The organism is Pseudomonas orientalis (assembly GCF_022807995.1).
Lineage (GTDB): Bacteria > Pseudomonadota > Gammaproteobacteria > Pseudomonadales > Pseudomonadaceae > Aquipseudomonas > Aquipseudomonas orientalis_B.
The window spans coordinates 945540-1000850 of sequence record NZ_CP094351.1 but is presented as its reverse complement, the minus strand read 5'-3'; the positions used below and the strand labels follow the sequence as shown (position 1 = coordinate 1000850).

Sequence of the window (55311 nt, the reverse complement as noted above, 5' to 3'; positions counted from 1 at the left end):
CAGTCCATGGAGCAGCGCCTGGAATCCCTGCGCCGCTTCTACCCCGAAGCGAAAGCCGAAGACTGGCGCCTGGAAGTGGCCGGCCAACGCGTGCAGATCATCAAGAAGGACCCGAAGAAAGGCGGCGTGCTGCAATTCGGCACCGAACTGGTTGCCGCCAGGGATGGATCGCTCGCGGCGCTGCTGGGCGCCTCGCCGGGCGCTTCGGTGACGGTGTCGATCATGCTGGAATTGATCGAACGCTGCTTCCCTGAGAAAGCCAAAGGCGAATGGGCGACCAAGCTGCACGAGATCTTCCCGGCGCGCGAAAAAGTGCTGGAGACGGATGCCGAGCTCTATCGCAGGATCAGCACGCAGAACAACATCAGCCTGGAGCTGGTGGAACCTGTAGGAGCGAGCTCGCTCGCGAAAAACGTCAACGATAACGCAGCGCAAGTGGATTAACGCGGCGCTCTCAGGTTCTTCGCGAGCAAGCTCGCTCCTACCGTTAAAAGCGAAACGCCCCGGACTCTTATGAGGCCGGGGCGTTTTTTATTGCTTCGGATAATCAGCCGCGAGCCTTGTCGATCAGCGCAATGTACTCGGCGGCGTTGCGCTGGTCCTTGATCAGGTCGACAAAGGTCTGGCCATGCTCGTCCTTGCCGTCCAGGTCCAGGCCAGCTTCCTTGAAGAACCCCAGGAAGCGCTCGAAGTCGTCGATACGCAGGCCGCGATAGGCCTTGATCAGTTTGTGCAGGGACGCAGAAGTCGCATCGACCGGTTCGAAGTTCAGGAACAACTTGATCTGGTCGTCGCCGATCTCGTCACCGATCACCTGTATTTTATCTTTACGCATTACCGACTCCAGCCTGCAGACATTGACACGGGGTTTGAAGTCTACCTGTGGTGCACAGGCTTCGAAAGCGTCGAAGAGCCAATGTGGGAGGGGGCTTGCCCCCGATAGCGGTGTGTCAGTCCATACCTGTGTGCCTGACCCAACCTCATCGGGGGCAAGCCCCCTCCCACATTTGGATTGTGGTCAGCTCAATCGAACTGGGCGAGCATCCAGCGTTGGTAGTCGGCCACACCGGCATCGCCTTCGCGCGGCGCCCACGCGGCTTGCTCACCCTCGCCCACGGGTCGATAGGGCCCGGCCTTGCATTCGAACATCACCGTATCGGGTTCCAGCACTGCCAGGCCATGGAATACGCCGGGCGGCAGGTCGACGCCCGCGCACTCGCCGCCCGCCTGCATGACGCGCTTGGCGATGACTTCACCGGTTTCGCTGAATATCAGCAAACCCAAGCGGCCCTTGAGCACCAGCAAGGTTTCCGCCTTGTCCGCGCTCAGGTGCCGATGAGGCGGCACATAGGTACTCGGTTGCAGGGCCACGGCGAGGCGATGACACGGTTCTTCCATCTGGTGGAAGTTGTGATGGTGCCGGCCACGGGGGCTGTCGCCCGCTTTCTCGGCCAACTCTGCAAATAAGGTCTGATCAAGAAAACGGGCCATCGATTTTACATTCCTTTAACGGCGTAGATGCCATTGGCGTTACGCCAGTAGCCCTTGTAGTCCATGCCATACCCGAAGATATAGCGATCGACGCACGGCAGCCCGACGAAATCGGCTTTCAGCTCGGGACGCGCCTTGCGATCGTGGTCTTTGTCGATCAGCACGGCAGTGTGTACTTTGCGTGCGCCGGCATGTTTGCAGAAGTCGATAATCGCGCCCAGGGTATGCCCTTCGTCGAGGATGTCATCGATGATCAGCACGTCACGGTCGATAAACGAAACTTCCGGCTTGGCCTTCCAGAACAGATCGCCGCCACTGGTTTCGTTGCGATAGCGGGTGGCGTGCAGGTAAGACGCTTCCAGGGGAAATTGCAGATGGGTGAGCAATTTGCCGGCGAAAATCAGGCCACCGTTCATCACGCAGAAAACCACTGGGTTGGTGTCGGCCATTTCGCGGGTGATGTGCTCGCCGACCTTGGCGATCGCAGCTTCCACTTGCGCTTCGGTGTACAGGCAGTCAGCCTCGTGCATGATTTGACGGATATGCTCGAGATCAGCGGACATGGCGCTCTCCAGGGGGTGCTGTGGCAAGAAAAGCGGGCGAAGGTACGCTTCTCGTGCGCTCCAATCAAGCCTTTATGGACTAACGTACTTGATGTCTATAGGACAACACCCTCGGATAGATTAATCTAGGCCGGTTTTTTTGCCCGCCGCCGGAGCCTTTCCCATGCCCACTCGCGAGATCCGCCACCCGCTGATCCGACACAAACTCGGCCTTATGCGCCGCGCCGACATCAGCACGAAGAACTTCCGTGAGCTTGCTCAGGAAGTCGGAGCGCTGCTCACCTACGAAGCCACCAAGGATTTACCCCTGGAGACCTACGAGATCCCCGGTTGGGCCGGTCCCGTACAAGTCGAGAAAATCGCCGGTAAGAAAATTACCGTGGTCCCGATCCTGCGCGCCGGTATCGGCATGCTCGAAGGCGTGCTCAGCCTGATCCCGGGCGCCAAGGTCAGCGCCGTGGGCGTGGCCCGCAATGAAGAAACACTGCAGGCCCACACCTACCTGGAAAAACTCGTCCCGGAAATCAACGAGCGCCTGGCCATGATCATCGACCCGATGCTCGCCACCGGCAGCTCCATGGTCGCCACCATCGACCTGCTGAAGAAAGCCGGCTGCCGCGATATCCGCGCCATGGTGCTGGTTGCCGCTCCCGAAGGCATCGCCGCCGTCGAGAAAGCGCACCCTGACGTACAGATCTACACCGCTTCCATCGACGAACGCTTGAATGAACACGGCTACATCATCCCAGGCCTGGGCGATGCCGGTGACAAGATCTTCGGCACCAAGCAGAAGGACGCGTGACCATGCAGGATGAATTCAACGACCCGCTTTGGCGCCAGATCCTGTCTGGCGCACAGATGCTCTTCGTGGCATTTGGCGCGCTGGTGTTGATGCCGCTGATCACCGGTCTTGATCCAAACGTCGCACTGTTCACCGCAGGCCTGGGCACGTTGCTGTTCCAGGTGGTGACAGGGCGGCAGGTGCCGGTGTTCCTGGCATCGAGCTTTGCGTTCATCACCCCGATCATTCTCGCCAAGGGCCAATTCGGCCTCGCGGCGACCATGGGCGGGGTGATGGCGGCGGGTTTCGTCTATACCTTCCTGGGCCTTGCCGTGAAGATCAAAGGCACCGGTTTTATCGACCGACTGCTGCCGCCGGTCGTGATCGGCCCGGTGATCATTTCCATCGGCCTGGCCATGGCGCCGATTGCCGCCAACATGGCGATGGGCAAGTCCGGCGACGGCGCCGAGTTGATCCACTACCAGACGGCCATGCTGATCTCGATGCCGGCACTGCTGACCACCTTGATCGTGGCCGTGTTCGGCAAGGGCATTTTCCGCCTGGTGCCGATCATCTCCGGCGTGCTGGTGGGCTTTGCCATGTCGTTCTACTTTGGCGTGGTCGACACGGCAAAGATCGCGGCTGCGCCGTGGTTCGCCCTGCCCCACTTCACTGCGCCGGAGTTCAACTGGCAGGCGATCCTGTTTATCGTGCCGGTGGCCCTGGCCCCTGCGATCGAACATATCGGTGGTGTGATTGCGGTAGGCAGCGTGACCGGCCGCGACTACCTGAAGAAGCCTGGCCTGCACCGCACCTTGCTGGGTGACGGGATTGCCACGACGGCCGCCGGCCTGTTTGGCGGCCCGCCCAATACCACCTACGCCGAAGTGACGGGCGCGGTGATGCTGACCAAGAACTACAATCCGAAAATCATGACCTGGGCCGCGGTGTTCGCGATCAGCCTGGCGTTCATCGGCAAGTTCGGCGCGCTGCTGCAAAGCATTCCGGTGCCGGTGATGGGCGGGATTCTGTGCCTGCTGTTCGGCTCGATTGCGGCGGTGGGGATGAATACGCTGATCCGCCACAGGATCGACCTGGGTGAAGCACGCAATCTGGTGATTGTGTCGGTGACCCTGGTGTTCGGGATTGGCGGTGTGCTGGTGGGGACCGGCACCGGCCCGGATGACTTCGGCCTCAAGGGCATCGCCCTGTGTGCGGTGGTGGCGATTGGTTTGAACCTGCTGCTGCCGGGCAATGATGGCTGGAAGAACAAGAAGCCTGAAGAACCACTGCTCTAACTAGCACCTTGGAACCCAATGTGGGAGGGGGCTTGCCCCCGATGGCAGTGTGTCAGTCAATACATCTGTTGACTGACACTCCGCTATCGGGGGCAAGCCCCCTCCCACATTTTTATCTCCAGTGTGGCTTAGAGCTCGCCCAGGCCATCAATCAGCGCCTGGTTCTGCTCCGGCGTACCGATGCTTATCCGCAGGAACTGGGCAATCCGCTCCTGCTTGAAGTGCCGCACGATCACACCCTGTTCACGCAACTTGGCCGCCAGCCCGGCAGCGTCGTGCCGGGGATGGCGGGCGAAGATGAAGTTGGCGGCTGACGGCAGCACTTCGAAGTCCTTGGCGTGCAGCTGGGCGACCAGCTTCTCGCGGCTGTCGATCACCCAACGGCACGTCTTCTCAAAGTATTCACGGTCATCGAAAGCGGCGGCTGCGCCAGCGACTGCCAGCCGATCCAGCGGATAGGAGTTGAAGCTGTTCTTGACCCGCTCCAGCGCCTCGATCAGGTCCGGGTGGCCCACGGCCAGGCCCACCCGCAAACCGGCCAGTGAGCGTGATTTGGATAGGGTCTGGGTGACCAGCAGGTTGGGATAGCGGTCCACCAGGCTGATGGCCGTCTCGCCGCCGAAGTCGATATAGGCTTCGTCGACCACCACCACCGAGTCCGGGCTGGCCTTGAGGATCTGCTCCACGGCGTCCAGCGCGAGCACGCAGCCGGTCGGCGCGTTCGGGTTGGGGAAAATGATCCCGCCGTTGGGCCGCGCATAGTCGGCCGTGCGAATCTGGAACTGCTCGTCCAATGGCACCGCGTCGAACCTGATGCCATACAGGCCGCAATACACCGGATAGAAGCTGTAACTGATATCCGGGAACAGCAGCGGCAGCTCGTGCTGGAACAGGCCGTGAAAGATGTGCGCCAGGACTTCGTCGGAACCGTTGCCGAGGAATATCTTGCCCGCATCGATCCCGTAATAGCCGGCAACAGCCTGCTTGAGCAGGTCGCTGTTAGGGTCCGGGTACAGACGCAGGTTGTCGTTCAACTCGGCCTGCATCGCCGCCAGCGCCTTGGGCGATGGGCCGTAGGGGTTTTCGTTGGTGTTGAGCTTGACCAGTTTGGTCAGCTTCGGCTGTTCGCCGGGTACGTAAGGCACGAGATCCTTGACGAAAGGGCTCCAGAATTTACTCATGCCTCATTTCCCCTCTTCAAGAATGCGGTATTCAGCACTGCGCGCGTGGGCGCTCAGTGACTCGCCACGGGCCAGCACCGAAGCGGTCTTGCCCAATTCGGACGCGCCCTGGGGGGAACAGAAGATGATCGACGAGCGCTTCTGGAAGTCATACACCCCCAGCGGCGAGGAAAAACGTGCGGTACCGGAGGTCGGCAGCACGTGGTTCGGACCTGCGCAGTAGTCGCCCAGGGCCTCGCTGGTGTGGCGCCCCATGAAGATCGCGCCGGCGTGACGAATAGACGGCAGCCAGGCCTGTGGGTCCGCCACGGACAGCTCCAGATGCTCCGGCGCGATACGGTTGGCCACTTCGATGGCCTGCTCCATGTCGCTCACCAGAATCAACGCGCCGCGGCCGTTGATCGATTTCTCGATGATCTCGGCGCGTTCCAGGGTGGGCAGCAACTTATCGATGCTGGCGGCCACCTGATCGAGGAAAGCGGCGTCGGGGCTGACCAGGATCGCCTGGGCGTCTTCGTCGTGCTCGGCCTGGGAGAACAGGTCCATGGCGATCCAGTCCGGGTCGGTCTGGCCGTCACACACCACGAGGATTTCCGAAGGTCCGGCGATCATGTCGATACCGACCTGGCCGAATACATGGCGCTTGGCGGTGGCGACGTAGATATTGCCCGGCCCCACCACTTTGTCGACCTTCGGCACGCTTTCAGTGCCATAGGCCAGGGCGGCCACGGCCTGGGCACCGCCGATGGTGAACACGCGGTCGACGCCAGCGATGCAGGCGGCGGCCAGTACCAGCTCGTTGAGTTCGCCACGCGGGGTCGGCACCACCATGACCACTTCGGTCACGCCCGCCACCTTGGCCGGGATCGCGTTCATCAGCACCGACGACGGGTATGAGGCTTTGCCACCGGGCACGTACAGGCCCGCGCGGTCCAGCGGCGTGACCTTCTGGCCCAGTACGGTGCCGTCGGCCTCGGTGTAGCTCCAGGAATCCTGTTTCTGTTTTTCGTGATAGCTGCGCACCCGCGCCGCCGCCACTTCCAGCGCTTCACGCTGGGGCGCGGTGATACGCGTCAGGGCCAGTTCCAGGCGTTCGCGGGGCAGAATCAGGTCGGCCATGGACTTGACGTCCAGGCCGTCGAACTGACGGGTGAAATCCACCAGTGCCGCATCGCCGCGCTCGCGCACGGCTTTGATGATATCGAGCACCCGCTGGTTGACCGAGTCGTCGGACACGCTTTCCCAGCTCAGCAGATGATCCAGATGATGGGCGAAATCCGGGTCGGCAGCGTTGAGTCGGGCAATTGCAGTGGACGTGGTCATAGCGAGGGCCTCATAGGATTGGCAAAAACTCAGGCGCCCTAAACTACCGTTCGCTCCGCTTGGGCACCTGAGAATTCTGGCTATGAGGCGGATAGACGGGCGCAGCCTTTGGGCTACGCGGGTGTGTCAACCGCGGTGTCGAGACTCCACTGCCTGGCGCAGGGTGTCGATCAACGCCTGGATACGGGCGTGCTGCATCTTCATTGATGCTTTGTTGACGATCAGGCGCGAGCTGATGTCGGCAATGAAATCCTGGGGTTCGAGACCGTTGGCGCGCAAGGTGTTGCCGGTGTCGACCACGTCGATGATCTTGTCGGCCAGGCCGATCAGCGGCGCCAGCTCCATCGAGCCATAGAGCTTGATGATATCGACCTGACGGCCTTGTTCGGCGTAGTAGCGTTTGGCGACGTTGACGAACTTGGTCGCCACCCGCAGGCGGCCCTTGGGCTCGACATCGCCGACACGGCCGGCGGTCATCAGCTTGCACAGCGCGATACGCAGGTCCAGAGGCTCGTAGAGACCCTGGCCACCGTATTCCATCAGCACGTCCTTGCCGGCGACACCCAGGTCGGCGGCGCCATGTTCAACGTAGGTCGGCACGTCGGTAGCCCGCACGATCAGCAGGCGCACGTCGTCCTGGGTCGTGGGGATGATCAGCTTGCGGCTCTTGTCCGGATTCTCGGTCGGCACGATGCCCGCTTCAGCCAGAAGCGGCAACGTGTCGTCAAGGATGCGGCCCTTGGACAGTGCGATGGTCAACATGGAAAATGTCAGTCCTTCATCAGGCTATTGCTGCCTGGTCGCAAATGGCGCCAGACACAGATCGAGGCCCTTACAGCCTCGACTTGAAACAAACCAGGATTGTAGGAGCGAGCTTGCTCGCGAAGAACGTCAACGATAACGCGTTCACTCAGGGTCAACGCGGTGTACATGAGTTTTTCGCGAGCAAGCTCGCTCCTACAGAGCAGCGGGGACTAGCCCGGTACGCGGCGGATTTTAGCGCCAAGCATCTGCAGCTTTTCTTCGATGCACTCGTAGCCACGGTCTATGTGGTAGATGCGGTCGATCAGGGTGTCGCCGTCAGCGCACAGTGCCGAAATCACCAGGCTGGCCGAAGCACGCAGGTCGGTTGCCATCACTGGCGCGCCCTTGAGCTTGTCGATGCCGGTGACGATGGCGGTGTTGCCCTCGACCTGGATCTTGGCGCCCATGCGGTGCAGTTCGTACACATGCATGAAGCGGTTTTCGAAGATGGTCTCGATCACGGCACCGGTGCCTTCAGCGATCGCGTTCAAGGAAATGAACTGCGCCTGCATGTCGGTCGGGAATGCCGGGTACGGCGCTGTACGCACATTGACGGCTTTTGGCCGCTTGCCATGCATGTTCAGCTCGATCCAGTCCTCACCGGTGGTGATTTCAGCACCGGCTTCCTTGAGTTTTTCCAGCACGGCTTCGAGGATGGTCGGATCGGTGTCCTTGACCTTCACGCGGCCGCCGGTGACGGCAGCGGCAACCAGGTAAGTGCCGGTTTCAATGCGGTCAGGCATGACTTTGTAGGTGGCGGTGTGCAGACGCTCTACGCCATCGATAGTGATGGTGTCGGTGCCGGCGCCGGAAACCTTCGCGCCCATGGCGTTGAGGAAGTTCGCCAGGTCGACCACTTCCGGCTCGCGCGCGGCGTTTTGCAGGACACTGCGGCCATTGGCCAGGGCAGCGGCCATCATGATGTTCTCGGTACCGGTCACGCTGACGGTATCAAAGAAGAAGTTGGCCCCACGCAAGCCGCCTTCCGGCGCCTTGGCCTTGATGTAGCCGCCTTCGACGTCGATGATCGCGCCCATGGCTTCAAGGCCACGGATGTGCAGGTCGACCGGACGCGAACCAATGGCGCAACCGCCAGGCAGGGCTACTTCGGCTTCACCGAAACGCGCGACCATCGGGCCGAGCACCAGAATCGATGCACGCATGGTTTTCACCAGTTCGTACGGGGCGATCAGGGTCTTGATGGTGCGTGGGTCGATTTCGACGGACAACTTCTCGTCGATCACCGGCTCGATACCCATGCGACCGAACAGCTCGATCATGGTGGTGATGTCGTGCAGGTGCGGCAGGTTGGCCACAGTCACAGGGCCGTCGCACAGCAGGGTCGCCGCCAAAATCGGCAAGGCGGAGTTTTTCGCACCGGAAATGCGGATCTCGCCATCGAGGCGGGCACCACCGGTAATAATCAATTTATCCATAAGAATCTCGACGCCTTGGGGGCTCAGGTGCGCTCGGCCCAGGCCGCGCGGCTGAAAAATTTCATAGTGACCGCATGGATGCTGCCATCGGTGATCCATGGGTTCAAATGGGCATAGATCTGCTGCTGACGCTTGACCGGGCTCAACGCCGCCAGTTCATCGCTAATCACGTTCAGCTGGAAATTGCAGCCTTCGCCTTCAACTTCAACAGTCGTTTCCGGCAGCTTTCCTTCAAGGAAGCTCTTAACTTCTAGGGCCTGCATGCTCAACCTCTATCGGCGCCCAGTGCGCACGGGTCGCACATCATACAAAAAAGCCCCGCGCCTGCGAACCCCGCATAGCAGGACTCTGACGGGGGGCTTTCGTGATAAATGTGTATTAAGGGTGTGCCAACAGCTCGGTCAGGCCGGAAACCTCGGCAATCTCGCGCATGTCTTCAGGCAACGCACGGATACTCAGCGGCTTTTTTGCCGCTTGCGCATCGCGCATGAAGCACAGCAGCAACGACAGACCGACGCTGCTGGACTTGGTCACCGCCGAGCAATCGACCACCAGCGCAGGCGCGCTGCTGGCTTCGATCAGTGCCTGACCCTGCTTGCGCAGGTCAGGCCCGGTACGGTAATCCAGCACACCGCTGAGCAACAACTCGCCGGCGCCGCCGATACGAACAGCCGACTCGGTCATTGTGCTGGCTTCTCGGCGGCTTTATCGGTTTCTTCCTTGGCCTTGGCCACTTCACCGGCCCAGCCATCAATGGTCTTGTCCAGGTTGTTGCCATTGCGCTGCATTGCGTCGGCGAACTGGTCGCGGAACAGCTTGCCGATATTGATGCCGTTGATGATCACGTTGCGCAGTTTCCACTCGCCGTTGACCTTCTCCAGCGTGTACTGCACAGGGTACACAGCGCCATTGTTGCCCTTGACGCTCATGTTGACGCTGGTGCGGTCACCCGACTCATCACCGGCCGGAGCCACGGTAATGCCCTGGTTGTTGTATTCAAGCAAGGCGTTGCCGTAGAACTGGAACAGGCCGCGCTTGAAGTTTTCCTGGAAGCGCTGCATCTGCGCAGGTGTAGCCTTGCGCGAATACTTGACGGTCATGATGCTGCGGGAAATGCCTTCGGCATCCACCACCGGACCGACAATGCTGTTGAGCGCGTTGTAGAACTGGCTCGGGTCCTGTTTGTACTTTTCCTTGTTGGCCGACAGATCGGCCAGCATTTTGTTGGTGGTGTCCTGCACCAGTTCGTGGGCGGAACCGGCTGCGTTGGCCATCAATGGCAGCGCTGCAAGCAGCACCAGAAGGCCGCGTCGCAAGGTAGAGATCATGAACAGATTCCTCATTTGGCGTCTTTATTGACCGTGTTGAGCAGGAATTTACCGATCAAGTCTTCAAGTACCAACGACGACTGTGTGTCGTGGATTGTCGAGCCATCCTTGAGCAGGGCTGTTTCCCCGCCAACGCTGAGACCGATGTACTTCTCGCCCAGCAGACCCGCAGTGAGGATAGATGCCGTGGAGTCAGTCGGCAGATTATCTACCTTCTTGTCCAGTTGCATCGTCACTCGCCCGGTGAAGCTGTCGCGATCCAGATCGATTGCCGTGACCTTGCCGACGGTTACGCCAGCCATGGTCACTTTAGCTCTGACCGTCAAACCGGCGATATTGTCGAAGTACGCATAAAGTTTATAAGTGTCGGCGGTGGGGCTGGCCGACAGGCCACTGACCCGCAGGGCCAGCAACAGTAAAGCCAGGATGCCAGCCAGCAAGAAAAGGCCGACACCGATCTCCACAGTGCGGTTTTGCATCAGAAATCTCCAAACATCAAGGCGGTCAAAATGAAGTCAAGGCCCAGTACCGCCAGCGAGGCGTACACAACGGTCTTGGTGGTGGCGCGACTGATCCCTTCTGAAGTGGGCTCACAGTCATAGCCTTGGAATACGGCGATCCAGGTCACTACAAAGGCGAAGACGATGCTCTTTATGATGCCGTTGAGCACGTCGCCCGTGAAGGTCACGCTGTTTTGCATGTTGGCCCAGTAGGAACCGTCATAGACGCCCAACCAGTCCACCGCCACCCAGGAGCCGCCCCAGATCCCGACCACGCTGAAGATCATCGCCAGCAGCGGCAGGGAAATGAAGCCGGCCCACAGGCGCGGGGCAACAATGTATTTGAGCGGGTCCACGCCGATCATTTCCAGGCTGGACAGCTGTTCGGTGGACTTCATGTTGCCGATTTCAGCGGTCAGTGCCGAACCGGCACGTCCGGCGAACAGCAAGGCGGTCACCACCGGCCCCAGTTCACGCAACAGCGTCAGGGCGACCATCTGCCCTACCGCCTGCTCGGAACCGTAGCTGGACAGAATATTGAAGCCTTGCAGCGCCAGCACCATGCCGATGAACACCCCGGAGACGACGATGATCACCAGGGACATCACGCCGACCGCATGCAACTGCTTGAGCAGCAAGCCAAAGCCGCCGCCGATGCCGCCGCGGCCGAGCAAGGCGTGGAACAGGAAAATGGTCGAACGCCCGAGGACTTCGACGATGTCGATGCCCGAGCGACCGAAAAGGCGAACCTTCTCGATAATAGATGTTTTGCGCATCAGCGCTTCCCCAGAAGATCTGCGCGGTAGTCCGCTGCCGGAAAGTGAAAAGGCACCGGGCCATCGGGATCGCCGGTCATGAATTGGCGAATGCGCGGATTATCGGCGTTCATCAGCTCTTCCGGCGTCCCCTGTCCCAGCACCTGGCCATCACCCACTACATAGAGGTAGTCAGCGATGCTCGCGGTTTCAGCCAGGTCGTGGGACACCACGATGCTGGTGATGCCCAATGCGTCGTTGAGCAGACGGATCAGGCGCACCAGCACGCCCATGGCGATCGGGTCCTGGCCCACGAAAGGCTCGTCATACATGAGGATCTGCGGGTCCAGTGCGATGGCTCGCGCCAGCGCGACACGGCGCTTCATGCCGCCGGACAATTCGTCAGGCATCAGGTCGATGGCCCCGCGAAGCCCTACGGCCTGCAGTTTCAGCAACACGATGTCCCGAATCATCTCATCGGACAGTTGGGTGTGCACCCGCAGCGGGAACGCGACGTTCTCGAAAACATCGAGGTCGGTAAACAGCGCGCCGCTCTGGAACAGAACCCCCATGTGCTTGCGTGCATCGAACAGATCGCTGCGCGACAGTGTCGGCAGGTTCTGGCCGTTGACCCACACTTCGCCGGCACTGGGGCGCAATTGCATGCCCATCAGGCGCAACAAGGTGGTCTTGCCGCAACCGGAAGGCCCCATGATGCCCGTGACTTTTCCGCGAGGAATGCGAATATCGACGTTATTGAAGATGCTGCGCGTACCGCGCTTGAAGGAAAGGCCCTTCAGCTCGACCGCGTAGGCGTTATCGGCACTCATCTAATCTCCTTGGGATGCAGCCTTTCACTCAGACACCATGTATGCGGCTTTCGTTTGCCGCGGATGCGCAAATGTTTGCGCCATGGGTTGGGCGGACCGAACTGGCCGCGAACTATATCACTGCTGATACAGCGCCCCCAAGGCCGGAACAGTGCTTGTTCAGATTCAGGACAGTGAAAAAACTCAGCGCGCAGTGATAATTGAGACGAATCAGGCAGACCTTCGGAATAAAGCCTGACGAACTTGCGTGAGGGAATTGATCATTACCGCTATAATCGCCGACTTTTCGTCAGGCTATACGATTTCAGACATGAGCCAATCCAGCGACCTTATCCAATCCGCACAACGCACCATCCGCCTCGAGCTGGAAGCCGTAGAAGGTTTGCTGGCCCATATCGACGCAGATTTCGTACGCGCCTGCGAGATGATTCTGGCCAGCAAGGGCCGCGTTGTCGTGGTTGGCATGGGCAAGTCCGGCCACATCGGCAACAAGATCGCCGCCACACTGGCAAGCACCGGCACCACGGCGTTCTTCGTGCACCCGGCCGAAGCCAGCCATGGCGATATGGGCATGATCACGCGGGATGACGTGATTCTGGCACTGTCCAACTCCGGCACCACCAATGAAATCGTGACCCTGCTGCCGTTGATCAAGCGCCTGGGCATCAAGCTGATCAGCGTCACCGGCAACCCGGATTCGACGCTGGCCAAGGCTGCCGAAGTGAACCTGAACGTTCATGTCGCCCATGAAGCCTGCCCGCTGAACCTGGCGCCCACCTCCTCCACGACCGCCGCGCTGGTCATGGGCGACGCCCTGGCGGTGGCATTGCTGGAAGCCCGCGGGTTCACGGCTGAAGATTTCGCCTTTTCCCACCCCGGTGGCGCCCTGGGCCGTCGCTTGCTGCTGAAGGTGGAGAACGTCATGCATGCGGGCGATGAATTGCCCCATGTCCAACGCGGCACCCTGCTCAAGGATGCGCTGATGGAAATGACCCGCAAGGGCCTGGGCATGACCGTGATCCTGGAAGCCGACGAGCGACTGGCCGGCGTGTTTACCGACGGTGATTTGCGTCGCACCCTGGACCGCACCATCGACATCCACACCGCAACCATTGATGCCGTGATGACGCCCCATGGCAAGACCGCTCGCCCCGAGATGCTCGCGGCCGAGGCCTTGAAAATCATGGAAGACCACAAGATCGGCGCGCTGGTGGTGGTCGATGACAACGACCGCCCGATCGGCGCCCTGAACATGCACGACTTGTTGCGTGCGGGAGTGATGTAAATGACCAGCGACCTGTTGCAACGCGGTAAAAACATCAAGTTGGCGATATTCGACGTCGATGGCGTGCTGACCGATGGCCGCCTGTACTTTCTCGAAGACGGCAGCGAATTCAAGACGTTCAACACGCTCGACGGCCAGGGCATCAAGATGTTGATGGCCGCAGGCGTGCAAACCGCGATTATCAGTGGTCGAAAGACTCCCGTTGTGGAACGCCGCGCACAAAACCTGGGGATTGCTCACCTGTATCAGGGCCGCGAGGATAAACTGGTGGTACTGGACGAGCTTCTTGGCCAACTCGACCTAAGCTATGAACAGGTCGCCTATCTGGGTGACGACCTGCCTGACCTGCCGGTGATCCGCCGGGTGGGCCTGGGCATGGCCGTCGCCAATGCCGCAGCGTTTGTGCGTGAACACGCCCATGGCATAACCACCGCCCGTGGCGGCGAAGGTGCCGCCCGCGAGTTCTGCGAATTGATCCTGCGTGCCCAGGGCAGTCTTGAAGCGGCCCACGCCGCCTACCTATAGAGCCTTATATGCTGAGCAAAAAGATTCGCAACTTCCTGTTATTCGGGGTCATCGCCGCGCTGTTTCTCGCGGTGGGCTACTGGAATATCAGCCCGGAGCGCTTTCTCGACAAACCTGTCGTGCAGGTTGACGAAAGCATCATCGATAACTTTGCCACCAACACCCACACCGTGCAGTTCCTGCCCGATGGCAAGGTGCAGTACGTGCTGGCCTCCGACAAGGTCGAGCGTTTGAAAGCCTCGGAAGTCAGCCTGCTGACCAATCCGGACCTGAACCTCTACCGGGGCACCGAACTGCCATGGCATGTCACCAGCCTGCGTGGCGAGGTCAATCCGGACGGCACTCAAATCGAACTGATCGATTCGGTACGCGTCGCACGTACAGACGCGCAGAACCGTGACACCATCATTACCAGCAGTCGCATGACGGTATTCCCACAACAGCAATATGCGCAGACCGAGCAAGACGTTAGAATCGACGGCGCTGGCGGTGTATCGACTGGCAAGGGAATGAAAGCGTATTTGAAAGAAAGCAGGATACACCTGCTATCGAACGTAAGAGGACAGTATGAGGCTCGTTAAAACCCTCCCTATTTTGCTCGGTCTGGGCGCAGCACTGGGAAGCGTGAGCGCCTGGGCTCTGCCGAACGATAGCCAGCAACCGATCCACATCTCGGCTGACGATGCGCAGCTGGATGACAAACAAGGCGTCGCGACCTATACCGGTGGCGTGATCATCACCCAGGGCTCGATGAAGATCACCGGCAACACGGTGACCCTGACGCGTACCCAGGCCGGCGATATCGATGTCGTGACCTCGGTGGGCAACCTGGCTTACTTCGAACAGAAGCAAAAGGCAGAAGATCCGGGCCCGATGAAAGGCTATGGCAAGACCATTCAATACCATGCCCAGCAAAATCGCATCGTACTGATTGACCAGGCCAAGGTGCTCAGTGCCGACGGCAACTCGACCGAAGGCGAGAAGATCGTCTACAACACCAAGACCCAGGTCGCCCAGGCGGGTCGCGCCAATGGCAACAAGGTCACCGCGCCTCGCCCACGTATCGACATGGTCATCCAGCCGAAGAAGAAGGCCGAGTAATGGCAACGTTGAAAGCCCAGCATCTGGCCAAGGCCTATAAAAGCCGCCAGGTGGTACGCGATGTGAGCCTGTCGATCGACAGCGGCCAGATCGTCGGCTTGCTCGGCCCCAATGGCGCCGGCAAGACTACCTGCTTCTATATGATCGTCGGGCTGGTCCAGGCGGACCAGGGCCGCGTATTGATCGACGACCTTGACGTCAGCCACCAGCCCATGCACGGCCGTGCGCGCGCAGGTATCGGCTATCTTCCCCAGGAGGCGTCGATCTTTCGCAAACTGTCGGTAGCCGACAACATCATGGCGATCCTCGAGACCCGCAAGGAGCTTGATCGCGACGGTCGCCGCAAGGAGCTGGAAAGCCTGCTGCAGGAATTCCACATCAACCATATTCGCGACAACCTGGGCATGAGCCTGTCCGGTGGTGAGCGTCGCCGTGTGGAGATCGCCCGCGCCCTGGCGACCGCCCCCAAGTTCATCCTGCTGGACGAACCCTTTGCCGGTGTTGACCCGATCTCGGTAGGCGATATCAAGCAGATCATTCATCACCTCAAGGCCAAGGGCATCGGTGTGCTGATCACCGACCACAACGTGCGTGAAACCCTGGATATCTGCGAAACCGCTTACATCGTCAACGATGGGCAATTGATCGCCGAAGGAGATTCCGCGACGATCCTGGCCAACGAACTGGTGAAAGAAGTTTACCTGGGTCACGAGTTCCGCCTGTAAACACGGTGCTATCGGGCCATTCGCGAGAGTGCGAGCGAGTCAATAAGAACCTCGGTTTTTTTATTGTTACCGCGCTCTAGGCAAAGGCCCCGATATCAGGCATATAATTTGCTTATGTTTGGCGCTCACGCGCCCTGTCGTGGATGGCGCATTGCGCCGGCGAATAAGGTGTTAAGCCCCTGCCATGAAACCATCGCTAGTCCTGAGAATGGGCCAGCAGCTGACGATGACACCGCAGCTGCAACAGGCCATCCGCCTGCTCCAATTGTCGACCCTGGACCTGCAACAGGAAATCCAGGAGGCCCTGGAGTCCAATCCGATGCTCGAACGCCAGGAAGAAGGCGACGACTTCGACAACACAGACCCTTTGGCCGACAACATCGAGCAAAAGCCCAATCCCGACGTACAGGAACCGTCCTATCAGGAAACCGCGCCGACGGTGGATAACCTCGAGGACGGCGAATGGAACGAACGCATTCCCAACGAGCTTCCCGTGGATACCGCCTGGGAAGACGTCTACCAGACCAGCGCCAGCAGCCTGCCCAGCAACGATGATGACGAATGGGACTTCACCACCCGCACATCGGTCGGCGAGAGCCTGCAGAGCCACCTGCTGTGGCAACTGAACCTGGCGCCGATGTCCGACACCGATCGCCTGATCGCGGTCACCCTGATCGATTGCATCAATAACCAGGGTTACCTGGATGAGACGCTCGAAGAAATTCTTGAGGCGTTCGACCCGGAGCTGGATATCGAGCTGGACGAGATCGAAGCCGTCCTGCACCGCATCCAGCAATTCGAGCCCGCCGGGATTGGTGCCCGCACGCTCAGCGAGTGCCTGTTGCTGCAACTGCGCCAATTGCCGGCCAAGACACCTTGGCTGGCTGAAGCCAAGCGCCTGGTCAGCGACTACATCGACCTGCTGGGCAGCCGCGACTACAGCCAGTTGATGCGTCGCATGAAGCTCAAGGAAGACGAGCTGCGCCAGGTCATCGAGCTGGTTCAGAGCCTCAACCCTCGTCCAGGCTCGCAGATCGAATCCAGCGAAGCCGAGTATGTCGTGCCTGATGTGATCGTGCGCAAGGACAACGAGCGCTGGCTGGTAGAGCTGAACCAGGAATCGGTACCGCGCCTGCGGGTCAACCCGCAATACGCCGGTTTCGTGCGCCGCGCCGATACCAGCGCCGACAACACGTTCATGCGCAACCAGTTGCAGGAAGCGCGCTGGTTCATCAAGAGCCTGCAAAGCCGCAACGAAACCCTGATGAAAGTCGCCACCCAGATTGTCGAGCACCAGCGCGGCTTCCTGGAATATGGTGACGAAGCCATGAAACCGCTGGTGCTGCATGACATCGCCGAGGCGGTGGGCATGCACGAGTCGACGATTTCACGGGTAACCACGCAAAAATTCATGCATACCCCACGGGGTATTTATGAGCTGAAATACTTTTTCTCCAGCCACGTAAGCACCTCCGAAGGCGGCGAATGCTCGTCCACGGCGATCCGCGCGATCATCAAAAAACTGGTTGCCGCGGAAAATCAGAAAAAGCCGTTGAGTGACAGCAAGATCGCTGGTTTACTGGAGGCACAAGGCATTCAGGTCGCCCGTCGAACCGTCGCCAAGTACCGCGAGTCCCTTGGGATCGCGCCTTCCAGCGAGCGTAAGCGTTTGATGTGACGGGCGGGGCACAGCGTTCCAGTGGCAGGCGCCTTTCGCCTGCCGCTTTATGCACTGGCAACGAAGGAGAAGCTGTATGCAAGTCAACATCAGTGGACACCACGTAGAAGTCACCCCTCCAATGCGCGAATACGTCGAGCAGAAGCTGAAGAAGCTTGAAGGACATTTCGACAAGATCACCAACGTGCAGGTCATCATGAAGGTCGATAAGCTTCAGCAGAAAATCGAAGCGACCCTGCAGATACCCGGTGGCGAAGTGGTTGCTAATGCCGAACATGAAGACATGTATGCATCGATCGACTTGCTCACCGACAAGCTTGACCGCCAACTCAAAAAGCATAAGGAAAAGAATCTGCACCTGATGCAAGGTACAGGTCGTTAACCCTCCCCCATGATCCAACTTGAAACCATCCTGACCCCCGGCCGTTCCCTCGTGAACGTGCCGGGCGGCAGCAAGAAGAAAGCCCTCGAACAAATTGCCAACCTGATCAGCAGCCAAGTGCCTGAGCTGGAGATGCAAGATGTCTTCGAGGCGCTGATTGCCCGTGAAAAACTCGGCTCGACCGGTTTTGGCAACGGCATCGCCATTCCCCACTGCCGCCTCAAAGGCTGCGAAACACCGGTCAGCGCTCTGCTGCACCTGGATCACCCTATCGATTTCGATGCCATCGACGGCGCTCCGGTCGACCTGCTGTTCGTTCTGCTGGTCCCGCAAGCCGCCACCGATGCCCACCTGGAGCTGCTCCGGCAGATCGCCAGCATGCTCGACCGCAAGGAAGTGCGCGATAAATTGCGCAGCGCCAGCAGTAACGAGGCGCTGTATCAGGTCGTCCTGGATGAGCAAAGCGGGCAGTAATCATGCGTTTGATCATCGTCAGCGGCCGTTCCGGGTCGGGTAAGAGCACTGCCCTCAATGTTCTTGAAGACAGCGGCTTCTATTGCATCGACAACCTGCCCGCCGGCTTGCTGCCGGAATTGGCGGAACGCGCCCTGATCCACACCGAGTTGGCGCAACCGCTGGTCGCCGTGTCGATCGACGCCCGCAACCTGCCCAGTCACCTCTCGCGGTTCCCCGAACTGCTCGAGGAAGTGCGCGCCAAGCATATTCATTGCGACGTGCTGTACCTGGACGCCGACGAAGAGACCCTGCTCAAGCGGTTCTCCGAAACCCGCCGACGCCACCCGCTCAGCAGCGCCAACCGCTCCCTGGCCGAAGCCATTGAGGACGAGACCAAACTGCTGGGGCCGATCATCGATCTGGCTGACCTCAAGATCAACACCACCAACCTGAACCTGTACCAACTGCGCGATGCGATCAAGCTGCGGTTGCTGAACCAGCCGGAGCCTGGTACGGCGTTTCTGGTCGAGTCGTTCGGCTTCAAGCGTGGCATGCCGGTGGATGCCGACCTGGTGTTCGACGTGCGCTGCCTGCCCAATCCGTATTGGAAGCCGGAGTTGCGTGACCAGTCCGGCCTTGACCAGCCCGTGATCGACTACCTGGCGGCACAAGCGGATGTGGAAGAGATGTTCCAGGATATCTCCACCTACCTGCTCAAATGGTTACCACGCTTTGCCGCAAGCAACCGCGCCTATGTCACCATTGCCATCGGCTGTACCGGCGGCCACCACCGTTCCGTCTACCTGACAGAGCGACTGGGCCAGGTGCTGCAACAAACCCTCAAGAATGTCCAGGTTCGCCACCGCGACCTTAGCTGAAAGGAACACCACTGCGATGCCGGCTCGGGAAATTGAAATCATCAACAAGCTGGGCTTGCACGCCCGCGCATCAGCCAAGTTTGTCGGTGTCGCCGGGCAGTTCCCCTGCCAGATCCGCGCCGGGCGCACACCGGAATCGATGGTCGACGGCAAAAGCATCATGGCGATGATGATGCTCGCCGCAGGCAAGGGCACGAAAATCCATCTGAAAACCGAGGGTGAACAGGAGCAGGAAGCGATGGACGCGTTGGTCGCGTTGATCAACAACTACTTCGACGAGGGTGAATAACGCCTTCCTCTTGCAGGAGCGAACCGGCTCGCTCCCGCTACCCCAACGCCGTGTCCATCACCATCATCAAGCAAAACCCGATGCACAAGCCCAGGCTGGCGAGCTTGTCGTGACCGTTGCGGCGTGACTCCGGGATGACCTCATGGGTCACCACCAGCAGCATCGCACCGGCAGCCAGTGCCAACCCCAAGGGCAACAGCACTTCGGCCAGACTCACCAACCACGCGCAGAGCACCGCAAATACCGGCTCTACCAGACCCGACGCAGCGCCGATCAGAAACGCCTTGACCCGCGACATCCCCGCCCCTGCCAACACCAGCGCAATCACCAGGCCTTCCGGTACGTCCTGCAGGGCAATGCCCATGGCGAGGCTGTCGGCATCCGCCATGCCGCCGCCGGCAGATACACCCACCGCCATACCTTCCGGAATGTTGTGGGCAATAATGGCGAACACAAACAGCCAGATGCGCGGCGGGATAACCGGCTTATCCGGCGTGCCCACCAGCATTTCCGGGCTGGCGCCTGAAACCTTGCGGTCCACCAGATACAACCCGAATGCACCGAGCATGATGCCGAAGCTGATCAGGCCGCCCGCGCCCCAGGGCGAGAGCCCCAGGCTTTCTGCGGCGGCAATTCCCGGCACCACCAGCGAAAAAGCGGTCGCCGCCAGCATGACCCCCGCACCAAAGCCCAGCAGGGTATCGCTCAACGCCGCCGGCATACGGCGAATCACCAGCACCGGCACTGCACCGAGGGCGGTGCCGAGCGCGCAGATCGCCCCGCCCTGGAGCGCACGCAAGATGCGCGGCTCCAGGTCGAGCCAGGCCAGGCCATGAGCCACCAGTAAAGCCGTACCGACTAATACAAGCAGGGAGCCAAACGCGTAGCGAAACAATCGCACGCTGCTAATCGCCAGGGTTTCAGTGCCCATAGTCGGCCTTAGGTCTTGTTATAGAGTGAATGTCAGGCCAATGCGGCCTGGTAGCGCGCGGCAACCTCCGGCCAGTTGATGACGCTATAGAATGCATTGATGTACTCCGGTCGTCGGTTTTGATACAGCAGGTAGTAGGCGTGTTCCCAGACGTCCAGGCCGAGGATCGGCGTGTTGCCGCTCATCAACGGGCTGTCCTGGTTGCCACTGCTTTCTACCACCAAGGTCTTTTGCGGGGTCACACTCAACCAGGCCCAGCCGCTGCCGAAACGGGTCAATGCCGCCTTGGTGAAAGCGTCCTTGAAACTGTCGAAGCCCCCCAGTTGCGCGTCGATGGCCTGGCCCAGGACACCCTCGGGCTTTCCGCCACCCGTAGGCGACATGACCGCCCAGAACAGCGAGTGGTTGGCATGACCGCCTCCTTGGTTGACCACGGCAGCGCGTAATTTCTCCGGTAATTTTTCAACGCTGGCTACCAGCTTCTCCACCGGCCAGCCCGCGAACTCGGTGCCCTCGACCGCAGCATTAAGATTATTGATGTAAGTCTGGTGGTGCTTGGTGTAGTGAATTTCCATGGTTTGCGCATCGATATGGGGTTCAAGCGCATCAAAGGCGTAAGGCAAGGCCGGCAGGGTGTAGCTCATATCAATGTGCTCCATATTGGGAGTGGGTCGGTTGCGGCGCACCAGCGCCCAGCAAGCGATGAGTGCGTGGGTATTCGCCGTGATCACTGATGAAATTCAACAGTTCGACGTAGGTTTTGCTGCTCTGGCGCAGCGCTGCCTCGCGCAATTTCGGGCTGAGGCGTGGGTCCTGCATGGTCTGCAGCAGCCGCTGGTGAATGGCGCAGAGGTATTCCGCGCTTTCCTCGGGCTGGTTCAGCCGCAGATGCAGGTCTGCCAGGTTGTGATGGGAAATGACACAAGCCGCCACGGCCTCATCAGCATCTGCCCAGCGTTCGAATAACACCTGGGCCAGGGCCAGGGCTTGCAGGTAGGCCTCGCGGGCGTCTACCAGCTCGCCCGCCATAAAGCAGCGATTGGCCCGTTCGATCGTGCGTTTCCAATGCTCCATGGTGAACCTCCAAAGCGGGGTCGATGATCTACACGCCGCCAGCCGTGAGCTTTTCCGGATCCAGCAGGACTTCCAGTTGGCTGCGCGGCAGGTCGGTGTGTTCGAGGGCGACATCGATGACCGGACGGCCCTGCCGATAAGCCTGTTTGGCGATTTCGGCGGCCTTTTGGTAACCAATGATCGGATTGAGGGCGGTCACCAGAATCGGGTTGCGCGACAACGCCTCCTTGAGCTTCGCTTCGTTGACCTTGAAGCTGGCGATGGCCTTGTCCGCCAGCAAACGACTGGCGTTGGCCAGCAGCTCCAGGCTACTGAGCAGGTTCTGGGCGATGATCGGCAGCATCACGTTCAGCTCGAAGTTACCCGATTGGCCGGCCACGGTAATCACCGTGTCGTTGCCGATGACCTGGGCGGCCACCATGGCCGTGGCCTCGGGGATCACCGGATTGACCTTACCCGGCATGATCGAAGAACCCGGCTGCAGGCCTTCGAGCTCGATTTCGCCGAGGCCGGCCAGCGGGCCGGAGTTCATCCAGCGCAGGTCATTGGCGATCTTCATCAGCGAGACGGCGGTGGCTTTCAACTGACCGGAGACGGCGACGGCGGTGTCCTGGGAGCCAATCAACGCAAACAGGTTCTTGCCCGGCGTGAACTTCACCTGGGTCAGGTGGCTCAGGTGCCCGCTGAAGCGTGCGGAAAACTCAGGGTGCGCATTAATGCCGGTACCTACAGCCGTGCCCCCTTGGGCCAGCGCCTGCAGCGCCGGCAACAGGTCCTGCAAGTGGCCGATATTGGCCTTGAGTTGCTGCGCCCAGCCATTGAGCACCTGGCTCATGCGCACTGGCATGGCGTCCATCAAATGGGTACGACCGGTCTTGATAAACGGGTGGACCGCTTCGGCTTTTTGCTCGATCACCTGCACCAGGTGCAGCAAGGCCGGCAGTGTCTGCTCGTGCAGCACCAGCGCGGCGCTGACATGAATAGTGGTCGGAATGATGTCATTGCTGCTTTGCCCGCAATTGACGTGGTCGTTGGGGTTTACCACCTCGCCCAGCAAGCGGCTGGCCAGGGTTGCAATCACTTCGTTGGCGTTCATGTTGGAACTGGTGCCGGAGCCGGTCTGGAAGATATCCACCGGAAAGTGCTGCATGTAGTCGCCTTCCAACAAGCCCTGGGCGGCATCGACAATGGCCTTGCCCTGCCCTTCGCTGATTTGCTTGAGGTCGACGTTGGCCCTGGCGGCGGCGGCCTTGGCCAGGATCAGCGCGCGAATGAATTGCGCCGGCATGCGTTGGTGGCTGATCGGAAAGTTGTTCACCGCGCGCTGGGTTTGCGCGCCGTACAGGGCCTCGGCGGGGACTTGCAGTTCGCCCATGCTGTCGCGTTCGATACGTGTGTTACTCATCGTTGGATCCTTGCACCACATCGGAGAAAGAGAGAGATGGCAGTAATTGGCAGGTCGCCAATTGCCAGGCGAACGCCTGCCAGCGCTTGAGCCGGCAGGCGCAGTGAGAGAGTTTTTCCAGGTCACGCAGCGGGCGCCAGGCCTGGTCCAGACACAGGGAGCGCCAATGCCAGGGCAGCGCGATATCGTTGGCGGTGTCGATGAGCAGGCGAAATGAGGTTTCGGCGATCGTCCACGGGTGGGTCGCGGTGCAACACGCCAGGTAACGCCCCTCATTGAGGTAATGTTCGATCAGGCGAGGTTCATTGGGGTCGAGCCCGCAGCGGATCTGACGACTCATCCACCGCCAACTTTCCAGGTACGGGTCCTCATGCAAGACAGAACTCATGATCCACACTCATCCAGTAATGATATTCATTATTAAATGATATTAAGAATCAAAACAAGAACGGCAGGTTGAACTCGCCTTACAGAGCCCCAAAAAAAGGCGCGCCATCATCGAGATGGCGCGCCTTTTTTGGTGACGCGTCGCAGGTCAGCTACCGGCGACCGTCATCCGTTCGATCAATACGGAGCCCGTGCGGATATTGCTGCGCAGCTCCAGATCATTCCCCACTGCAACGATCTGCTTGAACATATCGCGCATGTTGCCGGCGATCGTCACTTCCTGGACGGCGAACTGAATCTCGCCGTTTTCCACCCAGAACCCCGCCGCGCCACGAGAATAGTCACCCGTCACCATGTTCAGGCCGTGGCCCATCAGTTCGGTCACCAGCAGGCCGCGTCCCATGCGACGCAACAGCGCCGCCTGGTCTTCATCGCCATGGGTCACGAACAGGTTGTGGACGCCGCCGGAGTTGGCGGTGCTGGGCAGGCCAAGCTTGCGGCCCGCGTAGGTGCCCAAGACATAAGACACCAACTCGCCGTTCTCGACGAACGGCTTGGCATAGGTGGCCAGGCCATCGCCGTCGAACGAGGTGCTGCCCATGGCGCGCATGAGGTGCGGCCGCTCATCGATGGTCAGCCATTCAGGAAACAGCGTCTGGCCGATCGCGCCTTCCAGAAAGGAAGATTTACGATAGAGGTTGCCGCCGGAAATCGCTCCGAGAAAACTGCCGAACAAGCCACCGGCCAATTCGGCGGAAAACAGCACCGGCACTTCGCATGTGGGCACCGGCCGCGCGCCCAGACGGCTGGCTGCACGTTGCGCAGCACGCTGGCCAATGCTGACCGGGTCTGCCAGCAACTCACCCTGACGGTTCACGTCGTACCAGTAATCACGCTGCATCTGGCCATCGGCCTCAGCGATCATCACGCAGCTCAAGCTGTGACGGGTAGAGGCATAGCCGCCGATGAATCCATGGCTGTTGCCGTAGACACGGCAGCCCTGGTGGGTACTCAGCGTGGTGCCGTCGGCGTTTTTGATGCGAACATCGGCGTCGAACGCCGCCGCCTCGCAGGTCAGCGCCTGTTCGATGGCTTGCTCGGGCGTGATGTCCCAGGCGTGGAACAGATCGAAGTCCTGCAGATCCTTGGCCATCAACGCTTTGTCGGCCAAGCCCGAGCTCTCATCCTCGGAGGTGTGCTTGGCGATTGCCAGGGCGGCGGCGACGGTTTCACGAATCGCCTCCGGGCCACTGGCCGACGTACTGGCCGAGCCTTTACGCTGGCCCACGTACAAGGTAATACCAAACCCCTGGTCGCGATTGAACTCAACGGTTTCCACTTCCCGCTGACGCACCGAAGTCGACAGCCCCTGTTCCAGCGACACCGCTACCTCACAGGCGCTGGCCCCCTGGCGCTTGGCCTCGGCAAGGATCTGCTCGACTTGTTCCTGCAGTGCCGGTAACGCTTGCGGACCGACGCTTTGGGCTGCACTCATGGTTTTCTCCACTCAAATTCTGCTCTCGGTTAAGGCCATCGAGCGACCGGGCCGGACAAGCGGCCCCCGACTGGTTATCATGGCGGCGTTTCTTTGCGGACTGCCACCATGGTTGATTCTTACGACGACTCCCTCGATGGGGAGAAAAGCAAAACCCAGGTCAAACGCGAGCTGCATGCTCTGGTTGACCTCGGCGAGCGCCTTACAACGCTCAAGAAAGACTTGATTGCCAAACTGCCACTGACCGACGAAATGCGTCGGGCCTTGGCCGATGCGCCTAAGCACACCGCGAATATCGCGCGCAAACGGCACATCATGTTTATCGGCAAGCTGATGCGCGATCAGGACACTGACGCCATTCTGGCCTTGCTCGATCAAACCGATGCCTCCACTCGCCAGTACAACGAACGCTTCCATAACCTGGAGCGCTGGCGTGACCGCCTGATCTCGGGCGATGACGCCGTGCTGGAGAAATTCGTGCTGGACTATCCGGACGCGGACCGCCAGCAATTGCGCTCCCTGATCCGTCAGGCCCAGCACGAGCAGGCGCATAACAAGGCGCCGGCCACCAGCCGTAAAATCTTCAAATACATCCGTGAGCTGGACGAGACTCAACGCGGTCTGCGCTGATCCTCTTCCCCGGGTGGCGGCCTTCGCCACCCGAAGCTCCACGGCTTACGACCCCGTGCCACCCACGGTGATCGCATCGATTTTCAAGGTTGGCTGGCCCACGCCCACCGGCACCGACTGCCCATCCTTCCCGCACGTACCCACGCCGCTGTCCAGCGACAGGTCGTTACCGACCATCGACACCTTGCTCATGGCCTCCGGCCCATTGCCGATCAATGTCGCGCCCTTGACCGGTGCGGTAATCTTGCCGTCTTCGATCAAATACGCCTCGCTGGTGGAGAACACGAACTTGCCGCTGGTGATATCCACCTGCCCGCCACCAAGGTTGGCGCAGTAGATGCCGCGCTTCACCGAAGCAATGATTTCTGCCGGATCGCTTTCGCCACCGAGCATGTAGGTGTTGGTCATGCGTGGCATCGGCAGGTGGGCATAGGATTCGCGGCGACCGTTGCCGGTGCGCGCCACGCCCATCAGGCGAGCGTTGAGCTTGTCTTGCATATAGCCCTTGAGCACGCCGTTTTCGATCAGGGTGGTGCACTCGGTCGGCGTCCCTTCGTCATCCACGCTCAACGAACCACGCCGACCGGCCAGGGTGCCGTCATCGACAATGGTGCACAGCTTGGATGCGACCCTCTCGCCCATGCGCCCGCTGTAGGCGGAGCTGCCCTTGCGATTGAAGTCGCCTTCCAGCCCATGACCCACGGCTTCGTGCAGCAACACACCGGACCAACCCGAGCCCAGCACCACCGGCAGGGTACCGGCCGGCGCCGGAATCGCTTCCAGGTTGACCAGCGCCTGGCGCAGCGCCTCACGGGCGTAGCCCATGGCGCGGTCCTCGGCGAGGAAATAACGGTAGTCGGTACGCCCGCCGCCGCCATGGCCACCGCGTTCGCGGCGACCGTTCTGCTCGACGATCACACTCACGTTGAAACGCACCAGTGGCCGCACATCGGCCGCCAGGCCGCCGTCAGTGGACGCGACAAGGATGCGCTCCCACACACCGGCCATGCTCACGGTGACCTGCTGGATGCGCGGGTCCAGGGCACGCGTAGCCGCGTCAACACGCTTGAGCAGCTCGACCTTTTCCGCGCGACTGATCACTTCCAGCGGATTATCCGGCGCGTACAACTGCGCCACGTCCTGGGTACTGAACGCCTGCACCGTGCCGTTCTGGCCCGCGCGGGAGATCGAGCGCGCCGCACGCGCCGCCAGGCCCAAGGCCTCCAGGGTAATGGCGTTGCTGTAGGCAAAACCGGTTTTTTCGCCCGATTGCGCGCGAACCCCTACACCCTGGTCAAGGTTGAAACTGCCTTCCTTGACGATGCCGTCTTCCAGCGCCCAGGACTCGGAAATCTGCCCCTGGAAATACAGGTCGGCCGCGTCGATCCCCGGTCCGGCCAGATCGCCCAGCACGGTTTGCAGATTTTCGATGGTCACGCCACCGGGTGCCAGGAGATGTTCACTGACTGAGGACAACAACTCGCTCATAGGTTTGGCCTTAAATTCATCGTTCTGAAGCAGGTCGCTGTGCGCCCTGCGAGAAAAAGCGCCGGTGGTTGACCACCGGCATGCGCGTCCGTATCGACGCCTGTTCATTGCTGTCGCGTTCGGCCACCAGCACCGCTTCGCCCTGATCTTGTTGGACCAGCACGCGCCCCCAGGGGTCGATAATCGCCGCGTGCCCATGGGTTTCCCGTGGCCCAGGGTGCACACCACCCTGGGCGGCCGCCAGCAGGTAACACTGGGTCTCGATGGCCCGCGCGCGAATCAGCACATCCCAATGCGCAGCCCCGGTCACCGCTGTAAACGCCGAGGGCGCACTGATCAACTCAGCCCCGGCCGCACGCAACTCGCTGTACAGCTCGGGGAAGCGCAGGTCATAACATACTGTCAGCCCCAAGCGCCCCACGGGTGTATCCGCCACTACCACGTTGCTTCCGAAAGCATAGTCGTCGGATTCGCGATAGCGACCTCGGGCGTCCGCCACATCCACATCGAACAAGTGCAGCTTGTCGTAACGGGCAACGATTTCACCACGGTCGTCGAGCAGCAGCGAGCAGGCGTTGGGCTTGGCGTCCGGCTGATCCCTGGGTGGCAACGGTATTGTGCCGGCCACTATCCATAAGGTGAGGTCGCGGGCGGTCTGTTTCAACCATGGGAGGATCGGGCCTTCACCCAAGGCTTCGGCGCGACCGATATCGGCCATGTCACGGCGGCCCATGGCGGCGAAGTTCTCCGGCAGTACTGCAAGCCTGGCGCCATCCGCCGCCGCGCGTTCCAGCAGGCGGCGTGCCTGGGCCAGGTTAGCCGGGACATCACTCTGGCTGACCATTTGAATTACCGCAAAGGACATGGGCCGACACTCCGTAAAGGACATGCGGCCATGCTACTCCACAGCCTCTCAGTTTGGTTTTTCAAATGGCTTGTCGAAGGTGATTTTCGGGTCTTTCCAGGGGCCTTGCACGGTGTACTGCACACTGGCGAAGCGCGACACCCGGTCTCCGATCAACTTGTCGATCAGGAACAACGCACCGCCAATGGCCGGCGCGCCGACGATCAATGCCGCGATGGGCAGGTTGTTGGTAACCGGCAGGGTCACCAGCAATTTGGCATCGACGCGGTCCGCCACCAGGTCCAGGGTGCCGTTGAGCTCAAGGTTGGTGGACGGCCCGGTCATGGTGATGGGCTCACGGGTCACGAACACACCATCACTGGCCGCCAGCAAGCCCTTGACCCGGTCATAGCTCAAGCCCTTGCCGAGCAAGTCGGAGAAGTCCAGGCGCAAACGGCGGCCAATGGAGTTGAAGTTAAGCAGGCCGAACACCCGCAGCGCCTGGGCGCCACCTTCCACTTCCACGAACTGGCCTTTGCGGAACGCCGCGTCCAGACTACCGGAGAACCGCTTCGGCCCGACCCAGGCCGGCGAACCCGGCCAGCGACCATCCACGTCCAGATGAAAATCCTCGCTGGTCACCGTGGGCGCAAATCCCCAGCCTTTGAGCACGTCGGCAATGTTCTTGCCGTCCAGTCGCCCTTTGTACCAACTGCTGCTGGCCCCCGGCGCGCCTTCCCAACCACCGGCACCGTTGAGTTGCATGCCCTTGAGGCCCAGGTTCAGGTTGTTGAAGGCCAGGCCCTTGGCGGTCGGGCGGATTTTCAACGACCACGCGCCGACCAGGTCCGGGCCCTGGAACAGTTGATCGATGGCGATATCCAAGGCGGGGATATCCTTGGGATCGATATCGGCCAACGGGTCCGGCGCATTTTCGTCAGCCTGCACGGTAGGGTCTACGGCGGGCAGCTTCACGTATTGCAGGTTGACGGCAATAGGGGCGCCCTTGGCGTCCGGCAGATTCACCGTGCCCTTGGCTTGCTGGCTGTCGAACTGCAGGCCCCAGGCCACGGGCTTGCGATCCAGTTGCAGTTTGACCTGGTCGAACCGGGTACCGAAACCGGTCAGCTTGCCCACCTTGAAATCGGCACCGCTGAGCAGTTGCCTGGCACTGCCGCCCGGATCGTTACCCGCGTAACGGTTCGCCAGCTTTCTCCACGGATCGACGTCCAGCTCGGAGAGCACTCCGCGAACGCGCAGCCCCTTGGCGCCGGGCAATACCGCATCGCCATCGCCGAGGAACAATTCGCCGCGGCCATCGTTGAAGTTATCCGGCGGCGCCGCAAAGGTGAAATTCGCCAGCTCACCGTAATCAAACCAGTAACGCCGCTCGGCGCCCTGCAAGGTCATGCGAAACGTACTGTCACGGCCCTGGCTCGCCGGCATGCCGAACGGCGCCGGCAGATCCACCGCAACGCCCTTGAGGTTGGAGTCGACCATCAGCTGACTGTCCGCGCCGTCGAGGATGACTTGCAGCTGGTACGGAATATCGCCGGACACCGGCAGCGGCTGGCTGATTTTCAACCAGTCCGTAAGCCGCTTGACCGTGACCTGGCCCTTGGCGGTCACGCGGGTGCTGATAGCGCCGGGCTTGCCCTCGGCAAAAATCTGCGCGGTGATCGGGCGATCGAACGCCTGGGCCGAAATAGACTGGCCGCTCAAGCCCTTGGCGCTGTCGAAACGGAAGTCACCCTTGAGCTGGGTCAGGTCCAGGGTGGGCTCGGCCAGTTGCAGGCGCGCCTTGTCGGTCTTGAAGTCGACCACGATCTTGGGTTCGGTGCCCTTGGCCAGAGGCACATCCAGGTCCAGGCTGCCTTGCAGGTTGCCCTCGCCCTTCCAGCCCGCAAAGGTGGAGGCGGTGCCGATCGGCGCTTCCTGGAGGATTTTCAGACCATCGCCCAAACCACCGGAGAATCCGCCGGTGAGCAGCAGATGGCTGTCTTGGCCGGCCGGTGCGTGGGGGATATTGACGTAGACGTCCTTGACCTGGGTATCGAGCAACTGCCCTTTGCTGGCCAGAATGCGCACGCCGCTCTCCTCGACGAACACCTCCCCGTTGACCTTGCTCACATGGGGCCAGCCCGGCTGGAACGCCAGCTCGGCATCATGCACCTTGAAAAACAGGCTGATATTGCGTGAGGCCGGCAGCGCGTTGTGGCTCAGGGAGCCCTGGTACTGGAAGAAACCTTCATCTACCGCGCCTTTGAGGATCGCCGTGCGCAACCATTCATCCAGCGCCGGGCTCAACACTGCCGGCAGATACTTGGGGGTGAAACGACCATCGCCGTCGACCATACCGACCCGCAGGTCCATGTAGTCCTCCTGGCTATGGTCGAAATGCAGGCGAATCAGGAAGTCCGCAGCGACCTTGCCTTCCTCCCCCAGCACTTTGATATACGGCGCGACCAGGGTGAAACCCTGCTTGTCCAGCGTCCAGGTCAGGCGCGCATTGGCCTGGATGTACTGCCATGGCTTGGCGAAGATCGGCGACAGGTGCAGGGAAAAGTCCTTGCTGTCCATGCGCAACTCGCCATGGCCCAGGTCGCCGCTGATGCTGCCGGACACATTGCGCGCGGCCGGTGCGCCGAAGTAGGCGTCAAAACCGACACGCTCGAGGTTGGCGGCAAAACTGACTTTTTGATCGGTGCTGTCCTCTGGACGGTAGTCCACGAGCACATTGCGCAACAGACCGGTGGCTTTCAGATGCTCGACGGCCTTGGCGAAACCTTCCGGCAGTGGTGCCAGGGCATTGAGCAGTGGAGTGATGGGGGTCAGGTCGAGCCGGTCGGCCTGAAGCTTCCAGACTTCCTGATCTTTATCGGTGGCCAGGCTCTGCTGCAGTTGCAGGCGCGATTCCCAGCGGGTTTCGCCGATATTCATGGCCAGCGAATCAAACAGCACCTTGAGACCGCCGTCGCTGCGTTGCACATAAGCGGTGAGCGCCAGGTTCTCGATATGGACCGGCTTACGCTCGGCGTAGCTGCCTTTCACTTGCGGCGAATCAAGGCGCACCACCGCGCTTTGCACGGTGCCGTTGGCCCAGTTGAGCCAGAACTCACCGCCGGCCTTGAGCTGGGTGAGCTTCCATTGCCGGGTCAGCCGGGACGGAATCCACTGAGCCCAGTCGCTTTGAGGGAGGCTCAAGTAGGCCTCGACCTCGGCATCTTTCCATTGGCTGGCGCGCATGCGGCTGCGCAGGCTCAGGGCGAGCGGTTGGCCGTCGGGCAGTGTCAGGCGCGCGTCCACGCGTTGCCGGGTCGTACCGGTGTGCAGGTTCAGGCCTACATACGTCACGGTCACCGGCGCGCGGTCAAACGGTTGCAGCGTTACCTGGCTGTCCAGCACCGATACGCGCTTGACCATTTGCATGCGGGTGAGCAGTTGCTGCGGGTCCAGGGGCTGGTCATCCGGTATCGGCAAGCCTTGCAGCGCCCAGCGACCCTCCTTGTCTTCCTTGACGCTCAACTGCAAGCCGCTGACTTGCAGGTGCGCGATGCGCACTTCACGAGCCATCAGGCTGGCCCAGAGGTCGGGCACCACCTCAACCTGGTCCAGACGCAACGCACTGCTCCCCTCGCCGACCATTACGTCATGGGCCAGCAATATTGGCGCAAATCCTTTCCAGCGTCCCTCGAGGCTACCGATATGCAGCGGCATCTGCACCGCAGCCTGGGCCTTGGCTTCGACTTCAGCGCGGTACTCGGCCACCAGCGGGGTCAATTCACGGCCCAGGCTTACGTACACCGCCGCCACTACCAGCAGCAACGCACACAGGCACAGCCCCCAACGGGTCAAAGCGGCAAAAAAGCGTATCAGACGCTCCATGTCAGGCGACCCTCAAGGCAGTAGTCGGACCACAGGTCTGCGCCTGTCGGTCTCGAAAAGAGAAAACGAATGGGGATCAGAGCAGCACCACGTCGTATTGTTCCTGGGAGTACATGGTTTCGACCTGAAAACGAATGGTGCGCCCGATAAAGCCCTCCAGTTCAGCGACGTTACCCGACTCTTCATCCAGCAGGCGGTCCACCACTTTCTGATTGGCGAGCACTCTATAACCTTCGGCCTGGTAGGCGCGTGCCTCCCGCAGGATTTCGCGGAAAATCTCGTAGCAAACCGTTTCCGGTGTTTTCAACTTGCCGCGTCCCTGGCAACTGCTGCAGGGTTCGCACAGCACCTGTTCAAGGCTTTCGCGGGTGCGCTTGCGGGTCATCTGCACCAGGCCCAGCTCGGTGATGCCAATGATGTTGGTCTTGGCGTGGTCGCGCTCCAACTGCTTTTCGAGGGTGCGCAGGACCTGCCGTTGGTGTTCGCCGTCCTCCATGTCGATGAAGTCGATGATGATGATGCCGCCCAGGTTGCGCAGGCGCAGTTGGCGCGCAATCGCGGTGGCCGCTTCGAGGTTGGTCTTGAAGATGGTTTCTTCGAGGTTGCGGTGGCCCACGAACGCGCCGGTGTTGACGTCGATGGTGGTCATGGCTTCCGCCGGGTCCACCACCAGATAGCCGCCGGATTTGAGCGGGACCTTGCGTTCCAGGGCTTTCTGGATTTCGTCTTCGACGCCATACAGGTCGAAGATCGGCCGTTCGCCTGGATAATGCTCCAGGCGGTCGGCAATTTCCGGCATCAGTTCGGCGACAAATTGCGTGGTGCGCTGGAAGGTTTCCCGCGAGTCGATGCGAATTTTCTCGATTTTTGGGCTGACCAGATCGCGCAAGGTTCGCAACGCCAGGCCAAGGTCTTCATAGATGACGCTTGGTGCGCCAATCGTCTTGATCTGTACATCAATCTGATCCCACAGGCGTCGCAGGTAACGGATGTCCATCAGGATTTCATCGGCGCCCGCCCCTTCGGCGGCGGTGCGCAGGATAAAGCCACCGGCTTCCTTGATGCCTTCGGCGGCCACACAGTCGCTGACCACCTTCTTCAGGCGCTCGCGTTCGGCTTCATCTTCGATCTTGAGAGAAATACCCACATGGGCCGTACGCGGCATGTACACCAGGTACCGCGAAGGAATCGACAGTTGAGTGGTCAGCCGGGCGCCCTTGGAACCGATGGGGTCCTTGGTGACCTGCACCACCAGGCTCTGCCCTTCGTGCACCAGGGCGCTGATGCTTTCCACCGCCGGGCCTTCGCGCAGGGAGATTTCCGAAGCGTGGATAAACGCGGCGCGGTCCAGGCCGATGTCGACGAAGGCTGCCTGCATGCCCGGCAATACGCGTACCACCTTGCCTTTATAGATGTTGCCGACGATCCCGCGCTTCTGGGTACGCTCCACATGCACTTCTTGCAGAACACCGTTCTCTACCACCGCCACGCGCGATTCCATCGGCGTGATATTGATCAGAATCTCTTCACTCATGGCTGGGTCTCGTTCAGGCGTTTTCACAATAGTGACCGATCGCTTATGGCTTGGCGCGAAAGTAAGGTGCTCAGCGCGCGGTAAGGTTTTGCCAACAGGGTATGCCGAATTGGCTCAGCAGTTGCGCGGTTTCGCACACTGGCAAGCCGACCACGGCGGAATAGCTGCCATTGAGTCCGGTCACGAACACCGAGCCAAGCCCCTGGATAGCATAGCCGCCTGCCTTGTCCCGGGGTTCGCCGCTGTGCCAGTAGGTCGTAGCCTCCTGAACGGAAATGTCGCGAAACGCAACACGGCTGCTGACACAACGGGTTTCACAGCGCTGGCCGTCGTTCAGTGCAATGGCCGTGAGGACTTCATGTTCACGCCCCGCCAGGGCCATCAACATCGCCAGGGCATCAGCCTGGTCCACCGGTTTGCCGAGAATTTTGCCATTCACGATAACCGCCGTATCGGCACCCAATACGCAGATACCCGTGGTTTGCCCAAGCGCAGCGAAACCCGCGGCGGCCTTGCTTCGCGCCAGGCGCTCGACATAGGCCACAGGGGTTTCGTTGGTTAGAGGCGTTTCATCGATGACGGCGCTGACCACGGTGAAAGGCACACCGATCTGGGTCAGCAACTCACGGCGGCGCGGGGAGCCCGAGGCCAGATAAAGCGTATTCATTGCAGACTCTCCCTGTAGGGTTCGATAACCAGGCAGAGCCTCGCAATCCATCAATTGATTTTATAGCGACGACGTAACCCACGCAGGCCGAAACTGACCCAGGGCCACAGCAACGCGCTGACCAGCGCCGGCAACACCAGCGCCAGGGTCGGCTGGCGATTGCCGGTCAAGGCACTGAGCCAGAGTTGAACAAGCTGCGCCAGGCCGAAGATCACCAGGATCACCAGGCACTGCTGCCACATCGGGAACATACGCAAGCGCTGCTGCAACGACAGCACCAGGAAGGTAATCAGGGTCAGGATCAACGCATTCTGGCCGAGCAAGGTGCCATAGAGCACATCCTCCGCCAGGCCCAGGCACATCGCCGTGACCATGCCCACCTTGTGCGGCAGGTGCAACGACCAGAACGCCAGCAGCAGCGCCAGCCACAGCGGGCGCAGGATTTCCATGAATTGCGGCAGCGGTGACACGCTGAGCAGCAAGCCGACCGCAAAGGTCAACCAGACCACCCAGCCATTGCGTGAATGAGTGCTGGCCATTATTCCTCCCTCTGCCGCGTCGTGGCCGGGGCGGTGGTCGCGGGCCTCGCGGCAGGCGCGGTGGTTGCCGCCGGTTTCGCCGGGCGTGCGCTGTGTGCGGCGGGCTTGGCCGGTGTGGCGACAGGCGCTGCGGTTGCGGGTACGGTCGCAGGCGCCGGTGGCCCCACGAACGCCGGTTTAGGCACGGTGGCGGGAATCACGGGGGCGGTGCCGTTCTGCTTGTCTTCCGCTTCCTGAGCCTGGGCGGCGTCGTTGGCGCGCTCTTCCGGGGTGCGGTTGTCGCTGAACACCAGCAGCAGGTAGCGGCTGCGGTTCAACGCGGCAGTCGGGACGGCACGCACAATGGCAAACGGCTGGCCGGAATCGTGGATGACCTCCTTGACCGTGGCCACCGGGTAGCCCGCCGGAAAGCGCTGACCCAGGCCGGAGCTGACCAGCAGGTCGCCTTCCTTGATATCGGCGGTATCGGCCACGTGCCGCAACTCCAGGCGTTCCGGATTACCGGTGCCGCTGGCAATGGCGCGCAAGCCGTTGCGATTGACCTGCACGGGGATGCTGTGAGTGGTGTCCGTCAACAGCAGGACGCGCGAAGTGTAGGGCATCAATTCAACCACCTGGCCCATCAGGCCGCGGGCATCGAGCACCGGCTGGCCGAGCACAACGCCGTCGCGTTCGCCCTTGTTGATGATGATGCGATGGGTAAAGGGGTTGGGGTCCATGCCGATCAATTCGGCCACTTCGACTTTTTCGTTGACCAGTGCCGAAGAGTTGAGCAACTCACGCAGCCGAACGTTCTGCTCGGTGAGGGCTGCGAGCTTTTGCATGCGGCCCTGCAACAGCAGGTTCTCGGTCTTGAGTTTTTCGTTTTCGGCGACCAGTTCGGTGCGGCTGCCGAATTGGCTGGCCACGCCCTGGTAGAGACGCTGCGGCAGGTCGGTGATCCAGTAAGTCTGCATCAACACCAGCGACATCTGGCTACGCACAGGCTTGAGCAGCGAAAAGCGCGCATCGACCACCATCAGCGCGACCGAAAGCACGGTCAGCACCAACAAGCGCACGCCCAATGAGGGGCCTTTGGCAAAGAGCGGTTTAATAGGCCGCTCCTCCCAGGCAAATGTTCTCTTTATTCATACGGCATCAAACCGGCCTGGATGCAGATTGAAGAAGATAAACGCCAACAGGCGGCACTGCAAAGTGCCGCCTGCCGATCCAGCATGAACCGTCCAGGCAATCTTATTCGCTGGAGAGCAGGTCCATGGTGTGTTTATCCATCATTTCCAGTGCACGACCACCGCCACGGGCAACGCAAGTCAACGGGTCTTCGGCGACGATCACCGGCAGGCCGGTTTCCTGGGCCAGCAACTTGTCGAGGTCGCGCAGCAAGGCGCCACCCCCGGTCAGAACCAGGCCACGCTCGGCGATATCGGAAGCCAGCTCGGGCGGCGACTGCTCCAGGGCGCTCTTCACCGCCTGAACGATGGTGGCCAGGGACTCTTGCAGCGCTTCCAGCACTTCGTTGGAGTTCAGGGTGAAGGCGCGCGGCACACCTTCGGCCAGGTTGCGACCGCGAACATCGACTTCGCGAACTTCGCCGCCCGGGTAAGCGGTACCGATTTCCTGCTTGATGCGCTCGGCGGTGGATTCGCCGATCAGGCTGCCGTAGTTACGGCGCACATAGGTGATGATCGCTTCGTCGAAGCGGTCGCCGCCAACGCGTACGGATTCGGCATACACCACACCGTTCAGGGAAATCAGGGCAATCTCGGTAGTACCACCACCGATATCCACCACCATCGAACCGCGGGCCTCTTCAACCGGCAGGCCGGCGCCGATTGCGGCGGCCATCGGCTCTTCGATCAGGAACACTTCGCGGGCACCGGCACCGAGGGCCGATTCACGGATGGCACGACGCTCCACCTGGGTGGACTTGCACGGAACGCAGATCAGCACACGAGGGCTGGGCTGCAGGAAACTGTTTTCGTGAACCTTGTTGATGAAGTACTGCAGCATTTTTTCGCAGACGCTGAAGTCGGCGATCACGCCGTCTTTCATCGGACGAATGGCAGCAATATTGCCTGGTGTACGGCCGAGCATGCGCTTGGCCTCGGTGCCAACGGCAACGACACTTTTCTGATTACCATGGGTCCGAATGGCCACAACCGATGGCTCATTCAGAACGATACCGCGCTCGCGCACGTAAATAAGGGTGTTGGCAGTGCCCAGGTCAATGGAGAGATCGCTGGAAAACATGCCACGCAGTTTCTTGAACATGGGGAAAGGACCCTAGGCAACGCGTGGGTAAAAAAGTGCGGCAAACTCTAACAACGACAGGGATTTTGGGCAAGGCGCCAATGTGCTAAATTGGCCGACTTTCTGTGCACCAACCCCCACAATCGCGGCCTTATGACCGTAGAAATGCGGTAGTGTTCCGACAATCTAACACACGGACGCCCTCCGTTCTGTTTTCCACTGGAGAATCCCATGGCGCTTGAACGCTCCGACGTGGAAAAAATCGCGCATCTGGCCTCGCTTGGCCTCAATGACGCCGATCTTCCACAGACCACCGCAGCCCTGAACAGCATTCTCGGGCTGGTTGACCAAATGCAGGCCGTCGATACCGACGGCATCGAGCCTCTGGCTCACCCGCTGGAAGCCAGTCAGCGCCTGCGCGCCGACGTCGTGACCGAGCGCAATAACCGCGAGGCCTACCAGTCCATCGCGCCAGCGGTCGAAAACGGCCTGTACCTGGTTCCGAAAGTCATCGACTAAAGGGAAAGAGCCTTTCATGCATCACATGACTCTGGCCGAGATCGCCCGCGGTCTCGCCGACAAAACGTTTTCCAGCGAAGAGCTGACCAAAACCCTGCTGGCGCGTATCGCCAAGCACGATCCCAAGGTCAACAGCTTCATCAGCCTTACCGAGGAGCTGGCCCTGAGCCAGGCCAAGGCCGCCGACGCACGTCGCGCCAACGGCGAACACGGCGCATTGCTGGGCGCACCCATTGCCCACAAGGACCTGTTCTGCACCCAGGGCATTCGCACCAGTTGCGGCTCGAAGATGCTCGACAATTTCAAGGCGCCCTACGACGCTACCGTGGTCTCCAAACTGGCCACCGCCGGCGCCGTGACCCTGGGCAAGACCAACATGGACGAATTCGCCATGGGTTCGGCCAACGAGTCGAGCTACTACGGCGCGGTGAAAAACCCGTGGAACCTGGACCACGTTCCCGGCGGTTCCTCCGGTGGTTCGGCCGCAGCCGTGGCTGCACGCTTCCTGCCGGCCGCTACGGCGACCGACACCGGCGGTTCGATCCGCCAGCCGGCAGCGTTCACCAACCTCACCGGCCTGAAGCCGACCTACGGTCGCGTTTCCCGCTGGGGCATGATCGCCTACGCTTCCAGCCTGGATCAGGGCGGCCCATTGGCACGCACCGCCGAAGACTGCGCAATATTGTTACAAGGCATGGCAGGCTTCGATAAACAGGACTCCACCAGCATCGATGAACCCGTGCCGGACTACAGCGCCAGCCTGAACACCTCGGTCAAGGGCCTGCGCATCGGCGTACCAAAAGAGTATTTCAGCGCCGGCCTGGACCCGCGTATCGCCGACCTGGTGCACAACAGCATCAAGGAGCTGGAAAAGCTTGGCGCGGTGATCAAGGAAATCAGCCTGCCGAACAACCAGCACGCGATTCCCGCCTACTACGTGATCGCACCGGCAGAAGCGTCTTCGAACCTGTCGCGTTTCGACGGCGTACGCTTCGGCTATCGCTGCGAAAATCCCAAGGACCTGATCGACCTGTACAAACGCTCCCGTGGCGAAGGCTTCGGCAGTGAAGTCCAGCGCCGGATCATGGTCGGTGCCTATGCCCTGTCCGCCGGCTACTACGATGCGTACTACCTCAAGGCGCAGAAAATCCGTCGCCTGATCAAGAACGACTTCATGGCGGCCTTTGAAGAAGTCGACGTGATCCTCGGCCCGACCACGCCGAACCCGGCATGGAAGATCGGCGCCAAGACCGGCGACCCAATCGCCGAGTATCTGGAAGACCTCTACACCATCACCGCCAACCTCGCGGGCTTGCCGGGCTTGTCCATGCCCGCCGGTTTCGTCGATGGCCTGCCGGTCGGCGTGCAATTGCTCGCCCCGTATTTCCAGGAAGGCCGCCTGCTCAATGTGGCGCACCAGTACCAGTTGCACACCGACTGGCACACCCGCACCCCTACCGGCTTCTGAGGAGAACACTATGCAATGGGAAGTTGTGATCGGGCTGGAGATTCATACCCAGCTCGCCACCCAATCGAAGATTTTCTCCGGTAGCGCCACCACGTTTGGCTCCGAGCCTAACACTCAGGCGAGCCTGGTGGACCTGGGCATGCCCGGCGTGCTGCCGGTACTGAACCAGGAAGCGGTGCGCATGGCGGTGATGTTCGGCCTGGCGATTGACGCCGAGATCGGGCAGCACAATGTGTTTGCGCGCAAGAACTACTTCTACCCGGACCTGCCCAAGGGCTACCAGATCAGCCAGATGGAATTGCCGATCGTCGGCAAGGGCCATCTGGACATCCCCCTGGAAGACGGCACCATCAAGCGTGTCGGCGTGACCCGTGCGCACCTGGAAGAAGACGCCGGCAAGAGTCTGCACGAAGAATTCCCGGGCGCGACCGGCATCGACCTGAACCGTGCCGGCACGCCGTTGCTGGAAATCGTCTCCGAGCCGGACATGCGCAGCGCCAAGGAAGCCGTGGCCTACGTCAAGACGATCCACGCGCTGGTGCGCTACCTGGGCATCTGCGACGGCAACATGGCCGAAGGTTCGCTGCGCTGCGACTGCAACGTGTCGATCCGTCCCAAGGGGCAGACCGAATACGGCACCCGCTGCGAGATCAAGAACGTCAACTCGTTCCGCTTCATCGAGAAGGCGATCAACAGCGAAGTGCGTCGCCAGATCGAACTGATCGAGGACGGTGGCAAGGTCATCCAGCAAACTCGCCTGTACGATCCGAACAAAGACGAAACCCGCGCCATGCGCAGCAAGGAGGAAGCCAACGACTACCGTTACTTCCCCGACCCGGACCTGTTGCCGGTGGTGCTGGAAGACTCGTTCCTCAGCGATATCCGCGCCACCCTGCCGGAGTTGCCGCAGCAGAAACGCGAGCGCTTCCAGGCGCAGTTCGGCCTGTCGGTCTACGATGCCAGCGTGCTGGCCTCCAGCCGCGAACAAGCGAACTACTTCGAGAAAGTCGTAAGCATTGCCGGCGACGCCAAGCTGGCGGCCAACTGGGTCATGGTCGAGCTGGGCAGCCTGTTGAACAAGCAAGGCCTGGAAATCGACGAAGCACCGGTCAGCGCCGAGCAACTGGGCGGCATGCTGCTGCGCATCAAGGACAACACCATCTCCGGCAAGATCGCCAAGACTGTGTTCGAAGCGATGGCCGCAGGCGAAGGCAGCGCCGATGAAATCATCGACAAGCGCGGCCTCAAGCAAGTCACCGACAGCGGCGCGATCTCGGCCGTGCTCGATGAAATGCTCGCGGCGAACGCCGAGCAGGTCGAACAATACCGTGCGGCTGACGAAGCCAAGCGCGGCAAGATGTTCGGCTTCTTCGTCGGCCAGGCGATGAAAGCGTCCAAGGGCAAGGCCAACCCGCAACAGGTCAACGAACTGCTCAAAAGCAAGCTCGAAGGCTGATAGCGCAGAACGGTCCGAGTGGAATTTCTTGCTCGACTCGGACCCATGTGGGAGGGGGCTCGCCCCCGATGAGGGTGTGTCAGTCGGCACATGTATTGACTGCTGCACCGCTATCGGGGGCAAGCCCCCTCCCACATTTGCCAGGGGGATATCCAAAAAAATGAAGCGTCTACTCGGCCTGCTGGCCTTGTCCTCCCTGCTGACCGGTTGCGCCAGCGGCCTCATCGACCCCAACGGCTACGACGAAACCGGCACCGCCTCCTATTACGGCGCCAGGCACCATGGCAAACGAACCGCCAGCGGTGAAGCCTTCAACCAGAACGCCATGACCGCCGCCCATCGGCGCCTGCCCTTTGGCACTCAGGTCAAGGTGACCAATCTGGCCAACAACCGCTCTGTGGTGGTGCGTATCAATGATCGCGGCCCGCACAGCCGTGGCCGCCTGATCGACCTTTCACGCAAAGCCGCCGAGCAACTGCGTATGCTGGGCAGCGGCACCGCGCAAGTGCGCGTGCAAGCCCTGAACAACTGATCGAGGCCGCCTTGAGTATTTTCGGATTGAACGCCCTCTCGCCCTGGAGCCTGCTCGAACTGGTCAGCGGCTTGCTGCTGTTGATCGTCGGCGCTGAAATCCTGGTGCGGGCCGCGGTGCGCCTGGCTGCCAGCCTCAAGGTGCGGCCATTGATCATCGGCCTGAGCATTGTTGCCTTCGGCAGCAGCGCGCCCCAGATGGCCGTCAGCCTGCAAGCCACCTTGGCCGGCAACACCGATATCGCCGTGGGCAGTGTGATCGGCAGCAGCATCTTCAATATCCTCGTTACCCTGGGCTTGTCGGCGTTGATCATTCCGTTACGGGTGTCACGACAACTGGTGCGCCTGGATATCCCGGTGATGATCGTCGCCGGCCTGCTGGTGTTCATCCTCGCCGCCAATGAGGCGCTGACGCCGTTTGACGGCCTGGTGCTGCTGGTGGCGCTGCTGGCCTACCTCGGCGTGCTGCACTACCAGACGCGCCATTCCCGGCGTCCACGCACGCTGGCTACCGTGACCAGGGCGCCGTGGCTGAGCAGCGTGGTGTTGATGCTTGGCGGGTTGCTGGTGCTGGTGGTGGCCGGGCATTTGCTGCTGGGAGCGGCCGTTGAGGTGGCGAGCGACCTGGGCCTGTCGGAGCGCATTATCGGCCTGACGTTGATCGGCGTCGGCACCTCGCTGCCCTGCCTGGCCACGTCGCTGATCGCCGCCTTGCGTGGCGAGCGGGAGATTGCCGTGGGCAATGTGATCGGCAGCAACCTGTTCAACCTGCTCGGCGTGCTGGGCTTTACCGCTCTGGTGGCGCCGTCGCCGCTGTCGGTCTCGCCCAACGCTCTGGACTTCGACCTGCCGGTCATGCTCGGCGCCATCGTTCTGTGCCTGCCGGTGTTCTATACCGGCTACCGCGTCACCCGCGCCGAAGGGTTGGTGCTGCTGGGGCTGTATCTGGCGTATGGCCTGCATGTCATGGCCTTCACCACCGGCATGCCCCTGGCGACCAAGCTTGAACAATTGATGCTGTTTTACATCCTGCCGGCGTTAGTGGTGGTGCTGTTGTTTACGTCGCTGCGCGCCTGGCACCGTCAACACAAGAGGGAATCGCAATGACCGCTCAGAAGAAGCCAGGGGTTGAAATGCGTCGCCAGGTGATGGGCGATGTATTCGTCGATCGCGCCCTGGACAATGCCACCGAGTTCAGCCAGCCACTGCAGGACTTCGTCAATGAACACGCGTGGGGCAGCGTGTGGAATCGCGAGGGCTTGCCGCTCAAGACGCGCAGCCTGATCACCCTGGCCGCGCTGACTGCGCTCAAGTGCCCCCAAGAACTCAAGGGGCATGTGCGTGGCGCACTGAACAATGGCTGCACCGTAGAAGAAATTCGCGAGGCGCTGCTGCATTGCGCGGTGTATGCCGGCGTACCGGCGGCCATCGATGCGTTTCGCGCGGCGCAGGAAGTAATAGAAGCGTATCAGGCGGATCAGCGCTAACGGTCAGATCCAGCCCCCGGCCTGCAGCACAAAAATGCCAATGTTCGTGGTCACCGCCGCCATCAGGGTGGTGATCACGATAATCGCCGCCGCCAGCTCATGATTCCCCTCGGCCGCCCTGGCCATCACGAAGCTCGCCGCCGCCGTCGGCGCGCCGAAGTACAGAAACAGAATCCCCAACTCCGGCCCACGGAACCCCAGCAGCCAAGCGCCCAGTGTGGCGATCACCGGCAACCAGACCATCTTCATCAGGCTGGCGCTCAAGGCCATGTTGCCGCTCTTGCGCAGCGCTGCCAGGGACAAGGTGCCGCCGATGCAGATCAGCGCCAGGGGCAGTGTCGTGTCCGCCAGGTACCCCAGGGACTTTTCCAGCCAGCCGGGCAGGCCGATCTGGAAGTACGCAAACGGCGCCGCGACAATCACGCTGATGATCAGTGGGTTGGCCACCACACTCTTGAAGATGCTCCACGGGTCGGACTTGATCACCGGGCTGTACACCGCCAGCACAATGGTCGACAGCGTGTTGTAGAACAGGATCACCAACGCCGCGAGAATCGCACCTAGGGAAATCCCGTAGTCGCCATACATGCTGGCAGCCAGCGCCAGGCCGATCACCCCGTTATTGCCGCGAAACGCGCCCTGGGTGTAGATACCCCGGTCTTCGCGCTTGCAGCGAAAAATCGCCCAGCCCCACGCCATGGCAAAGCTCACCAACGTGGCCACGGCAAAGTAGATCAGCAAACCGGGCTTGAGCGCCGAATGCAGATCGGCGTGCAGGATGCCCAGGAACAGCAGCGCCGGCATGGTGACGTTAAACACCAGGGACGAAGCGGTATGGATAAAGTTGTCGTTGATCCAGTTGATGCGCTTGAGCAGCACACCGAGGAACAGCATGGCGAACACCGGCGCGGTGATGGTGAGCGTCGTGAGAAAAATGGCGAGCATGCTGTATCAGCCTTGAGTCCTGTTATCAGGGAACCGTAATAATAAAGCACTGGTGCCTGTGGCTGATATTTCATTTAACAATAGTCAGGCAGGTAAAACCCGAAAACAGGGAACTTGATTCATTTACAGGATCCACTTCAGAGTTTCCAGCCAAGTACAGCCCATCCCACAAAACTCTGCATACGCTCCTACATGCTTATAAGACTCTGCGCCTCTGCATCAACGACATCCGCCCTGAAAATCCCTCCTGTAACATTTTAATAATCCGGTAGCGAACCATCGTGTGTTCGAAACACAAGGGGTGACTATGCGCAGATCCTTCAGTCAATTGCACAATGTGCATATCAGAAGCTGGGACGATCAGGACATTGAAGGCTATGCCGAGCTGCTCGGCGACCCCGAGGCAATGAAGTTCATTTCGGCCGGCACTACACGCGGCAGAGACGCCGCCGCCAATGAAATTTCGGTATTCACAAAAGAACTTATCGATCAGAACTGGTCACGCTGGGCTGTGAGTGTGGGCTTGGAGGAACCCTTTATCGGTTATGCAGGATTCGCAAAAAAAGAATATGGCGTTAACTTCGGCAACCGATTCCTTAGGAAATACTGGGGCACACCCTACCCCTTTATTGCGATCCACCTGGCACTTGAATACGGTTTCCAGCGCCTGGGATTTGAGCAGATCTACACGCTTACCAATATCCACCATCACCGCGCGCTGGAAATGAACAGAGCCTTTCTGCATATGCCAGAGGTCGCCGGAGACGTCATAGAGACCGCTTATGGCCCTCACCTGAAGATTGTTCTTACACGGGAGCGGTTCCAGGAAATAAGGCCCGCAAATCTCGAGCGAATCACGCGGTTCTCGCGCCGAGTGAAAAAGCCTGAACACGTCCAGTCCGCTTAACGAACATTACCACTGAGTATTCGGCCCCTTGAAAACACAACCGGCTCAAGCTTGCCCTTTGCATTCCGTAGCGGACCTATGTAGTCGGGAAACCTGGGCTTATCCCAGTCTCCCCAGGAAACTTTATATGCCCTTCGGTTATATGCTGGCCGTCATTCGCATCGTCTTGATTGTTGTAATAAGCCTTCTGGCCTGGCCGCTGCCCCTTGCCGTCAAGCGCCCCATGTACCGAGGCATCCTGTGGATAATGGGCCTGAGGATCAGGTGCGCACTGTCAACACGGCAAATCGCCTCACTCACCAAGGGTTGTGTGGTGGCGGCCAATCACGTCAGCGTGATTGATCCGTTCGCCATACTGGCAATGCCTGGCGCAACACTGGTGGCCTCAAGCGGTTACAACAGGGTTATCAGCTTCACTGCATTCCTTCTGATCAAGTGCGCGGGCGGCCACTTCTGGAACGGTGCCGATAAGAAGACGTTTGCACGTAACCTTCGTAACCTGGCAACCACTCATCAAGGCACCGTCCTCTACACCAATCCCGAGGCAACCATCAACAATGGTCGCGGTTTGTATCGCTTCCGCCCCGGACTGCTGAGCCGTGGACTGCCGGTGGTGCCACTGGCCGGACGCCTTACCCTGCCCTTTGGCCTGGTTGCCAGCCCGCTTCATGCATCAGGTCTGGCGTGCTTCCTGCGCCTGCTGGCGATGCCCTGGATGACGATAGACATGACCTACCTGGAGCCGGTAGAACGCATGCAAAACCAAAGCGGCCAAGCCTTTTCGGACCTGATACAAGCGCGTATCGCCGACCACCTGGGCATCGCTGCAACCCGGTGGACGCGGGAAGATAAACATGACTACCGCCGGGTAGATGCGCAGGCGCGCCCATGACCACGACCCGCGATACCCATGTCATTTTCGATTTCGATCAGACCCTGGTGAACCACGAAAGCACTCTGGAGATCGTCAAGTCGGCCATCGGCGAAAGCCCGAACGCCAAGCCAATGCTGGAGCAATTGCAACTCATCGCGCCCAAGGCTCTGTCGGGCAATGCCAGCCTGTGGGAAATGGTGGCTGTGATGAAGATGATCCCGTATATCCGCAAGCATCATATTCAACGTTATGTCGACACCATCATTGGCAGCCTCGACCCGTCCCTGGAGCAGACCGTGCGCGACCTGCAACGAGCGGGTACGCATGTGTACATCCTCTCCGGAGGGTACACAGAGTGCATCACCCCCATTGCTCGCTCACTGAATATCCAAGCCCGCAATGTCATCGCGAACCGCCTTTTCTGGGTCGGTTCGCGAGCGCTGTGCCCCAGGCCGTCACCATTGATAAGCCCCGGCAGAGGGAAGAGTCGAATCGTGCAGCAATGGCGCAAGGAAGGTCGGCTGACGGGCCGAGCCCTGATAGTCGGAGATGCCAGATCCGACTATCAGGTGTACGCCGATGGTTGGGTTGACGGTTTTGTCTGCGCTGACTATTACACCCGGCAGCCCATGCCCGAGATGTCCGGACGCATCCTTCGAGCTGACACGCCCATACAGGTTCAGGCGCACATCCACGCACTTATGAACGAGCGCGCCTGACGCAGGCAACCGGCCTAGGTAATTGGCGCGGGATTGAACAACGTGATGTCGTTGTGCAGCTTGTGCCGCTGCGCCCACGTCTGCTTTCTGCCGCTGGCCACATCCAGGTAGAAGTGGAACAACTCCCAGCCCAGTTCCTCGATGCTCGCGCGCCCGGTGGCAATCCGCCCGGCGTCGATGTCGATCAGGTCCGGCCAGCGCTGCGCCAGCTCGGTGCGCGTCGACACTTTCACCACTGGCGCCATCGCCAACCCGTACGGCGTGCCGCGCCCGGTGGTGAATACATGCAGGTTCATCCCCGCCGCCAGTTGCAAGGTGCCGCATACAAAATCACTGGCCGGGGTTGCGCAAAAAATCAGGCCCTTGGTCTTGAAGCGCTCGCCTGGGCCGAGCACGCCGTTGATCGCGCTGCTGCCGGACTTGACGATGGAGCCCAGGGACTTCTCGACGATATTCGACAGCCCGCCCTTCTTGTTGCCCGGCGTGGTATTGGCGCTGCGATCCGCCTCGCCCTTGGCCAGGTAACGGTCGTACCAGTCCATTTCACGCACCAACTCTTCGGCAACTTCCTTCGTCTCTGCGCGAGAAGTCAGCAGGTAGATGGCATCGCGGACTTCGGTGACTTCCGAAAACATCACCGTCGCTCCGGCCCGCAGCAACAGGTCGGATGCATATCCCAGCGCCGGATTGGCAGTGATGCCGGAAAACGCGTCGCTGCCGCCGCATTGCATGCCCAGGATCAGCTCGGACGCGGGCACCGTTTCGCGGCGGCGTAGGTCGAGCTTTTTCAAACGGACTTCGGCCAGCGCCATGATCTGCTCGATCATTTCGGTAAAGCCGTGGCTGGAATCCTGCAACCGGTACAGCCAGGGCTCGCTCAGATCGACGGAGCTGTCGTTGTCGTGCATCACTTGCCCGGCCTGCAATTTCTCGCAGCCCAGGCTGATCACCAGGGCTTCGCCGCCCAGATTCGGGTTGCGCGCCAGGTTGCGCACGGTACGGATCGGGATGTAGGCATCTGTCGCCGTGATCGCCACGCCGCAGCCATAGCTATGCGTCAGCGCCACCACATCGTCGACGTGCGGGTACCTGGGCAGTAATTCATCCTTGATGCGCTTGACGGCATGATCCAGCACGCCGGTCACGCACTGTACCGTGGTGGTGATCCCCAGGATATTGCGCGTGCCCACGGTGCCATCGGCATTGCGATAGCCCTCGAAGGTGAACCCCTCCAGCGGCGCCTGGGCTTCAGGTACGTCGGTGGACAGCGGAAGGCTGTCCAGCGGCGGCGCGGTGGGCATGCGCAACTGGTCTTCCTGCACCCAGCTGCCACGCGGGATCGGCGCCAGCGCGTAGCCGATCGTCTGGCCATAACGAATGATCGGTCCGCCTTCGGGAATATCTTCCAGCGTCACCTTATGGCTCTGCGGGATGAAATCCACGGTGACCAGGCCGTCCGGAAATTCGGTCCCGGCCGGTACGCCCTGGTCGTTCACCACGATCACCACATTGTCGCGCTCGTGCAAACGAATCGAGCGCGGCGAGTCGGCATGTTCAATCAACTGCATCACACGAACCTCAGGAATGCGCTTGGGAAAGATGGGTCAACGCAGGGCCTTCGCTTGGCGGCTCCTTGAGCACCACCCGCTTGATCGGGCCGACAATCACCAGGTAGCTGAACACCGCCACCAGCGCATTGGCGCCGACGAACACCAAGGCCCATTTGAACGAGCCGGTGGTGCTGATGATGTAGCCAATCACAATCGGCGTGGTGATCGACGCCAGGTTACCGAAGGTGTTGAACAAGCCGCCACTGAGGCCGGCGATTTGTTTCGGCGAGGTGTCGGACACCACCGCCCAGCCCAGTGCGCCAACGCCCTTGCCGAAGAAGGCCAGCGCCATGAAACCCACCACCATCCACTCAACGTCGACGTAGTTGCACGCAATGATACTGCTGGACACCAGCAGCCCGGCAATGATCGGCGCCTTGCGGGCGAAGGTCAGGGAATGGCCCTTGCGCAGCAGATAGTCGGAAATCACCCCGCCCAGCACGCCACCGATAAATCCGCAGATCGCCGGCAACGAGGCAATGAAACCGGCCTTGAGGATGGTCATGCCACGATCCTGCACCAGGTACACGGGGAACCAGGTCAGGAAGAAGTAAGTAATGCCATTGATGCAGTATTGGCCCAGGTACACGCCAAGCATCATGCGATTGGTCAGCAACTGGCGGATGTAATCCCACTTGGGACCGTCGGTTTTCTTACCCTTGCCCTTGTCCTGGTCCATGTCGACCATCGCGCCATTGGCGGCGATGTGATTGAACTCAGCTTCGTTGATCATCGGGTGCTGACGCGGGCTGTGGATAACTTTCAGCCAGATCAGGGAGAACACGATGCCAATGACGCCCATCACGATAAACACGTGCTGCCAGCCGAAGCGATAAACGATCCAGCCCATCAGCGGTGCGAACAATACCGTGGCGAAGTACTGCGCCGAGTTGAAGATCGCCGATGCCGTACCGCGCTCGGCCGTGGGGAACCAGGCCGCCACAATCCGCGCGTTACCCGGGAAGGATGGCGCTTCGGCCAGGCCCACCATAAAGCGCAGCATGAACAGCGCAACCACGGCAGTGGAGATACCGAACTCACCGACGTAGCCTTGCAGCACAGTGAACAGTGACCAGGTGAAGATGCTCAGGGCATAGACTTTTTTCGAGCCGAACCGGTCGAGCAACCAGCCGCCGGGAATTTGCCCGGCAACGTAGGCCCAACCGAATGCAGAGAAGATATAGCCGAGGGTGACCGCGTCAATGCCGAGGTCTTTTTGCAGGCTGGAGCCGGCGATGGCGATAGTTGCACGGTCGGCGTAGTTGATCGTGGTCACCAGAAACAGCATGAGCAGGATCAAATAGCGGACGTGAGTCGGCTTGGTCGCTTGCATGTAGAAGTACTCCCACTAATTATTTTTTTTGCGGGTAATGGTTATGTCTTACTGGGTGCAGCCCCTGTAGGAGCGAGCTCGCTCGCGAAAAACTCACAGGCACCGCGGGCGTCCCGAATGCCCGCGTCATCGTTGACGTGCTTCGCGAGCAAGCTCGCTCCTACAGTAAAATGGAGGCTACGACCCGATGTAGCTGGTTTTCACCACGGTGTAGAACTCTTGCGCATAGCGACCCTGCTCACGCGAACCGTAGGACGAACCCTTACGGCCACCGAACGGAACGTGATAGTCCACCCCGGCGGTCGGCAAGTTGACCATGACCATCCCGGCCTGGGAGTGGCGCTTGAAGTGGTTGGCGTACTTCAACGACGTGGTGGCGATCCCCGCCGACAGGCCGAACTCGGTGTCGTTGGCCATGGCCAGCGCAGCCTCGTAATCGGCCACGCGCACCACGTTGGCCACCGGGCCGAAAATCTCTTCACGGCTGATGCGCATGGCCGCTTCGCTGTCGGCAAACAGCGTCGGCGCCAGGTAGTAGCCCTCGGTGTCGCAGGTCACCAGACCGCCGCCGCTGACCAACCGCGCGCCTTCGCTCTGGCCGATGTCGATGTACTTCATGTCCTGATCCAACTGGGCCTGGGAAACCACCGGGCCAATGTCGGTACCGCTGCTCAGCGCATGGCCGACCTTGATCGACTTCATGCGCTCGGCCATGGCCGCGACGAACTGGTCGTGGATACCGGCGGTCACGATCAGGCGGCTGGAAGCGGTGCAGCGCTGGCCGGTGGAGTAGAACGCGCTCTGCACCGACAGCTCGACGGCCTGCTTGAGGTCGGCGTCGTCGAGAATGATCTGCGGGTTCTTGCCGCCCATTTCCAACTGCACCTTGGCCTGGCGCGATACGCAGCTGACGGCGATCTGGCGACCCACACCGACGGAACCGGTAAAACTGATGCCATCGACTTTCGGGCTGTTGACCAGCACATCGCCCACCACGCGGCCGCTGCCCATCACCAGGTTGAACACACCGGCCGGGAAACCGGCGCGGGAAATGATGTCGGCCAAAGCCCAGGCACAGCCGGGTACCAGCTCGGCAGGTTTGATCACCACGCAGTTGCCATAGGCCAGGGCCGGGGCGATTTTCCAGGCAGGGATGGCGATCGGGAAGTTCCACGGTGTGATCAAGCCGACCACCCCGAGGGCTTCCCGGGTGACCTCAACGTTGACGCCCGGACGCACCGACGGCACGTAGTCGCCAGACAGGCGCAGGCATTCACCGGCGAAAAATTTGAAGATGTTACCGGCGCGGGTCACCTCGCCGATGGCTTCGGGCAGGGTCTTGCCCTCTTCCCGGGCCAGCAACGTGCCAAGTTCTTCGCGGCGGGCGAGGATTTCGCTGCCGACTTTGTCCAGCGCGTCGTGGCGCGCCTGGATACCGGACGTGGACCAGGCCGGAAATGCCGCACGGGCGGCGTCGATAGCGGCATTGACCTGAGCGACGTCAGCCTTGGCATATTCGCCGATCAGATCGGAAAGATCCGACGGGTTGATATTGGTGCAGTAGTCGGCGCCGGTTACCCATTCACCGTTGATGTAGTTGTCAAAACGCTTTGCTTGGGACACGAATCTTCTCCTGACGCAAAAGGCCGCTGATCTCTCAGCGGCCTTGTTGATAAGTTATTGCGCGCCTTGCTTGTCGATCAGCGCGGCCAGGGCTTCGTATTCTTCCGGCAGCAGATCGGTCAGCGGCGTGCGCACCGGACCGGCGTCGTAGCCGGCGATTTTCGCACCGGCCTTGACGATGCTCACGGCATAACCGGCCTTGCGGTTACGGATGTCCAGGTAAGGCAGGAAGAAATCGTCAATGATTTTGGAAACGGTGGCGTGATCATCCTTGGCAATCGCGTGGTAGAAATCCATCGCGGTTTTCGGAATGAAGTTGAACACCGCCGAGGAGTACACCGGCACACCCAGGGCCTTGTAGGCAGCGGCGTAAACCTCTGCAGTCGGCAGGCCGCCGAGGTAGCTGAAACGGTCGCCGAGACGACGGCGGATCGACACCATCAACTCGATGTCACCCAGGCCATCCTTGTAGCCGATCAGGTTCGGGCAGCGCTCGGCCAGGCGTTCCAGCAGCGGCGCGGTCAGGCGGCACACGTTACGGTTGTACACCACCACGCCGATCTTGACCGATTTGCAGACGGCTTCAACATGGGCGGCAACACCGTCCTGGCTGGCTTCAGTCAGGTAGTGCGGCAGCAGCAGCAGGCCTTTGGCGCCCAGGCGCTCCGCCTCTTGAGCGTACTCGATGGCCTGGCGGGTTGCGCCACCGACACCGGCAAGAATCGGCACGCTGGTGGCGCAGGTATCAACAGCGGTCTTCACTACTTGGGAATATTCGCTGGCGGCCAGGGAGAAAAACTCACCGGTGCCGCCTGCGGCGAACAGCGCTGTGGCGCCGTACGGGGCCAGCCATTCCAGGCGCTTGATATAGCCCGCCTGGTGAAAGTCACCCTGGGCATTGAAATCGGTCACCGGGAAAGACAGCAGACCGTGGGAGAGGATGGACTTCAGTTCTTGTGGATTCATTATTCGAACACCCTGGGCGAAGACTTTCTGAGGAAAGCGTTGTTGTTGGTTTAAGTGATGTCGTACGTCATCGTACAACTATAAAAGGATTCGTCAACTGTAATTCATCGGCGCTCATCTCAAGCTCGCTGTTGAAGCCGGCTTCTTGACGTAGGAAGTTTCTGATCTATGATGCTTTTACTGTATATACGTACAGCACAAAGGAACTCTTAGACATTAAGCAAGGAGCTAACATGTCAGGTCTTGAATACGCCGCATCTGCAAGGAAGACGCCTACCCTGCGCTTCGAAGGCGCTGAACACACCGCCATCGGCGACGACACGCTGCTGCGTTTTGCCAAGGACGCCGCAGCACTGCCTGCGCGAGAAGTGCAGCTGCATTTGCCTAACGGACTGGCGCTGACCTATGGCCAAGTGATTGCCCTGGGTGGCGACTTCTATGGGATTCCCGGCCAACCTGTCAACGATGGCGCCACCTCTGCCGAGCGAGTACAACGCTTCACCGCTGCCTTTAATTCACTGGCGGTCCTGCCTGCTTCGCGGGAAGAAGCAGGCAAGATCCTGGCGGTGATGCAAAAGGAGACCAGCGCGGTAAAACAGGCGATCAAGGACGGGAAGCAACCTCATGAAGCCTATAACGCCCTGGGTGATACGTTGTCCGAGGAGTGGAACCGTATTACCGGTGGCGGCAGCGCTATCTCCGCCCTGATTCCACTGGGGCGCTACTTGAAACTGGCGGCGGACAATGCCGACCACTTTGGCGAATGGGCATTGTCCGCCTACCTGGCCGGGCATACAGCGGCGCTGCAACAGGCCGTAGTCGCGCATCAGACCGGCACCGACCAGGCATTGGAATTGGCGTACGCCATGAACGGCTTTGCCGACCACTTCCTCACCGATCTGTTTTCCGCCGGCCACCTGCGCGTCCCACGCAAGCAACTGGCGGCGGTCGTCACGCCTGCCGAGCTGGGATCGCTGATCAGCCGCTTCATGCATGACGAAGACAGCAAGTTCGGCCTAAAGGTGCGCAATGCCGTGGGGGATCAGTGGCACGCGTTTGGGGATAAACGCTATTTCGACGCTGTTGATGCGGACAATCGGGTGCAGGTCAAACGTGCAGTGCAGGCTTCGGCGGATGAAATTTTCGAGACGTTCATCAGCGGTGTCGCGCCCTCCCCGGCCAGCTTCAAGGCGCCATTGTATGTTCCGGATCTGAACGCCGTGCAGAACCCGGCCAATAACTTTTCGCCGTTGTTCAAGATGGAGGGGGACAAGGTGGTGCGACGCAAGGATGTGAATGACCTGAGCGACAAGCACTGGACGGATGATTGGTGGGGGTGGAGTACGTATTTGCTGCTCAAGGATTACAAGCCGACCAAACCCGCTGCTTGAGATAAATGCCCTATTGTCTTGAACCGCCCGTCGCTACTGTCAATTCTGACAGTAGCGCGCCCTCCCCAGCAGCCATAAGTTACATCCTACTTTCAGTGACCTCAGTGCGGAGTTCGTCTACAAGCACTGTGATATCGGAAAGCTGCTAACTCTCAAAACTGTGGAGGTGCACGATGTCCAAGACTTGGAAAGTGAATGTCGTCAAAAGCGGAAAAAAATCGCGCTCGCTTGATTATGAGCCAAACATTGGTGATGAGATCCACTCCAAAATAGATGATCAAGTTGCTCTCGATCAGGTCGAGCGCAAGATCTTCGACGAGGTGAACAACCAGATTGCGATCTATTTGAAAACGTCCGAAAAGCCATATCCTTGACTGAGCGTCTATCCCCGCTGCGCCTCCGCCTCTTCATGGGCATGGCGCAGCCTCTCCCGACTGTTGGTCAAATGCAACCGCATGGCCGCACGCGCCGCGTCCGAGTCCTGACGCGCGATCGCCTCATAAATCTCTTCATGCTCACGGCTCAGGCGTCCCATATAGTGCTGCTGGTCATCATGGGCCAGGCGCGCCGAATTCAGACGGGTACGCGGAATGATGCTGGTGCCCAGGTGGGTCATGATGTCGGTGAAGTAGCGGTTGCCGGTGGACAGCGCAATTTCCAGGTGGAACGCGAAGTCTGACGCCACCGCATCACCTGCGTGGGCCGCGCTTTCATTCAGCGCATCGAGGGCGGCACGCATGGCCGCCAGTTGCTCGTCGCTGCGGCGCAAGGCAGCCAGGCCTGCGGACTCCACTTCCAGGCTGATGCGCAATTCGAGAATCGCCAACACATCGCGCAGCGTTACCACGGTGGCCGGGTCGATGCGAAAACCGCTCGGGCTTGGCGTGTCCAATACGAACGTACCGATACCGTGCCGCGTCTCTACTTGCCCCGCCGCCTGCAAGCGCGAAATGGCTTCGCGCACGACAGTACGACTGACGCCATGGGCCTCCATGATCGCCGACTCGGTGGGCAGCTTGTCGCCACGCTTGAGCTGGCCGTCGCGGATCTGCTCGGACAACACCGTGACCAATTCCTGGGCAAGGCTGCGACGCTTGCGGGGAAGACGGGGGACGGCGTTGGCGTTTTCCATGATGAGTCATCTTTCTCGGTGAACTGAAGACGCATCATAGCCCATGGCGGTTGTACGATCACCGTTCCTGTCGCGACTTTCATGCCTGTGCGGCAGGCAAAAAAATACCCCGGCAACCGCCGAGGCATTTTCAGGCTCGCCCGAGGGCGGTAGCCGCCTACTTCACCACTTTCAAGCTTGGCCGGCCAGTGGGGCGTGGCGGCTCGTTATCCGGTGGTGGTACATCATCGCTGTCTTGCCCTTCGATCGTCTCGTCGTCCTCGAAAGGCGACTCCAGATCAAACACCATGCCCTGGCCGTTCTCACGGGCATAAATCCCGAGGATGGAGCCGATCGGCACGAACAGCGTATGCGGCACACCGCCGAAACGCCCTTCGAAACTGACCGCTTCGTTGTCCATGTGCAGGTGGCGCACGGCACTGGGCGATACGTTCAGTACAATCTGTCCGTCGCTGGCGAAACCCTGTGGCACATCCACTTTGGGAAACTCGGAATTGACCAGCATGTGCGGGGTGCAATCATTGTCCACAATCCACTCATAGAGCGCGCGGACCAAATAAGGTCGACTGGAGTTCATCAACGGCTCCTTAAGCCTTAGCGCATATCGCGTTCGACACCAGACAGACTTGCCTGGAAAGCCTCACGCGCAAATTGGCGCTCCATGTAATCAAGCAACGGCTTGGCCGGCCGTGGCAGTTCAATGCCCAGAATCGGCAAGCGCCAGAGTATGGGTAATAGGCAGCAATCGACCAAACTTTGTTCCTCACTGAGGAAAAAAGGTTTGTCGGCGAACAGCGGCGAAACGCCGGTCAGGCTTTCGCGCAATTCCTTGCGCGCCTGCACGCGCACGGCCTCTTTACTGCGGGTATCCAGAATCACATCCACCAGCCCGCACCAGTCACGCTGGATCCGATGGATCAGCAGGCGGCTGTTGGCACGCGCCACCGGGTAGACCGGCAGCAAAGGCGGATGCGGGTAACGCTCATCCAGGTATTCCATCACCACGGTTGACTCCCACAACGCCAGGTCACGATCGACCAGGGTGGGCAAGCTGCCGTAAGGGTTCACTTCGATCAGTTTCGGCGGCTGACGGCCCGCTTCCACACTGATGATCTCGGCGCTGACACCCTTCTCTGCGAGCACGATGCGTACTCGGTGGGAATAGTGGTCGGCGGGGTCGGAGTAACAGGCCAACCGGTTGGTCACGCCCATGGCGGTCCTCCTCGCTTGTTGAAATTATCGAAAGCTCAAAAACGAGCGCGCCCAGAGAGCATCTCTGTAACGTCCGGTAAAACCGGCGCTACGTGTTCAGAGATGCCGCTGGGCGCGCAAGATTAACAGCAATTGCTTACGGTTGGATCAATGCACATCCTTCCAGTACTCGCGTTTGAGCAGATAGGCGAATACGAAGAAGAAAGCCAGGTACAGCAAGACGTACGTACCGATGCGCTGGTGCTGCAGTTTGACCGGGTTGGCCGAGTAGGCCAGGAAGGTCACCAGGTTCTTGACCTTCTCGTCGAACTGCTCTTCGTTCAGCGTACCGGTCTTGGGCACGATGGTCAGTTGATCGCACGCTTCATGGGTCAGCGGCGTGCCGGTCAACGGGTCATAT

61 protein-coding genes (2 of these 61 running past the window's edge) are annotated in these 55311 nt (G+C 60.4%); 25 read left to right on the top strand and 36 right to left on the bottom strand.

Features of this window, described 5'->3' with window-relative positions:
• Positions 1-444: the final stretch of a malate dehydrogenase (quinone) gene (gene mqo / locus MRY17_RS04360; RefSeq protein WP_181282658.1), read on the top strand. The gene continues 1095 nt to the left of window position 1, outside the view; only the last 444 of its 1539 coding nucleotides appear in the window; the start codon falls outside the window, past its left edge; the stop codon is at positions 442-444.
• A 103-nt stretch (positions 445-547) separates the two neighbouring features.
• Here mqo and MRY17_RS04355 read toward each other — a convergent pair whose 3' ends face one another.
• The 3 genes from MRY17_RS04355 to MRY17_RS04345 form a co-directional block, all read right to left on the bottom strand.
• Positions 548-835, bottom strand: coding sequence for a PA4642 family protein (locus tag MRY17_RS04355; protein ID WP_243353341.1), 288 nt, complete (start codon positions 833-835; stop codon positions 548-550).
• Between the two features lie 188 nt (positions 836-1023).
• A complete protein-coding gene (locus MRY17_RS04350; protein ID WP_065951624.1) occupies positions 1024-1491 on the bottom strand; it encodes a WbuC family cupin fold metalloprotein in 468 nt (155 codons plus the stop codon).
• Between the two features lie 5 nt (positions 1492-1496).
• The gene (locus tag MRY17_RS04345; RefSeq protein ID WP_153838886.1) at positions 1497-2054 is read right to left on the bottom strand and encodes a hypoxanthine-guanine phosphoribosyltransferase; all 558 of its coding nucleotides are present in this window, start codon (positions 2052-2054) and stop codon (positions 1497-1499) included.
• 163 nt (positions 2055-2217) lie between these two features.
• Between MRY17_RS04345 and upp the strand changes: the two genes are divergently transcribed.
• Entirely contained in the window at positions 2218-2856 is a 639-nt protein-coding gene (upp, locus tag MRY17_RS04340; RefSeq protein ID WP_003188608.1) for a uracil phosphoribosyltransferase, read from the top strand.
• Positions 2857-2858: 2 nt separating this feature from the next.
• Complete coding sequence (locus MRY17_RS04335; RefSeq protein ID WP_191951652.1) at positions 2859-4133, top strand: uracil-xanthine permease family protein; 1275 nt, start codon at positions 2859-2861, stop codon at positions 4131-4133.
• 128 nt (positions 4134-4261) lie between these two features.
• Here the strand turns inward: MRY17_RS04335 and hisC are convergent, their stop codons facing one another.
• The 10 genes from hisC to MRY17_RS04285 form a co-directional block, all read right to left on the bottom strand.
• Positions 4262-5314: a histidinol-phosphate transaminase gene (gene hisC, locus MRY17_RS04330; RefSeq protein ID WP_181282661.1), complete on the bottom strand. Its 1053-nt coding sequence runs from the start codon at positions 5312-5314 to the stop codon at positions 4262-4264.
• A 3-nt stretch (positions 5315-5317) separates the two neighbouring features.
• Positions 5318-6637 (bottom strand): histidinol dehydrogenase, encoded by a 1320-nt coding sequence (gene hisD / locus MRY17_RS04325; protein WP_243353340.1) that lies wholly within the window; start codon positions 6635-6637, stop codon positions 5318-5320.
• A gap of 126 nt (positions 6638-6763) precedes the next feature.
• Positions 6764-7399, bottom strand: coding sequence for an ATP phosphoribosyltransferase (gene hisG / locus MRY17_RS04320; protein WP_027604802.1), 636 nt, complete (start codon positions 7397-7399; stop codon positions 6764-6766).
• Between the two features lie 212 nt (positions 7400-7611).
• Positions 7612-8877, bottom strand: coding sequence for a UDP-N-acetylglucosamine 1-carboxyvinyltransferase (gene murA, locus MRY17_RS04315; protein WP_065951621.1), 1266 nt, complete (start codon positions 8875-8877; stop codon positions 7612-7614).
• A gap of 23 nt (positions 8878-8900) precedes the next feature.
• Positions 8901-9140: a BolA family protein gene (locus MRY17_RS04310; RefSeq protein ID WP_003188597.1), complete on the bottom strand. Its 240-nt coding sequence runs from the start codon at positions 9138-9140 to the stop codon at positions 8901-8903.
• A 115-nt stretch (positions 9141-9255) separates the two neighbouring features.
• Positions 9256-9561 carry an STAS domain-containing protein gene (locus MRY17_RS04305; protein WP_181282663.1) on the bottom strand — a complete coding sequence of 102 codons (306 nt, stop codon included), beginning with the start codon at positions 9559-9561 and terminating at the stop codon, positions 9256-9258.
• Positions 9558-10205: an MlaC/ttg2D family ABC transporter substrate-binding protein gene (locus MRY17_RS04300; RefSeq protein WP_057724580.1), complete on the bottom strand. Its 648-nt coding sequence runs from the start codon at positions 10203-10205 to the stop codon at positions 9558-9560. The genes MRY17_RS04305 and MRY17_RS04300 overlap by 4 nt, the downstream gene beginning before the upstream one ends.
• Before the next feature lie 11 nt (positions 10206-10216).
• Positions 10217-10684, bottom strand: coding sequence for an outer membrane lipid asymmetry maintenance protein MlaD (gene mlaD / locus MRY17_RS04295; RefSeq protein ID WP_057724579.1), 468 nt, complete (start codon positions 10682-10684; stop codon positions 10217-10219).
• The gene (gene mlaE, locus MRY17_RS04290) at positions 10684-11481 is read right to left on the bottom strand and encodes a lipid asymmetry maintenance ABC transporter permease subunit MlaE (RefSeq protein ID WP_057724578.1); all 798 of its coding nucleotides are present in this window, start codon (positions 11479-11481) and stop codon (positions 10684-10686) included. Before mlaE ends, mlaD begins: the two co-directional genes overlap by 1 nt.
• Entirely contained in the window at positions 11481-12290 is an 810-nt protein-coding gene (locus MRY17_RS04285) for an ATP-binding cassette domain-containing protein (protein WP_057724577.1), read from the bottom strand. The genes mlaE and MRY17_RS04285 overlap by 1 nt, the downstream gene beginning before the upstream one ends.
• Before the next feature lie 310 nt (positions 12291-12600).
• On the opposite strand from MRY17_RS04285, the gene MRY17_RS04280 reads away from it, so the two are divergent.
• The 10 genes from MRY17_RS04280 to MRY17_RS04235 all read left to right on the top strand — a co-directional run bounded on the left by MRY17_RS04280 (position 12601) and on the right by MRY17_RS04235 (position 19609).
• Positions 12601-13575 (top strand): KpsF/GutQ family sugar-phosphate isomerase, encoded by a 975-nt coding sequence (locus MRY17_RS04280; protein WP_191956372.1) that lies wholly within the window; start codon positions 12601-12603, stop codon positions 13573-13575.
• Positions 13576-14100, top strand: a complete 525-nt coding sequence (locus MRY17_RS04275; protein WP_124422396.1) for a KdsC family phosphatase — start codon at positions 13576-13578, stop codon at positions 14098-14100.
• Positions 14101-14108: 8 nt separating this feature from the next.
• On the top strand, positions 14109-14681 hold the full coding sequence (gene lptC, locus MRY17_RS04270; RefSeq protein ID WP_057724575.1) for an LPS export ABC transporter periplasmic protein LptC: 573 nt from the start codon (positions 14109-14111) through the stop codon (positions 14679-14681).
• Positions 14668-15201: a lipopolysaccharide transport periplasmic protein LptA gene (lptA, locus tag MRY17_RS04265; RefSeq protein WP_057701587.1), complete on the top strand. Its 534-nt coding sequence runs from the start codon at positions 14668-14670 to the stop codon at positions 15199-15201. The genes lptC and lptA overlap by 14 nt, the downstream gene beginning before the upstream one ends.
• Positions 15201-15926 (top strand): LPS export ABC transporter ATP-binding protein, encoded by a 726-nt coding sequence (lptB, locus tag MRY17_RS04260; RefSeq protein WP_003171806.1) that lies wholly within the window; start codon positions 15201-15203, stop codon positions 15924-15926. The genes lptA and lptB overlap by 1 nt, the downstream gene beginning before the upstream one ends.
• A 184-nt stretch (positions 15927-16110) precedes the next feature.
• Positions 16111-17604 carry an RNA polymerase factor sigma-54 gene (locus tag MRY17_RS04255; RefSeq protein ID WP_057724573.1) on the top strand — a complete coding sequence of 498 codons (1494 nt, stop codon included), beginning with the start codon at positions 16111-16113 and terminating at the stop codon, positions 17602-17604.
• Between the two features lie 76 nt (positions 17605-17680).
• Positions 17681-17986 (top strand): ribosome hibernation-promoting factor, HPF/YfiA family, encoded by a 306-nt coding sequence (hpf, locus tag MRY17_RS04250; protein ID WP_057724572.1) that lies wholly within the window; start codon positions 17681-17683, stop codon positions 17984-17986.
• A gap of 9 nt (positions 17987-17995) precedes the next feature.
• Entirely contained in the window at positions 17996-18460 is a 465-nt protein-coding gene (ptsN, locus tag MRY17_RS04245; RefSeq protein ID WP_181282665.1) for a PTS IIA-like nitrogen regulatory protein PtsN, read from the top strand.
• Positions 18461-18462: 2 nt separating this feature from the next.
• On the top strand, positions 18463-19320 hold the full coding sequence (gene rapZ, locus MRY17_RS04240) for an RNase adapter RapZ (protein WP_057724570.1): 858 nt from the start codon (positions 18463-18465) through the stop codon (positions 19318-19320).
• Between the two features lie 16 nt (positions 19321-19336).
• Positions 19337-19609 (top strand): HPr family phosphocarrier protein, encoded by a 273-nt coding sequence (locus tag MRY17_RS04235; protein ID WP_044271635.1) that lies wholly within the window; start codon positions 19337-19339, stop codon positions 19607-19609.
• 37 nt (positions 19610-19646) lie between these two features.
• Here the strand turns inward: MRY17_RS04235 and MRY17_RS04230 are convergent, their stop codons facing one another.
• The 6 genes from MRY17_RS04230 to pmbA all read right to left on the bottom strand — a co-directional run bounded on the left by MRY17_RS04230 (position 19647) and on the right by pmbA (position 24901).
• Positions 19647-20540: a ZIP family metal transporter gene (locus MRY17_RS04230; protein ID WP_181282666.1), complete on the bottom strand. Its 894-nt coding sequence runs from the start codon at positions 20538-20540 to the stop codon at positions 19647-19649.
• 32 nt (positions 20541-20572) lie between these two features.
• On the bottom strand, positions 20573-21184 hold the full coding sequence (locus MRY17_RS04225; protein ID WP_181282667.1) for a superoxide dismutase: 612 nt from the start codon (positions 21182-21184) through the stop codon (positions 20573-20575).
• 1 nt (position 21185) lies between these two features.
• Positions 21186-21614, bottom strand: a complete 429-nt coding sequence (locus tag MRY17_RS04220; RefSeq protein WP_181282668.1) for a hypothetical protein — start codon at positions 21612-21614, stop codon at positions 21186-21188.
• A gap of 28 nt (positions 21615-21642) precedes the next feature.
• Entirely contained in the window at positions 21643-23019 is a 1377-nt protein-coding gene (locus MRY17_RS04215) for a class II fumarate hydratase (RefSeq protein WP_243353339.1), read from the bottom strand.
• Positions 23012-23407, bottom strand: coding sequence for a FagA protein (locus tag MRY17_RS04210; protein ID WP_124431500.1), 396 nt, complete (start codon positions 23405-23407; stop codon positions 23012-23014). The genes MRY17_RS04215 and MRY17_RS04210 overlap by 8 nt, the downstream gene beginning before the upstream one ends.
• A gap of 147 nt (positions 23408-23554) precedes the next feature.
• On the bottom strand, positions 23555-24901 hold the full coding sequence (pmbA, locus tag MRY17_RS04205) for a metalloprotease PmbA (RefSeq protein WP_181282670.1): 1347 nt from the start codon (positions 24899-24901) through the stop codon (positions 23555-23557).
• Positions 24902-25009: 108 nt separating this feature from the next.
• Here pmbA and yjgA point away from each other — a divergent pair, with 108 nt between their 5' ends.
• On the top strand, positions 25010-25531 hold the full coding sequence (gene yjgA, locus MRY17_RS04200; RefSeq protein WP_017138246.1) for a ribosome biogenesis factor YjgA: 522 nt from the start codon (positions 25010-25012) through the stop codon (positions 25529-25531).
• Between the two features lie 45 nt (positions 25532-25576).
• On the opposite strand, the gene tldD is transcribed toward yjgA, so the two are convergent.
• The 8 genes from tldD to mreB all read right to left on the bottom strand — a co-directional run bounded on the left by tldD (position 25577) and on the right by mreB (position 36759).
• Positions 25577-27019, bottom strand: a complete 1443-nt coding sequence (gene tldD, locus MRY17_RS04195; RefSeq protein ID WP_057724563.1) for a metalloprotease TldD — start codon at positions 27017-27019, stop codon at positions 25577-25579.
• A 16-nt stretch (positions 27020-27035) separates the two neighbouring features.
• Entirely contained in the window at positions 27036-27884 is an 849-nt protein-coding gene (locus MRY17_RS04190; protein WP_243353338.1) for a carbon-nitrogen hydrolase family protein, read from the bottom strand.
• A gap of 48 nt (positions 27885-27932) precedes the next feature.
• On the bottom strand, positions 27933-31748 hold the full coding sequence (locus MRY17_RS04185; protein WP_243353337.1) for a YhdP family protein: 3816 nt from the start codon (positions 31746-31748) through the stop codon (positions 27933-27935).
• 76 nt (positions 31749-31824) lie between these two features.
• Positions 31825-33282 carry a ribonuclease G gene (gene rng, locus MRY17_RS04180; protein WP_181282673.1) on the bottom strand — a complete coding sequence of 486 codons (1458 nt, stop codon included), beginning with the start codon at positions 33280-33282 and terminating at the stop codon, positions 31825-31827.
• Between the two features lie 70 nt (positions 33283-33352).
• Complete coding sequence (locus tag MRY17_RS04175) at positions 33353-33949, bottom strand: Maf family protein (protein ID WP_181282674.1); 597 nt, start codon at positions 33947-33949, stop codon at positions 33353-33355.
• A gap of 50 nt (positions 33950-33999) precedes the next feature.
• Complete coding sequence (gene mreD / locus MRY17_RS04170) at positions 34000-34488, bottom strand: rod shape-determining protein MreD (protein ID WP_057724558.1); 489 nt, start codon at positions 34486-34488, stop codon at positions 34000-34002.
• On the bottom strand, positions 34488-35582 hold the full coding sequence (gene mreC, locus MRY17_RS04165) for a rod shape-determining protein MreC (protein WP_191951725.1): 1095 nt from the start codon (positions 35580-35582) through the stop codon (positions 34488-34490). Before mreC ends, mreD begins: the two co-directional genes overlap by 1 nt.
• Positions 35583-35721: 139 nt before the next feature.
• Positions 35722-36759, bottom strand: coding sequence for a rod shape-determining protein MreB (gene mreB, locus MRY17_RS04160; protein WP_002555108.1), 1038 nt, complete (start codon positions 36757-36759; stop codon positions 35722-35724).
• Positions 36760-36969: 210 nt separating this feature from the next.
• On the opposite strand from mreB, the gene gatC reads away from it, so the two are divergent.
• From gatC to MRY17_RS04130, 6 genes are all read left to right on the top strand, one after another.
• Positions 36970-37257 carry an Asp-tRNA(Asn)/Glu-tRNA(Gln) amidotransferase subunit GatC gene (gatC, locus tag MRY17_RS04155; protein ID WP_005784804.1) on the top strand — a complete coding sequence of 96 codons (288 nt, stop codon included), beginning with the start codon at positions 36970-36972 and terminating at the stop codon, positions 37255-37257.
• Positions 37258-37273: 16 nt separating this feature from the next.
• Positions 37274-38725, top strand: coding sequence for an Asp-tRNA(Asn)/Glu-tRNA(Gln) amidotransferase subunit GatA (gatA, locus tag MRY17_RS04150; RefSeq protein WP_191956606.1), 1452 nt, complete (start codon positions 37274-37276; stop codon positions 38723-38725).
• Positions 38726-38735: 10 nt separating this feature from the next.
• Positions 38736-40181: an Asp-tRNA(Asn)/Glu-tRNA(Gln) amidotransferase subunit GatB gene (gatB, locus tag MRY17_RS04145; RefSeq protein WP_191956605.1), complete on the top strand. Its 1446-nt coding sequence runs from the start codon at positions 38736-38738 to the stop codon at positions 40179-40181.
• Positions 40182-40341: 160 nt separating this feature from the next.
• A complete protein-coding gene (locus tag MRY17_RS04140) occupies positions 40342-40713 on the top strand; it encodes a septal ring lytic transglycosylase RlpA family protein (protein WP_181282677.1) in 372 nt (123 codons plus the stop codon).
• Positions 40714-40763: 50 nt separating this feature from the next.
• Positions 40764-41819 carry a calcium/sodium antiporter gene (locus MRY17_RS04135; protein ID WP_431768384.1) on the top strand — a complete coding sequence of 352 codons (1056 nt, stop codon included), beginning with the start codon at positions 40764-40766 and terminating at the stop codon, positions 41817-41819.
• On the top strand, positions 41816-42199 hold the full coding sequence (locus MRY17_RS04130; protein ID WP_191951661.1) for a carboxymuconolactone decarboxylase family protein: 384 nt from the start codon (positions 41816-41818) through the stop codon (positions 42197-42199). The genes MRY17_RS04135 and MRY17_RS04130 overlap by 4 nt, the downstream gene beginning before the upstream one ends.
• Before the next feature lie 3 nt (positions 42200-42202).
• Here the strand turns inward: MRY17_RS04130 and MRY17_RS04125 are convergent, their stop codons facing one another.
• Positions 42203-43144: an AEC family transporter gene (locus MRY17_RS04125; protein WP_065951601.1), complete on the bottom strand. Its 942-nt coding sequence runs from the start codon at positions 43142-43144 to the stop codon at positions 42203-42205.
• A gap of 307 nt (positions 43145-43451) precedes the next feature.
• On the opposite strand from MRY17_RS04125, the gene MRY17_RS04120 reads away from it, so the two are divergent.
• The 3 genes from MRY17_RS04120 to MRY17_RS04110 all read left to right on the top strand — a co-directional run bounded on the left by MRY17_RS04120 (position 43452) and on the right by MRY17_RS04110 (position 45644).
• Complete coding sequence (locus MRY17_RS04120; RefSeq protein WP_181282679.1) at positions 43452-44051, top strand: GNAT family N-acetyltransferase; 600 nt, start codon at positions 43452-43454, stop codon at positions 44049-44051.
• A 127-nt stretch (positions 44052-44178) separates the two neighbouring features.
• Positions 44179-44943: a 1-acyl-sn-glycerol-3-phosphate acyltransferase gene (locus tag MRY17_RS04115; protein ID WP_181282680.1), complete on the top strand. Its 765-nt coding sequence runs from the start codon at positions 44179-44181 to the stop codon at positions 44941-44943.
• Positions 44940-45644 (top strand): HAD-IB family phosphatase, encoded by a 705-nt coding sequence (locus MRY17_RS04110; protein ID WP_243353336.1) that lies wholly within the window; start codon positions 44940-44942, stop codon positions 45642-45644. Before MRY17_RS04115 ends, MRY17_RS04110 begins: the two co-directional genes overlap by 4 nt.
• 14 nt (positions 45645-45658) lie before the next feature.
• Here the strand turns inward: MRY17_RS04110 and garD are convergent, their stop codons facing one another.
• The 4 genes from garD to kdgD form a co-directional block, all read right to left on the bottom strand.
• Positions 45659-47212: a galactarate dehydratase gene (gene garD / locus MRY17_RS04105; RefSeq protein WP_181282682.1), complete on the bottom strand. Its 1554-nt coding sequence runs from the start codon at positions 47210-47212 to the stop codon at positions 45659-45661.
• Positions 47213-47222: 10 nt separating this feature from the next.
• The gene (locus MRY17_RS04100) at positions 47223-48587 is read right to left on the bottom strand and encodes an MFS transporter (protein ID WP_057724547.1); all 1365 of its coding nucleotides are present in this window, start codon (positions 48585-48587) and stop codon (positions 47223-47225) included.
• Positions 48588-48764: 177 nt separating this feature from the next.
• Positions 48765-50210 (bottom strand): aldehyde dehydrogenase family protein, encoded by a 1446-nt coding sequence (locus tag MRY17_RS04095; protein ID WP_181282683.1) that lies wholly within the window; start codon positions 50208-50210, stop codon positions 48765-48767.
• A gap of 54 nt (positions 50211-50264) precedes the next feature.
• The gene (gene kdgD, locus MRY17_RS04090; protein ID WP_104501658.1) at positions 50265-51176 is read right to left on the bottom strand and encodes a 5-dehydro-4-deoxyglucarate dehydratase; all 912 of its coding nucleotides are present in this window, start codon (positions 51174-51176) and stop codon (positions 50265-50267) included.
• Positions 51177-51409: 233 nt separating this feature from the next.
• On the opposite strand from kdgD, the gene MRY17_RS04085 reads away from it, so the two are divergent.
• Positions 51410-52567, top strand: a complete 1158-nt coding sequence (locus tag MRY17_RS04085) for a phospholipase (RefSeq protein WP_181282684.1) — start codon at positions 51410-51412, stop codon at positions 52565-52567.
• A gap of 173 nt (positions 52568-52740) precedes the next feature.
• Entirely contained in the window at positions 52741-52941 is a 201-nt protein-coding gene (locus tag MRY17_RS04080; protein ID WP_181282685.1) for a hypothetical protein, read from the top strand.
• 8 nt (positions 52942-52949) lie between these two features.
• On the opposite strand, the gene MRY17_RS04075 is transcribed toward MRY17_RS04080, so the two are convergent.
• The 4 genes from MRY17_RS04075 to MRY17_RS04060 form a co-directional block, all read right to left on the bottom strand.
• Positions 52950-53699 (bottom strand): FadR/GntR family transcriptional regulator, encoded by a 750-nt coding sequence (locus MRY17_RS04075; protein ID WP_065951594.1) that lies wholly within the window; start codon positions 53697-53699, stop codon positions 52950-52952.
• A 157-nt stretch (positions 53700-53856) separates the two neighbouring features.
• On the bottom strand, positions 53857-54276 hold the full coding sequence (locus MRY17_RS04070; RefSeq protein WP_181282686.1) for a ClpXP protease specificity-enhancing factor: 420 nt from the start codon (positions 54274-54276) through the stop codon (positions 53857-53859).
• 17 nt (positions 54277-54293) lie between these two features.
• The gene (locus MRY17_RS04065; RefSeq protein ID WP_181282687.1) at positions 54294-54911 is read right to left on the bottom strand and encodes a glutathione S-transferase N-terminal domain-containing protein; all 618 of its coding nucleotides are present in this window, start codon (positions 54909-54911) and stop codon (positions 54294-54296) included.
• 147 nt (positions 54912-55058) lie between these two features.
• Positions 55059-55311: the 3' end of a cytochrome c1 gene (locus tag MRY17_RS04060; protein WP_124422374.1), read on the bottom strand. The gene runs 527 nt beyond the window's last position; only the last 253 of its 780 coding nucleotides appear in the window; the start codon falls outside the window, past its right edge; its stop codon occupies positions 55059-55061.

Coding starts and splice junctions, on each gene's coding strand:
- upp (WP_003188608.1), top strand. CDS start 2,218: ATGCCCACTCGCGAGATCCGCCACCCGCTGATCCGACACAAACTCGGC.
- MRY17_RS04345 (WP_153838886.1), bottom strand. CDS start 2,054: ATGTCCGCTGATCTCGAGCATATCCGTCAAATCATGCACGAGGCTGAC.
- MRY17_RS04355 (WP_243353341.1), bottom strand. CDS start 835: ATGCGTAAAGATAAAATACAGGTGATCGGTGACGAGATCGGCGACGAC.
- mlaE (WP_057724578.1), bottom strand. CDS start 11,481: ATGCGCAAAACATCTATTATCGAGAAGGTTCGCCTTTTCGGTCGCTCG.
- MRY17_RS04110 (WP_243353336.1), top strand. CDS start 44,940: ATGACCACGACCCGCGATACCCATGTCATTTTCGATTTCGATCAGACC.
- gatA (WP_191956606.1), top strand. CDS start 37,274: ATGCATCACATGACTCTGGCCGAGATCGCCCGCGGTCTCGCCGACAAA.
- MRY17_RS04130 (WP_191951661.1), top strand. CDS start 41,816: ATGACCGCTCAGAAGAAGCCAGGGGTTGAAATGCGTCGCCAGGTGATG.
- gatC (WP_005784804.1), top strand. CDS start 36,970: ATGGCGCTTGAACGCTCCGACGTGGAAAAAATCGCGCATCTGGCCTCG.
- MRY17_RS04100 (WP_057724547.1), bottom strand. CDS start 48,587: ATGCAAGCGACCAAGCCGACTCACGTCCGCTATTTGATCCTGCTCATG.
- mlaD (WP_057724579.1), bottom strand. CDS start 10,684: ATGCAAAACCGCACTGTGGAGATCGGTGTCGGCCTTTTCTTGCTGGCT.
- MRY17_RS04255 (WP_057724573.1), top strand. CDS start 16,111: ATGAAACCATCGCTAGTCCTGAGAATGGGCCAGCAGCTGACGATGACA.
- MRY17_RS04230 (WP_181282666.1), bottom strand. CDS start 20,540: ATGGGCACTGAAACCCTGGCGATTAGCAGCGTGCGATTGTTTCGCTAC.
- rapZ (WP_057724570.1), top strand. CDS start 18,463: ATGCGTTTGATCATCGTCAGCGGCCGTTCCGGGTCGGGTAAGAGCACT.
- MRY17_RS04220 (WP_181282668.1), bottom strand. CDS start 21,614: ATGGAGCATTGGAAACGCACGATCGAACGGGCCAATCGCTGCTTTATG.
- murA (WP_065951621.1), bottom strand. CDS start 8,877: ATGGATAAATTGATTATTACCGGTGGTGCCCGCCTCGATGGCGAGATC.
- MRY17_RS04215 (WP_243353339.1), bottom strand. CDS start 23,019: ATGAGTAACACACGTATCGAACGCGACAGCATGGGCGAACTGCAAGTC.
- MRY17_RS04125 (WP_065951601.1), bottom strand. CDS start 43,144: ATGCTCGCCATTTTTCTCACGACGCTCACCATCACCGCGCCGGTGTTC.
- MRY17_RS04305 (WP_181282663.1), bottom strand. CDS start 9,561: ATGACCGAGTCGGCTGTTCGTATCGGCGGCGCCGGCGAGTTGTTGCTC.
- MRY17_RS04235 (WP_044271635.1), top strand. CDS start 19,337: ATGCCGGCTCGGGAAATTGAAATCATCAACAAGCTGGGCTTGCACGCC.
- lptC (WP_057724575.1), top strand. CDS start 14,109: ATGCTGAGCAAAAAGATTCGCAACTTCCTGTTATTCGGGGTCATCGCC.
- hisC (WP_181282661.1), bottom strand. CDS start 5,314: ATGAGTAAATTCTGGAGCCCTTTCGTCAAGGATCTCGTGCCTTACGTA.
- pmbA (WP_181282670.1), bottom strand. CDS start 24,901: ATGAGTGCAGCCCAAAGCGTCGGTCCGCAAGCGTTACCGGCACTGCAG.
- MRY17_RS04300 (WP_057724580.1), bottom strand. CDS start 10,205: ATGATCTCTACCTTGCGACGCGGCCTTCTGGTGCTGCTTGCAGCGCTG.
- ptsN (WP_181282665.1), top strand. CDS start 17,996: ATGATCCAACTTGAAACCATCCTGACCCCCGGCCGTTCCCTCGTGAAC.
- MRY17_RS04085 (WP_181282684.1), top strand. CDS start 51,410: ATGTCAGGTCTTGAATACGCCGCATCTGCAAGGAAGACGCCTACCCTG.
- MRY17_RS04210 (WP_124431500.1), bottom strand. CDS start 23,407: ATGAGTTCTGTCTTGCATGAGGACCCGTACCTGGAAAGTTGGCGGTGG.
- hisG (WP_027604802.1), bottom strand. CDS start 7,399: ATGTTGACCATCGCACTGTCCAAGGGCCGCATCCTTGACGACACGTTG.
- MRY17_RS04065 (WP_181282687.1), bottom strand. CDS start 54,911: ATGGGCGTGACCAACCGGTTGGCCTGTTACTCCGACCCCGCCGACCAC.
- MRY17_RS04075 (WP_065951594.1), bottom strand. CDS start 53,699: ATGGAAAACGCCAACGCCGTCCCCCGTCTTCCCCGCAAGCGTCGCAGC.
- tldD (WP_057724563.1), bottom strand. CDS start 27,019: ATGAGCGAGTTGTTGTCCTCAGTCAGTGAACATCTCCTGGCACCCGGT.
- lptA (WP_057701587.1), top strand. CDS start 14,668: ATGAGGCTCGTTAAAACCCTCCCTATTTTGCTCGGTCTGGGCGCAGCA.
- garD (WP_181282682.1), bottom strand. CDS start 47,212: ATGCAGTTGATTGAACATGCCGACTCGCCGCGCTCGATTCGTTTGCAC.
- MRY17_RS04350 (WP_065951624.1), bottom strand. CDS start 1,491: ATGGCCCGTTTTCTTGATCAGACCTTATTTGCAGAGTTGGCCGAGAAA.
- hisD (WP_243353340.1), bottom strand. CDS start 6,637: ATGACCACGTCCACTGCAATTGCCCGACTCAACGCTGCCGACCCGGAT.
- MRY17_RS04280 (WP_191956372.1), top strand. CDS start 12,601: ATGAGCCAATCCAGCGACCTTATCCAATCCGCACAACGCACCATCCGC.
- MRY17_RS04225 (WP_181282667.1), bottom strand. CDS start 21,184: ATGAGCTACACCCTGCCGGCCTTGCCTTACGCCTTTGATGCGCTTGAA.
- MRY17_RS04080 (WP_181282685.1), top strand. CDS start 52,741: ATGTCCAAGACTTGGAAAGTGAATGTCGTCAAAAGCGGAAAAAAATCG.
- mreD (WP_057724558.1), bottom strand. CDS start 34,488: ATGGCCAGCACTCATTCACGCAATGGCTGGGTGGTCTGGTTGACCTTT.
- MRY17_RS04285 (WP_057724577.1), bottom strand. CDS start 12,290: ATGAGTGCCGATAACGCCTACGCGGTCGAGCTGAAGGGCCTTTCCTTC.
- hpf (WP_057724572.1), top strand. CDS start 17,681: ATGCAAGTCAACATCAGTGGACACCACGTAGAAGTCACCCCTCCAATG.
- MRY17_RS04275 (WP_124422396.1), top strand. CDS start 13,576: ATGACCAGCGACCTGTTGCAACGCGGTAAAAACATCAAGTTGGCGATA.
- mreB (WP_002555108.1), bottom strand. CDS start 36,759: ATGTTCAAGAAACTGCGTGGCATGTTTTCCAGCGATCTCTCCATTGAC.
- MRY17_RS04310 (WP_003188597.1), bottom strand. CDS start 9,140: ATGCAGGCCCTAGAAGTTAAGAGCTTCCTTGAAGGAAAGCTGCCGGAA.
- MRY17_RS04120 (WP_181282679.1), top strand. CDS start 43,452: ATGCGCAGATCCTTCAGTCAATTGCACAATGTGCATATCAGAAGCTGG.
- rng (WP_181282673.1), bottom strand. CDS start 33,282: ATGAGTGAAGAGATTCTGATCAATATCACGCCGATGGAATCGCGCGTG.
- MRY17_RS04185 (WP_243353337.1), bottom strand. CDS start 31,748: ATGGAGCGTCTGATACGCTTTTTTGCCGCTTTGACCCGTTGGGGGCTG.
- MRY17_RS04070 (WP_181282686.1), bottom strand. CDS start 54,276: ATGAACTCCAGTCGACCTTATTTGGTCCGCGCGCTCTATGAGTGGATT.
- MRY17_RS04335 (WP_191951652.1), top strand. CDS start 2,859: ATGCAGGATGAATTCAACGACCCGCTTTGGCGCCAGATCCTGTCTGGC.
- MRY17_RS04190 (WP_243353338.1), bottom strand. CDS start 27,884: ATGTCCTTTGCGGTAATTCAAATGGTCAGCCAGAGTGATGTCCCGGCT.
- lptB (WP_003171806.1), top strand. CDS start 15,201: ATGGCAACGTTGAAAGCCCAGCATCTGGCCAAGGCCTATAAAAGCCGC.
- yjgA (WP_017138246.1), top strand. CDS start 25,010: ATGGTTGATTCTTACGACGACTCCCTCGATGGGGAGAAAAGCAAAACC.
- MRY17_RS04175 (WP_181282674.1), bottom strand. CDS start 33,949: ATGAATACGCTTTATCTGGCCTCGGGCTCCCCGCGCCGCCGTGAGTTG.
- gatB (WP_191956605.1), top strand. CDS start 38,736: ATGCAATGGGAAGTTGTGATCGGGCTGGAGATTCATACCCAGCTCGCC.
- kdgD (WP_104501658.1), bottom strand. CDS start 51,176: ATGAATCCACAAGAACTGAAGTCCATCCTCTCCCACGGTCTGCTGTCT.
- MRY17_RS04140 (WP_181282677.1), top strand. CDS start 40,342: ATGAAGCGTCTACTCGGCCTGCTGGCCTTGTCCTCCCTGCTGACCGGT.
- MRY17_RS04115 (WP_181282680.1), top strand. CDS start 44,179: ATGCCCTTCGGTTATATGCTGGCCGTCATTCGCATCGTCTTGATTGTT.